The sequence below is a fragment of the Thalassotalea litorea genome, from assembly GCF_005843925.1.
Taxonomy (GTDB): domain Bacteria; phylum Pseudomonadota; class Gammaproteobacteria; order Enterobacterales; family Alteromonadaceae; genus Thalassotalea_A; species Thalassotalea_A litorea_A.
Window position 1 is genome coordinate 1 of the sequence record NZ_VCBC01000022.1, and the last position, 40,535, is coordinate 40,535.

Here is a 40,535-nt window from a genome sequence, read left to right on the forward strand (position 1 = left end):
CAGCGAATTAGGAAGGCTAAAGGTAGTGAGACAACGACGTGCCAGAGAGAACTCCTGAAAGCACCGGTTGGGAAATCAGCCTTGATAAGAGAGGCAATGAGTCAATGACCACCATTAGCAAGACTGCCAACAAATGGTCATTCGGTGCTAGGGATACGGATATTAGAAATGTACAGATTGTAACTAAATTGTAATTTTAGGTAACTAGACCGATAAATCACACCTAAGCCTATTTATAACAAGCTTAACTCCGAATATTAGTTACGATAAATAAAGATAAGCGTATCTACGCCAAAAAAACAAAGGCCGCTAGCAGCGATTAATGCTTCATGAGTTCCAATCTATAGTGGATACAGTTGCATTATTAATGCTGCGACGCTTATAAGAAGTGCTGGTTGTTTTCAGTCAAAATAACTCGGCCCCTTATGCTGGAGAGCCCGATAAAAATTACTCTTTATTTAACAACGAGGGCAACTGGATAACTGCGATAATAATCACAGCGATGAGCATTAACATGGTAAAAGGCACCGCGGTATTGGTTGCAAATAACGCAAGAATAGGGCCCGCAAGCGAGCCAATGCCGAATTTTGCCGTGCCAATCACCGCGGTAGCGGTTCCTGTTTGTTGACTAAAACGTATCAATATTAAGGAGTCCGCACTGACCGCAATTAACGACAAACAACTCATAAGAGGCAGCAACGTTAAAACCGTGAAGATCAAAGGTGCATGAAACCAATTCACCGTAACTAATAAAGACGCAAAAATCACACCTAAAATAAATGCTCTGGTTAAAATCCACACAGAACCTTTACGACCGACCAGTCGGGTATTGATAAATTGCGCCAACATCAATGCCAGAACATTTAACGCGAACAGAAAACTAAATAAAAACTCGGACGTTTGATAAACATCCAGGTAAACACTTGGAATCGCGGTTAGATAACAAAAAAATGCAAATGCCGCCAACATACTGCTGAGGATATTTTTACGGGCATGCCTGTCTCCCAACACCACATAATAGTTTTTCAAAAACTGACTGAAACTGTTCGCGTCTGTGGTTTTATGCATCTCCGGTAAATATCGAGCCGCAAAATAAATCAAAGCGACGCCGTATATTGCCAATAGATAAAACATCCACTGCCAATTGCCCACCACTAAGATCAAACTGCCGATGGTTGGCGCCAGCATAGGAGCAAACATCATAATCATGCTGACATAAGACATACCTTTTGCAGTATCTTTACCATAAAATTGACGAATTGTGCCTGGCACCACTACGGTTGCAGCGCTACCTAAAAAGGCCTGTACAGCGCGAAGTGCCATAAAACCTTCAATAGACGATTGGAATGGTAATAATAAGCAACAAACCACAAAGCCACTTAAGCCGATAAGCACCAAGCGGCGTCGGCCAAACATATCCGCCAGCGGCCCAAAGACCAGCATACCTAGCGCGTAACCGGCTAAATAAATGCTCAAGGTGTTTTGTACGCTCGCCATCGAGGTGCCGAGTTGCTTGGCAATAAGTAACATTGCAGGTAAGTAGAGATCGATGGCTAAAGGCGTGATCGCAACGATGGCCGCTAATAAACTAATCAATGGCAACAGGTTTACAGACTGTGTCGGTAGCGGTGCAGAAGGCTTGGATTCCGACATGAAAATCAGTCCTGATAGTACAAACAGAAGAAAAGGCAGAAGTATACGCCTTTTAGCGATATGCATAAATAAAATTACATTAATAATTATAAGGTTAGTTAATTCTCAATTTTTTGAATATAATTTTAGAAGTCTCAATATTTGGAATCGGCTATGCGTTGCTCGGTCAAAGATCTATTTATATACCCCGTAAAGTCTACCCAAGGCATCGCTGTGCCACACAGTAATGTCCAAGAATGTGGTCTGGCATTCGATCGCCACTTTTTGGTGACCGACACCAAGGGAAAATTTATAACTGGTCGCAGTAAAGCAAAAATGGTTCTTATCCAAACGCGACTCGATGCCAACGGACTTATTCTTGATGCACCTCAGATGCCCTCTTTACCGCTTCAGTATCTGGAATTTTCCGATGAGTATCACCCAGTTCAAGTGTGGGGGGATAATTTTAAGGGACAGCATTGTTCAACTGAAGCCGACAGCTGGCTGAGTCGATACCTGGGTGTTGAATGTCGGTTATATTATTTTGGTCCAAATTCAGTGCGTCACGTAAATAATACGACGCATCCGGTCAGCTTTGCCGATGGTTATCCGCTGCTGTTAGTATCTCAGGCGTCGCTTCGTGATCTCAATCAAAGAAGTTCGGAACCAGTTTCAATGGCTCAATTTCGCCCCAATATTGTCGTCAAAGGCTGCGGTCCATTTGCAGAAGACAGTTGGCATAAAATCAGAATCGGTGATGTCGAATTCTTGGTCAGTAAACCTTGTTCTCGGTGTGTTTTTACCAGCGTGGATCCGATTACAGGAAGACGCAGTGAGAACAAAGAACCTTTAACGACACTTCGCAAGTATCGCCAGGGTCGCGATGGCGAAATTTATTTTGGTCAAAATTTGATACCACTAAATTCCGGAAAAATACATGAAGGTGATCACATTGAAATTATCTCAAGTCAGGCTCCTGTTTTCTAAAAATTCCAACAGAAAATTGAGTTTGTGGCGCGCAAATGAAATAATCGCCGCCAATCTCTGTTTGCGCTAAATTCCACCATGCTTTTAATGATCGATAATTACGATTCGTTTACCTTTAATCTGGTGCATTACTTCCAGCAATTAGGGCAACAAGTCGTTACTATTCGCAATGATGAAATATCTGTGTCTCAGGTAGCAAACCTAGCGCCGGACTACATCGTGATTTCACCAGGTCCAGGCGACCCTGACGGCGCCGGCATATCTCTTGAAATAATCAAAGCATTCGCTGGCAAAATACCGTTACTTGGTGTTTGCCTTGGTCATCAATCAATAGCTCAGTGTTACGGCGGTCTCGTTAAGAGGGCGCGCAAAGTAATGCATGGCAAAACTTCCAGTGTCAGACATACACAAAAAGGATTATTCCAGCAATTGGATAACCCATTGACCGTTACTCGATATCACTCCCTTATCGTTGATATTGCGCAACTACCCAAGGAACTGGAAATCACCGCGTGGACAGAAACCACCACAGGGGAGATCGATGAAATCATGGCATTACAACATAAATCCCTGGCGATTTACTCTGTACAGTTCCATCCGGAATCAATCCTGACCCAGCAAGGACTGGAATTGTTAGAAAATTTTTTGATCTCAAAACGCGCGGATTAATTGACTTTGGCCTTGGCTCTAAGCTAGTGTGGATGCATAATAATGAACAAGTTTAATTAGTTTATTTCAACGATTAGCATTCGTTACAAGATCCCCCAGTCTTGATGGTAACCCCAAAAAACCCCGCTCATTGCTAACTCTTTGAATTAGTTTTATTTCTGGAGAAAATACTCCGGGAAAAGGTATTAAAATGGTTGTAGAAAGACGTTTTCATCCAAGACATATCCTGCAATTACCGGTAACGTTAAATTTGCCCGGTAGTGAAGAAACTTACGCAGGTAATAGTTTGAATATATCAGAATCCGGCATGCAACTGGCCGTTCCTCCCTATGTGACTGAAGCAATAAAGCGCCATTGCGCTATTCCTCAGGAGCTTAGTGTCACAATAAACGCTACAGGTAGTGGTAACGAACAAAGTACTCCAATTGACATTCCTGCCCGAATTATTGTGAATCGAAGAATATCCAGCAATGAATATCTTATTGGTGTTAAATTCCGGTCCTTAACGCCTGCCATTCAAGATTCTCTGCAAAAACTCCTCAACCGCGCATAATTACTGATACGCGATCCATCTGAAGTCAGACTCCAAAGAATAAATTATTTCACAAGTCGATATCCGGATGAATAAATATTTATTCACGTTAATTGAATAAAACCCTTCAACGCTTTGTTTTTACTGGGCTGCGCGGGAATTTACCAAAGACAAAGACGCTTAAATCTGGCATAATATTGGCCAATTTCGCAGTAAAGCTATGGCAATTGTAGCCCTGAGCGATCGCAAAAATACGAATTAGTAATTGAGGAAATAGAGAATGACTGAGCAAATTTCAGCAAATCGAGAGTTATTTGATCATGTGATGGTGCCTAATTATTCACCTTCAGCCGTGATCCCTGTTCGTGGACAAGGATCAAGAGTTTGGGACCAGAACAATAATGAGTTGATCGATTTTGCCGGTGGTATTGCAGTAAGCTGCCTAGGTCATTGTCACCCTAATCTGGTTAATGCCCTGAAAGAGCAAGGCGAAAAAATCTGGCACTTATCCAACGTGATGACTAATGAGCCCGCTTTGCGTTTAGCTAAAAAGTTAGTCGACCATACGTTTGCTGAAAAAGTGTACTTTGCCAATTCTGGCGCGGAATCTAATGAAGCCGCTTTAAAGCTTGCTCGTCGTTGGGCATTGGAAAACTTTGGTGAGCATAAAAGTCAAATCATTGCCTTTAAGCAAGGCTTTCACGGTCGCACTTTCTTTACCGTAACGGTTGGTGGACAAGCGGCCTATTCTGATGGTTTTGGGCCAAAACCAGGTGATGTCGTTCACGCGGAATATAATGACCTGGAGTCGGTAAAAGCATTGATCAGTGACAATACCTGTGCGGTGGTCATGGAGCCTCTGCAAGGTGAAGGCGGTATTGTTTCTCCTACTGATGAATTTGCAACGGGTGTACGGGAACTTTGTGACCAACACAATGCTCTACTTATTTATGATGAAGTGCAAACCGGTGTTGGACGTACGGGTGATCTCTATGCGTACATGGGATTAAATGTCACCCCTGACATTCTTACCACTGCCAAAGCATTGGGCGGCGGTTTTCCTATTGGCGCTATGTTAACGACCACCGAAATCGCCAAGCATTTAAAAATAGGAACTCATGGTAGTACCTATGGTGGCAACCCATTGGCCTGTGCGGTCGCGGAAGCTGCGTTTGACACCGTCAATGACCGAGCAGTTCTTGCGGGCGTTAAGCACCGTGAACAACTACTGAAATCTGGCTTGGATAAAATCAATGCTAAATATCAGGTTTTCACTCAGATTCGTGGTAAAGGCTTACTGATTGGTGCTGTCTTGAATGACAATTATCAAGGTCGTGCTAAAGAATTTTTAAATGCCGCTATGGATGAGGGATTAATGAGCCTTGTCGCCGGTGCGAGTATTATCCGCTTTACACCATCTTTGGTTATCCCTGAATCCGATATCGCTGAAGGCTTGGCTCGTTTTGAACGTGCTGTGGCGAAAATAGTTAACGGCTAGACTTTCCTTTTAGAAGAGAAACACAATGATTATCGTACGACCAATTCGTAGCAGTGATTATGAAGTTTTACATCAGATAGCCGTTGAATCAGGGCATGGATTTACTTCCTTGCCCGTCAATGAAGAATTGTTGACCAACCGGATTAATCAGGCAACACGCTCATTTCACTCGACACCACTAAGTGCTGGCGACGAGGGATATCTGTTTGTGATGGAAAATACCGAGACAGGTGAAGTAGTAGGTACCAGTGGTATTGAAGCGGCAGTGGGACTAAACGATGCGTTTTACCACTATCATTTGGGCAAAGTTGTTCATTCTTCCAGGGAATTAAATATCTACAACAATGTTGATACGTTATCCCTGAATAATGATTACACCGGCGCCACAGAGATATGCACTTTGTTCCTCAAGGCGCCTTATCGAATCAATAACAACGGTCGTTTCCTATCTAAATTTCGCTTCCTGTTTATGGCGGAACATCCGGAACGTTTTAACAATACGGTGATCGCTGAGATGCGCGGAGTATCCGATGCCAATGGCCGTTCTCCGTTCTGGGAATGGTTAGAAGAACATTTCTTTTCAATGGATTTCCCAACAGCAGATTATTTATCGGGGATCGGTAACAAAGCATTTATTGCAGAACTTATGCCTAAATATCCGATTTATGTAAGTCTGCTTTCTAAAGAAGCCCAAGAGGTAATAGGTAAGGTTCATGACAAAACCATACCAGCCCTGCGTTTACTTGAAAGTGAAGGTTTTGTAAATCGCGGTTATGTAGACATATTTGATGCGGGCCCAACGGTAGAGTCTGAGCTCAACGGTATAAAAACTGTTCGTAACTCACTACGTTTAAAAGTCAAAATCGGTGCGGTTACCGGCACCAAAAAATACATTATCTGTAATACCCTGGTTGCTGAATTCAGGGCCGTGCAAATGCCTATTGATATCGATGAAAAATTGGAATTTGCAACAATGGACAGCGCTACTGCTCAATCACTATTCGTTAGCGAAGGCGATTGGGTCAGGGTATCTCAGAATTAAGAGGTTTAATATGACTCATCCTGTACAATTTATAAACGGACAATGGTTAGTTGGCGAAGGCACTAGCATGTCTTCATTGAACCCTGCTAAAAATGAACCTATTTGGACAGGGACGGCAGCAACCGCTGAACAAGTGAATAATGCCGTTCAAAGTTCACGTCAGGCTTACGAAAACTGGGCACTTTGCGACTATCAACAACGTCTCGAAGTGGTTGAGAAATTTGCCCAGGCACTGTCGGATAATAAAGAATCACTGGCAGTGACCATTGCCCAGGAAACCGGCAAGCCGTTGTGGGAAACTCGTACAGAAGTTGGTGCCATGATTGGTAAGGTAGGGATCTCCGTTAAAGCCTATCAAGAAAGAACCGGCACTGTTGAAAATCCAATGCCTGGGGCGAAAGCGTTTATTCGTCATAAACCTCATGGTGTCGTCGCGGTATTTGGTCCTTATAACTTTCCAGGGCACTTGCCAAATGGACATATTGTTCCCGCTCTGCTTGCTGGTAATACGGTAGTATTCAAACCGAGTGAACTTACTCCAAAAGTCGCCGAAGAAACGATCAAGTTATGGGAAAAAGCGGGTCTTCCAGCCGGCGTCATCAATATGGTTCAGGGTGAAGTTGAAACGGGCAAAGCCCTAGCGTCTCATCCGTGCATCGATGGTTTGTTTTTCACCGGCAGTTCAACCACAGGTCATCTGTTACATGAACAGTTTGCCGGACAGCCGGGCAAGATATTGGCGTTAGAAATGGGGGGGAATAACCCTTTGATCATCAAAAATGTCAACGATATTGATGCGGCAGTCCATGATATGGTTCAATCTGCATTTGTCACCTCAGGACAGCGTTGCACATGCTCACGTCGCGTATTCATTGAAAACAGTGAACAAGGTGATGCGATTTTAAAACGCTTTATTGAAGTCAGCAGCCGCATTAAAGTCGGTTTTTATGACGATCAAGCGCAGCCATTTATGGGGTCTATGATTTCTGAAAAAGCTGCCCTTGGTATGGTTTCAGCTCAACAAGAGCTCATCGATAAAGGTGCAAAAGTATTATTAGAAATGCAGCATCTGACACCTGGTACAGGCTTCGTGACTCCAGGCATCGTTGATGTAACCGGTGTTAATGATATTGATGATGAAGAACACTTTGGCCCATTGGTTAAAATTTATCGCTATCAAGATTTCGATCAGGCAATCAATGAAGCCAATAATACGTCATTTGGTTTATCCGCTGGATTATTAGCGGATTCCGAACAAGACTATCAGCATTTTTATAAGCGAATTCGTGCCGGTATTGTCAACTGGAACCGTCCGATTACCGGCGCTAGCAGTGCCGCACCTTTTGGCGGTATTGGTGCATCTGGTAATCACCGAGCAAGTGCTTACTATGCCGCAGATTACTGCGCTTATCCGGTTGCTTCAGTAGAAAGTGAGTCGGTCACCTTGCCTGAGACCCTGAGTCCAGGCCTGAATTTCTAATCTTACGTTTTTTTGGGGAATATTATGACTTTGGCAGTTTCCGAGTTATTTGAGAATATCTGGAAGAATTATTTGGCGGTAACACCGTCTGCAATTCGCGTGCACGAACTATTAGGTGCAGGTCAAGCATTGATCAATGATCATGTCGCCTATCGCACGTTCAATTTAGAAAAAGTGGGTATCGACAAGCTTGCGGCCCATCTGACAGCTCTGGGTTATGAAGCTAAGGATGAGTATCATTTTGAAGCCAAAAAGCTTTACGCGCGCCATTATGAGCATGCCGACCCGACATTACCTAAAGTGTTTATCAGTGAGCTACTTGTTGAAAAAATGAGTCCAGAAGTACAAGGGATCATTAAAAATCTTGTCGAACAAATGGATGAGATTGCCGTATCAGGCGATGATTTCTTGTATTCAGGAACCCATTGGCAAATAAGCTTTGCTGATTACCAGACTTTGCTCAAAGAAAGCGAATACGCTGCTTGGTTAGCAGCCTGGGGCTACCGGGCAAATCACTTTACAGTGAGCATTAATCACCTTGAGGGTATTGATTGCATCAATCAGGTTAATAGTATTGTCAGAGAAGGTGGTTTTCGCTTAAACGCGTCTGGTGGTGAAATTAAAGGCACCCCAGAGGTTAAGCTGGAACAATCGTCGACCATGGCAGATACCCACCCAGTAAAATTTAGTGATCGGACGGCAGAAATCCCAAGCTGTTTTTATGAGTTTGCAAAGCGTTATCCGATGGATTGCGGCAACCTTTATACCGGCTTTGTTGCAGCTTCAGCTGACAAGATTTTTGAAAGTACCAATCAGGATTAATCCAATCCTAGTTGTTACAGACTTTGAGCCCGCGTAAATGCGGGCTTTGGTTTTCCAGAATCGATTAATCTGCTAGAATTTATCCGTCTTAAAAATAGAGAATAATTATGCAAGCACAGGTTAAATGGGTCGGCGATGAAATGTTTATGGGCATTTCAGAGAGCGGCCATACAGTAGTTATGGACGCAAATGGTGGGAAACTGGGCCCAAGTCCGTTGGAGAATGTTCTGCTATCGCTTGGCGGTTGCTCATCTGTTGATGTAGTCAGTATTCTTGAAAAAGCGCGTCAGGATGTTCAAGGGTGCGTTGTAGAAATCAAAGGAACTCGAGTCGACTCTGTCCCTCGACTTTTTTCCGATATCCATCTTCATTTTGTGATCAGTGGCAACAACGTTAGTGAAAAACATGTAGAACGTGCGGTAGCACTTTCCGCAGATAAATACTGTTCGGTAGCCTTAATGCTGAACAAAGCGGTAAATATTACCCATGACTTTGAAATTAAAGAGCCGGTTTAACACCGGCTTTTTTACTTGAGAGAGCCAGTAATTCAACTATCTCGCGTCCAATCAATTTGCTGGCCTGCAGCATTGCGTTTTTCCATGATATCTTCGATCAAAGGCTTTAAAATCAACTCCATCGCCAGCCCCATTTTACCGCCCGGGACTACCAGAGTGCTCACCCTTGACATAAATGAACCATCAATCATCCGTAGATAAAATGGAAAGTCTACATTCGTAGCATCTCGAAAACGAATAACAACGAAGCTTTCATCCTGTGATGGGATTGCTTTGGCACTAAAAGGATTTGAGGTATCGACGGTGGGGACCCGTTGGAAGTTGATATGAGTTCGGGAAAACTGTGGCGTTATATATTTAAAGTAATCATCCATACTCCTAACAATGCTGTCTCTTACCGCATCTTTAGAATGACCTCGTTGATTGGTATCCCGAAATATTTTTTGTATCCATTCCAGGTTTACAATAGGTACCATGCCGATTAGCAAATCTACATGACGTGCAACATCCGCATCCTCGGTGACCACACCGCCGTGGAGCCCCTCATAGAAGAGAATATCGGATTCTTTACCCATGTGTTGCCAAGGCGTGAAAGTGCCGGGCATTTGATTATAAGGGACGGCTTCATCGAATGTATGCAGGTAGCGACGCATTGTACCTTCACCTTTTTCGCTAAAATCGCGAAATAAGGTTTCCAAAGCCAAAAAGTCATTCGCTTGTTCACCAAAATAACTAAAGGTTTTGCCCTCTTCCGTAGCTCGTCGTTTTAACAGGTCCATTTCAGGACGGGTATAACGATGAAAACTGTCACCTTCGACCACCGTTGCTTTGATTCCCAATGCCCGAAATATATGATCAAAAGCTTCAGAGGTTGTAGAGGTACCGGCACCTGAAGAGCCCGTAACTGCGATGATAGGATTCCGTAAAGACATATTTGGGGGTTATCAATAACTTAAGTTATATCAAGTTATACTTCAGTTAAGCAGGTAAATTCAAGTTTTGAGTCCAATCGAGTGCAGGATTTAGGCCGATTCGTCTAGTGATAGAGTAATTTCATTGTAGGTACATCCCATTTATTGGTCACGATCCGACAAAGCTGTTCCATAGCAATGCAAACCCTCCCTTATTACCATCCATGGTCCGGGAGGAAGGATACATGGACGTATTGAATGTCGAGATATCATGGATGGTAATATTTTGACGATATAAAGGGATTTATTGAATGTCGAGATATCATGGATGGTAATATCTCGACTAAGCACATCCATGTGCAAAAAAAAACGGAGCCATAAGGCTCCGTTTTTCAATTCGAATAAATTCGATTAAGCTTCAGCTGAAACTTCTTGTGTCTCTTCAACAGCTTCTTCAACTGCTGGACGGTCTACAAGTTCAACATAAGCCATAGGCGCTTTATCACCAGTACGGTAACCGCATTTAAGAATGCGAGTATAACCACCTGGACGCTCTTGGTAACGAGGACCAAGTTCGCTGAATAAAATACCTACTACTTCCTGGTCGCGTGTGCGAGCAAATGCCAAGCGGCGGTTTGCTACACTGTCGTTCTTGGCCAACGTGATTAGTGGCTCAATAACGCGACGCAATTCTTTAGCCTTAGGCACAGTCGTTTTGATAACGCCGTGCTTTACTAAAGAGCTAGCCATATTGCGGAACATCGCCTGGCGATGACTGCTATTACGGTTTAACTGGCGACCGCTTTTACGATGGCGCATAAGTTAATCCTTATCTCTTAAACTATTAAAACGATGATCGATTTAGTCGTTATCAGCAATGCTTTCAGGTGGCCAATTCTCTAGGCGCATACCTAAAGATAGACCACGAGACGCTAACACGTCTTTGATTTCAGTCAGAGACTTCTTACCTAAATTAGGTGTTTTAAGAAGTTCGACTTCTGCACGCTGTACCAAATCACCAATGTACTGAATCGCTTCTGCTTTTAAACAGTTGGCTGAACGTACAGTTAGCTCTAGATCATCAACTGGACGAAGAAGAATAGGATCGAAAGCTGGTTTCTCTTCTTTAACTTCTTCTTCTTTAACGTCACGTAAATCAACAAACGCATCTAGCTGTTCAGCCAAGATGGTAGAAGCACGACGAATCGCCTCTTCTGGATCTAGTGTGCCGTTAGTTTCCATATCGATAACTAGCTTATCTAAGTCTGTACGTTGCTCAACACGAGCCGAGTCAACATCATAAGCAATTCTTTCAACAGGACTGAATGACGCATCAATTAGCAAACGGCCAATTGCGCGATCTTCTTCTTCGGCATTGCGACGAGTAGAGGCAGGTACGTAACCGCGACCCATTTCTACTTTAATTCGCATACTGACTTCACCGTCACCTGTCAAATGACAGATAACATGTTCAGGATTAGCGATGGTAACATCGCCATCATGCTGAATATCAGCGGCCAGTACAGGGCCCTGACCTGACTTAGATAAAGTTAAAACTGCCTCAGTTTTGCCTTCTAAACCAACGGCCAGGCCTTTAAGGTTCAACAAGATCTCGATGATGTCCTCTTGAACACCTTCTTTACTGCTGTATTCGTGCAATACGCCATCTATTTCAACTTCAGTCACTGCACATCCTGGCATTGACGAAAGTAAGATGCGGCGTAACGCATTACCTAAAGTGTGACCAAAACCACGTTCAAGTGGCTCTAATGTTACCTTAGCGCGAGTGGTACTAACGTTTTCGATGCCCACTAATTTCGGCTTAAGGAATTCGGTTACAGAACCCTGCATTATTGTCCTCTCTTAAAGTTCAGCTTTATTTCGAGTAAAGCTCGACAATCAACTGTTCATTAATCTCTGCTGATAGGTCAGAACGATCAGGTATACGTTTAAATACACCTTCCATTTTCTTATTATCAACTTCGACCCAGATTGGCTTCTCACGTTGATCAGCTAATTCTAGAGCAGCGACAATACGCGCTTGAGCTTTAGCTTTTTCACGAATAGAAACAACATCTTCTGGTTTAACAGCGAAAGATGGAATATTAACAACTTTACCGTTTACAACAATAGCCTTATGGCTAACTAGCTGACGAGCTTCTGCACGTGTAGATGCATAACCCATACGGTAGACAACGTTGTCCAAACGCTTCTCTAAAAGTTGTAACAAGTTCTCACCTGTATTGCCTTTTAGACGAGCAGCTTCTTTGTAGTAATTACGGAACTGCTTTTCCAACACACCGTAAATACGACGAACTTTCTGCTTCTCACGAAGCTGTACACCATAGTCAGAAAGACGACCGCGACGAGCGCCGTGCTGACCTGGAATAGTTTCGATTTTACATTTCGTATCAATTGCCCTAACACCACTTTTCAGGAACAAATCTGTTCCTTCGCGGCGGCTAAGTTTTAGCTTAGGACCTAAATATCTTGCCATGTTCTTTCTCCAACTATCCTAAAAGCGTTATACGCGACGCTTTTTAGGAGGACGACAACCATTATGAGGAATAGGTGTCACGTCAGTAATGTTGGTGATTTTAAAACCAGCAGCATTTAAAGCACGGATTGCAGACTCACGTCCAGGTCCCGGGCCTTTAACGAACACTTCAATATTCTTCAAACCAAACTCTTGTGCAGCTTTACCTGCACGGTCAGCAGCTACTTGAGCCGCAAATGGAGTAGATTTACGTGAACCACGAAAACCAGAACCACCTGCAGTCGCCCAAGACAATGCATTACCTTGACGATCTGTCAGAGTTACGATTGTGTTGTTGAAAGATGCATGGATATGAGCCATGCCATCAGCAACTTGCTTTTTAACGCGCTTACGAGCGCGAGTTGGTGTTTTAGCCATGTCTAATTACCTCGTTACTTTTTAATCGGCTTACGAGGACCTTTACGGGTGCGCGCATTAGTCTTAGTGCGTTGACCACGTAGAGGTAGACTGCGACGATGGCGTAAACCACGATAACAGCCAAGGTCCATCAGACGCTTGATGTTCATTGAAATTTCACGACGTAAGTCACCTTCTACGGTAAATTTCGCCACTTCGGTACGAAGCAAATCTATTTGAGCTTCGTCTAATTCGCTGATCTTGGTAGATTCACTGATACCAGCGTTCGTACAAATTTCTTTTGCACGAGTTGCACCGATACCATAAATCGCAGTAATAGCAATTACTGCATGCTTACGATCAGGGATGTTAATGCCAGCGATACGGGCCACTAACACATCTCCTATATTAAGGTTAAAAGAAACCGGTTGAAAAGCCCGTTAGGATACTCAACCAGCAATATTTTTGCAAATTAAAGTGTCATCAATTAACAATTAATGACACTTTCCAAGATTAGCCCTGCCTTTGCTTGTGCTTTGGCTCACTGCAAATTACACGTACTACACCAGCACGCTTAACAACTTTACAGTTACGACAAATCTTCTTCACGGATGCACGAACTTTCATTTTATACTCCGTTACCTAGCGGCCATAGCCTTTTAGGTTTGCTTTTTTCAGTACATTGTCATATTGATGTGACATCAAATGAGTTTGTACTTGTGCCATGAAATCCATGATAACGACAACGATAATCAATAATGAAGTACCGCCGAAATAGAACTGAACGTTCCAAAACATCATCATAAACTCAGGAACCAAACAAATAATAGTAATGTATAGAGCACCTGCCAGAGTCAGGCGAGTCATTACTTTATCAATATATCTGGAGGTTTGCTCACCAGGACGAATTCCCGGGATAAACGCACCAGACTTCTTTAAGTTATCTGCCGTTTCACGCGGATTGAAAACCAATGCCGTGTAGAAAAAGCAGAAAAAGATTATTGCTGCTGCATACAGCATTACATATAGCGGTTGACCAGGAGACATTGCAAGAGATATTTCTTGCAAGAAATCAGCCATACCACCTTCGCCTTGACCAAACCAACTGGCAATTGTACCAGGAAATAGAATGATACTTGAGGCGAAAATTGGAGGAATTACACCTGCCATGTTAACTTTCAAAGGTAAATGTGTACTTTGTGCTGCAAATACCTTACGACCTTGTTGGCGCTTGGCGTAGTTTACAACGATGCGGCGTTGACCGCGTTCTACAAATACCACGAAGAAAGTTACCAGGAAGACAACTGCTCCAATAATCAATAATGCTAACAGGTGCAAATCACCTTGACGCGCCATTTCCGCTGTTTGACCAACGGCAGATGGCAAGCCAGCAACGATACCAGCGAATATCAGGATAGAGATACCATTACCAATACCACGCTCAGTAATTTGCTCACCTAACCACATCAAAAACATGGTGCCGGTAACCAAAGAAACCATCGCAGTAAAAATAAATCCTGGACCTGGATTAATTACCAGACCATTCATCATACCCGGAAGTCCATTTGCAATAGCAAATGACTGAACCGTTGCTAGTAGCAAAGTGCCGTAGCGAGTGTACTGGCTGATTTTACGACGTCCAGCTTCACCTTCTTTCTTTAACTCTTGCATACTCGGCACTATATGTGTGCTGATCTGCATGATGATCGAAGCTGAAATGTACGGCATAATACCAAGTGCCAGCACAGAGGCCCGCTCAAGTGCACCACCAGAGAACATGTTAAACATTTCTGCGATGGTGCCCTTTTGTTGTTCAAACAACTGAGCAAGTACAGCGGCGTCAATACCAGGGATTGGTACAAATGATCCTAAACGGAACACGATAATCGCTCCGAGTACAAACAATAATCTTTGTTTCAGCTCAGACAAACCGCCTTGAGCTTTACTTTCCATTCCTGGTGTAGCCATGTGTACTATTCCTCTATTGTACCACCGGCAGCTTCAATTGCTGCACGTGCACCTTTTGTTACTGCTAGGCCACGAACCGTAATCTTACGGTTGATTTCACCTGATAACATGATCTTTGCAGATTCGATGTTACGAGTGATAATGCCTGCGTCTTTCAGCGCGTGTATATCAACAACATCACCGTTAATTTGATTCAATTCGTGTAAACGTACTTCAGCGCGAACTAAAGATTTACGCGACGTGAAACCAAACTTAGGTAAACGTTGCTTAAGTGGCATCTGACCGCCTTCAAAACCAGGACGAATACCACCGCCTGAACGTGATTTTTGGCCTTTATGACCACGACCACCTGTTTTGCCTAGACCAGAACCAATACCACGACCAACGCGCTTCTTAGCTGATTTGGCGCCAGGTGCAGGAGATAATGTGTTTAAATGCATTTTTTAGCCCTCCACCTTAACCATGTATGCAACCTTGTTAATCATACCGCGAACCGATGGAGTATCTTCTAACTCTACCGTATGACGGATACGACGTAAACCCAGGCCTTTTAAAGTTGCTCTATGAGTCGGTAAACGACCGATAGAACTTTTGATTTGAGTTACTTTAACAGTCTTAGCCATTGTCTATTACCCCAGAATATCAGTAACGTTTAAGCCGCGCTTAGCTGCAACGGTTTCTGGCGATTTCATATTAGCCAGAGCACCGATGGTTGCACGAACAACGTTAATTGGGTTAGTAGAACCGTATGCCTTTGACAATACGTTCTGTACGCCAGCAACTTCAAGTACCGCACGCATCGCACCACCGGCGATGATACCTGTACCTTCAGAAGCAGGTTGCATGTAAACTTGTGAACCAGAGTGCTTACCTTTTACAGCGTGCTGTAAAGTGGTGCCTTTAAGGTCGATGTTTACGATATTACGGCGAGCCTTTTCCATTGCTTTTTGGATTGCAGCAGGAACTTCACGTGCCTTACCATAACCAAAACCAACACGACCGTTGCCGTCACCAACTACTGTTAGTGCAGTGAAGCTGAAGATACGACCACCTTTAACCACTTTTGAAACGCGGTTAACAGCGATTAGCTTTTCAGCAAATTCACTTTGTTGTGTGTTTTCTACATTAGCCATTATCTACTCCTAGAATTTAAGGCCAGCTTCGCGAGCTGCTTCTGCTAACGCTTTCACGCGACCGTGGTACAAGAAACCTGAACGATCGAATGCAACGTCAGTGATGCCTTTGGCTGCCGCACGCTCAGCGATGGTTTTACCAACGGTTGCAGCTGCGTCTTTGTTACCAGTAGCGTTCACTTCTTCACGAACTGCTTTATCTAAAGTAGATGCCGCAGCAATTACTTCAGAACCGTTCGCAGCAATAAGTTGCGCGTAAATGTGGCGAGGAGTACGGTGTACGACTAAACGATTCGCACCCAGCTCGCTGATTTTTGCACGTGTACGTTTTGCACGGCGTAAACGAGATGTTTTCTTATCCATCGTATTACCCTACTTCTTCTTAGCTTCTTTACGACGTACCACTTCATCGCTATAACGAATACCTTTGCCTTTATAAGGCTCTGGTTTACGGTATGCGCGAATATTGGCAGCCACCTGACCTATCAACTGCTTATCAGAACCTTTCAGTACGATTTCAGTTTGACTAGGAGTTTCAACGGTAATTCCAGCTGGAATTGCGTGTTCAACTGGGTGAGAAAAACCTAAAGAAAGGTTTAAGTTCTTACCTGCAGCTTTTGCACGATAACCAACACCGTTTAGAATTAAACGCTTTTCAAAACCAGTACTTACACCAATAACCATGTTGTTGATTAGTGAACGAGCAGTACCAGCTTGTGCCCAGGCGCCTTTTACGTCGTTAGCTATGTTAGTAATGATGCTGTTTTCTTCTTGAGAAACAGCAACGTCACTATGGATAGTACGAGTAAGTTCGCCAACAGGGCCTTTAACTGTGATGTCTTGACCAGATAACGTAACAGTAACGCCAGCAGGTAGATTCACAGGTGCTTTTGCAACACGAGACATATTTCTGCTCCTTACGCTACGATACCGATGATTTCGCCACCAAGACCCGCATTGCGAGCGGCGCGGTCAGTCATCAAACCTTTTGAAGTAGAAACAATAGCAATACCTAGACCAGCTAGTACTTGCGGAAGCTCATCACGACCTTTGTAGACACGTAGACCAGGACGAGAAACACGCTTAATTGTTTCGATTACTTCTTTACCTTCGAAATATTTCAAAGTGACTTCTAACTGAGGCTTAGCTTCAGTAGACACTTCAAAACCATTAATATAGCCTTCTTCTTTAAGCAAGTGAGCAATTGCTACTTTTAGCTTGGAAGACGGCATAGTTACTGCAACTTTGGTTGCAGATTGACCGTTACGGATGCGTGTAAACATATCCGCGATAGGATCAGTCATCATAATCGCTTACTCCCTTACCAACTTGCTTTCTTAAGACCAGGTACTTCACCGCGCATAGTTGCTTCACGAAGCTTGATACGGCTTAAGCCGAACTTACGTAAATAACCATGTGGACGACCAGTAATTGCACAACGGTTACGTTGGCGACTGCTGCTCGAATCACGAGGTAAAGCTTGTAGTTTTAGTACTGCATCCCAACGCTCTTCTTCCGAAGAGTTTACGCTAGAGATGATCTCTTTTAGTTCGCGACGCTTTTCAGCGTGTTTCGCGACTAATTTCGCACGTTTTTCTTCACGTGCTTTCATAGATGATTTAGCCATAACTCTACACCTTATTTCTTAAACGGGAAGTTAAAGGCAGTCAGCAAAGCACGACCTTCCGCATCAGACTTCGCAGTGGTAGTGATAGTAATATCCATACCGCGAATCTTATCGACTTTATCGTAGTCGATTTCAGGAAATATGATTTGCTCACGCACGCCCATGCTGTAATTTCCACGGCCATCGAACGATTTAGGGTTCAAGCCACGGAAGTCACGGATACGAGGAACTGAGATTGAAATTAAACGCTCAAAGAAGTCCCACATGCGTTCACCGCGTAGAGTTACTTTTGCACCAATAGGGTAGCCTTCACGGATTTTAAAACCAGCAACAGATTTGCGAGCTTTAGTTACCATAGGCTTCTGACCTGAGATTGCAGCAAGATCATTGGTTGCGTTATCTAATACTTTCTTATCAGAAATCGCTTCACCAACACCCATATTAAGGGTGATCTTTTCAATCCGAGGGACTTGCATGACACTTTTGTATCCGAACTCTTTGGTCAGTTCAGCAACAACTGTATCTTTGTATAAATCATGCAGTTTCGCCATCGTTTACTCCAAATTAAACTAATTCGTTATTAGACTTGAAGAAGCGGACTTTCTTGCCATCTTCAACTCTAAAACCAACACGATCTGCCTTGCCAGAAGCAGGGTTTTTGATCGCGACGTTAGATACGTCGATAGCAGCTTCTTTTTCAATGATGCCACCAGCTTGCTGTAACTGAGGTACAGGCTTTTGGTGTTTCTTGACTAAGTTGATGCCTTCAACGAAAACTTTTCCTTCAGCTGCAAGAACTTTAGTGACTTTGCCACTTTTGCCCTTATCTTTACCAGCTAGGATTACTACTTCGTCATTCTGACGAATTTTAGAGGCCATTATAAGACTCCTTAAAGTACTTCTGGTGCTAATGATACGATCTTCATGAACTTTTCAGTTCGCAATTCACGTGTCACTGGCCCGAAAATACGAGTACCGATTGGCTGTAAATTTGCATTAAGCATTACAGCCGCGTTGCCATCGAAACGAATGGCTGAGCCATCCTGACGACGAACGCCCTTTCTAGTGCGCACCACTACAGCATTCAGGACATCACCTTTCTTCACTTTACCGCGAGGAATCGCTTCTTTTACAGAAACTTTAATGATGTCACCGATGCCAGCATAGCGACGGTGCGAGCCACCTAGAACCTTTATACATTGCACGCGTCGAGCGCCGCTGTTATCAGCAACGTCTAGCTGTGATTGCATTTGGATCATTTTATGTGCTCCGCTGTTGTTAAAATTCAAGGCTATTAAAAAATAACCCATCACTGCCTTATACCGCTGTCCAAGTCGAGACCGGGAATCAACGGGCGCGAGATTATAACACTAGATAACGAAAAGTGGTACTTTATTTAAGCAAAAAAACAAGTCTAACAACACTACCCTAGAAGCAGGTAACAATCATTATTGTTAACTATCAGAAAAATAACAAAATAAACCTGATAATTTGATTGCAATTTATTACCAAAAGATGACGATTAGGTCATTCGAGCGTGGCGATTCTGCAATCAATAAATGTCTAAAAATTAGTAAACCATCGAGTGTTAATAAAATCACATTTCATTAATCCATATATTGTACCGTTTAGACGTAAAACAAGCAGGTGATGTTACAAAACGGTTACTTGCAGGAAGGGTAAATAGGTGTAACGACAAAAGAATGAGAAAAGGAGTTAGTAAAAGGAATCTACTGAAGGGGTTCGTTGGGAGTGTATTATTGATTAACCTTGGTAGATAAGTACTCAGAAGACCCTCTCTGAAACCAGAGACCAGGGACCAGAGACCAGAGACCAGAGAGCTTAAACCTGAAACCGATTATCACATCCATATATATGCCCTAATCGCTCCTGCTAACCGGGCATACTTACATCCCTGTAATAAAAAAACCCTGCCGAGGCAGGGTTTTTAAAGGTAACAATTAAAGCTTAAATTAAGCTTTAGTCACAACGTCTACCAAAGTCCAAGATTTGCTCTTAGAAATTGGTGCACATTCGCGAATTGTTACTAAGTCACCTTCGTTACATACGTTCTCTTCATCATGCGCTTTCAACTTAGTTGAACGGATCATGAATTTACCGTAGATAGGGTGCTTAACACGACGCTCAATCAGGACAGTGATAGACTTATCCATTTTGTCACTGATGACGCGGCCTTGTAGAGTACGAATACTTTCGCTCATTATGATCCTGCCTTCTGTGAAATGATAGTCTTAACACGTGCGATATCGCGACGTACATTACGTAGCAAATGAGTTTGAGCCAGCTGACCTGTGCTTGCTTGCATGCGATAGTTAAACTGTTCGCGCAACAAGCTTAGTAATTCAACATTAAGCTCTTCAATGCTTTTGTCTTTAAGTTCGCTAGCTTTCATTACATTACCGTCCGAGTTACGAAAGTTGTTTTGAACGGAAGTTTAGCAGCTGCAAGAGCAAATGCTTCGCGCGCTAATTCTTCTGAAACACCTTCCATTTCATAAAGAACACGACCTGGTTGAATTTGGCAAACCCAATATTCAACACTACCTTTACCTTTACCCATACGAACCTCTAGAGGTTTTTTGGTAATAGGCTTGTCAGGGAAAACTCGAATCCAAATTTTACCTTGACGTTTGACGTGACGCGTCATAGCACGACGAGCCGCTTCGATTTGGCGAGCAGTCATACGACCACGAGCTACCGATTTCAAACCATAAGTACCGAAGCTAACTGTGTTACCAGTGTCTGCAAGACCACGGTTACGCAGCTTAAATTGCTTACGGAATTTAGTACGTTTTGGTTGTAACATTACTGATTCCCCTACTTACTGCCTTTGCCTTTGCCTTTTCTTTTAGGCTTGGCTGGTGCTTCTACCTGAGTAGGCATACCACCAATAACTTCACCTTTAAAGATCCAGACTTTAACACCGATAATACCGTAAGTGGTATTCGCTTCAGCCGTTGCATAATCGATATCAGCACGTAATGTGTGAAGTGGTACACGACCTTCACGATACCATTCAGAACGAGCAATTTCTGCACCGCCTAAACGACCGCTAACTTCAACTTTGATACCTTTAGCACCTAGACGCATAGCATTCTGAACCGCGCGCTTCATCGCACGACGGAACATAACACGACGCTCTAGTTGGCTTGTGATACTTTCAGCAACTAGTGCTGCATCAGTTTCAGGCTTACGAACTTCAGCAATGTTGATTTGAGCTGGAACGCCGGCAATTTGAGAAACTTTCTTACGTAATTTCTCAACGTCTTCGCCTTTCTTACCAATAACAACACCTGGACGGGCTGTATGGATAGTTACGCGAATCGACTTAGCTGGACGCTCAATGACGATTTTTGATAAAGAAGCACGCTTCAATTCTTTAGTAAGATAAGCACGAACTTCGTGATCACCTTTCAAATTGCTGGCGTATTCTTTGCTGCTTGCAAACCAAGTAGACGCAAAAGGTTTCGTGATACCTAATCGAATACCGGTAGGATGTACTTTTTGACCCATACTAATACTCTCCTAGTTATCAGATACAACCACAGTAATGTGGCTAGTACGCTTCAGGATACGATCCGCGCGACCTTTCGCACGAGGCTTAATACGTTTCATTGTCGGACCATCGTCAACCATAATGGTTTTAACGAATAGTTCATCAATGTCTGCACCTTCGTTGTGTTCAGCGTTAGCGATAGCCGAATCAAGTACTTTCTTAACTAAAACTGCAGCAGATTTGTTGCTGTAGTTTAAGATTTCAAGTGCTTTCTCAACTTGCAAACCGCGGATTTGGTCAACGACCAAACGAGCTTTCTGAGCTGAACCACGGGCAAATTTATGTTTAGCAATAGCTTCCATTTAATTTCCCCTTATCTTTTCTTCGCTTTCTTATCGGCAGCGTGACCGCGATAAGTACGAGTTGGTGCAAATTCACCCAGTTTGTGACCAATCATTTCATCGGTAACAAACACAGGAACGTGTTGACGGCCATTATGGACAGCGATGGTCAATCCGATCATGTTTGGAATGATCATTGAACGACGGGACCAAGTCTTAATTGGTTTTTTATTCCCGCTTTCCAAAGCTTTCTCTACCTTCGTCAACAAGTGCAGGTCAATAAAAGGACCTTTCTTGAGAGAACGTGGCATGGTAATTCCTCTTTAAATTTACTTAGTACGACGACGGACAATAAACTTGTCAGTGCGCTTGTTTTTACGGGTTTTGTAACCTTTAGTAGGTACACCCCATGGCGATACTGGGTGACGGCCACCTGAAGTTTTACCTTCACCACCACCGTGCGGGTGATCAACCGGGTTCATGGCAACACCACGAACAGTTGGGCGAACACCGCGCCAGCGTGAAGCACCTGCTTTACCTAAAGAGCGAAGCATGTGTTCAGCGTTACCAATTTCACCAAGAGTCGCACGACAGTCCGCTTCAACTTTACGCATTTCGCCAGAGCGAAGACGTAGAGTTACATAAGCGCCGTCTTTAGCAACTAATTGTGCATAGGTACCAGCAGCACGTGCGATTTGAGCACCTTTACCAGGCTTAAGCTCGATCGCATGAATTACACTACCTAGTGGTACATTGCGAAGTGGCAATGTGTTACCAGCAGCAATCGGTGCATCAACACCAGACTGAATAGAATCACCAGCCTTTAGGCCTTTTGGAGCCAAGATGTATTTACGCTCACCATCTGCATAAAGTACAAGTGCAATGTTTGCACTACGGTTTGGATCATATTCCAAACGCTCTACTTTCGCAGGGATACCGTCTTTATTACGTTTAAAGTCGATTAGACGATAGTGATGCTTGTGACCACCACCAACGTGACGAACTGTAATACGACCAGTATTATTACGACCACCAGACTTAGAGTTTTTCTCTAACAATGGAGCGTAAGGCTTGCCTTTGTACAGATCCGGGTTTACCACTTTAACGACGTGGCGACGACCCGGAGAAGTAGGCTTACATTTAACAATAGCCATTTTAGTAACCTCTCCTATTACTCTGCGCCGCCGACGAAGTCGATGTCGCTACCTTCTTTAAGAGTTACGTAAGCTTTTTTCCAATCGCTACGACGACCCATACGTACACCAGTACGTTTAGCCTTACCCTTAACATTTAGAGTGCGAACACCTGTCACTTCAACTTCGAAAAGTTTTTCAACAGCCGCTTTGATTTCAGCTTTATTGGCATCCGTCGCTACTTTGAAAACAACAGTGTTGTTCGCTTCAGCAGACATGGTTGCTTTTTCAGAAATGTTTGGTGCCATTAACACCTTCAACAAACGTTCTTCGTTGATCATGCTAACATCTCCTCAATTTGCTTAACTGCTTCCGCAGTTACCAATACTTTTTCGAAACCAACCAGGCTAACAGGATCGATACCAGCTACGTCACGAACATCAACTTTGTACAAGTTGCGAGCAGATAAGAACAAGTTCTCATCAACTTCTGAAGTTACGATTAATACGTCTTTTAACTCCAGATCTTTTAGCTTAGCTACCAATTCTTTAGTTTTTGGTGTTTCTACCGCAAAGTTGTTTACTACAACTAGACGCTCTTGACGTACTAGTTCAGAAAGGATGCTTTTGATCGCACCACGATACATTTTACGGTTTACTTTTTGGCTGTGGTCTTGTGGCTTAGCAGCGAATGTTACGCCACCAGTACGCCAGATTGGACCACGAGTAGTACCAGCACGTGCACGGCCAGTACCTTTTTGACGCCATGGCTTCTTGCCACCGCCGCTAACTTCTGAACGAGTCTTTTGAGCACGAGTACCTTGACGAGCACCTGCTGCATATGCAACAACTACCTGATGTACTAGAGCTTCATTAAACTCACGTCCAAAGGTTGCTTCGGAAACTTCAAGAGCGCCAGATGCGTCTTTTAATGCTAATTCCATCACAAATCTCCTCAGACGTTAGGCTTTAACAGCTGGTTTAACGATCACGTTGCTGTTAGTAGCGCCAGGCACTGCACCTTTAATAAGAAGCAGATTGCGCTCAGCGTCAACGCGAACTAATTCAAGGTTCTGAGTAGTAACTTTCTCAGCACCCATGTGACCAGACATTTTTTTGCCTTTAAATACACGGCCTGGTGTTTGACACTGACCGATTGAACCGTTTGAACGGTGAGAGATAGAGTTACCGTGAGTAGCATCTTGCATGGAGAAATTCCAACGCTTAATACCACCTTGGAAACCTTTACCTTTCGAGGTACCAGTAACATCTACTAGTTTGGTTTCATTCAAAACATCAACAGTTAATTCACTGCCTGTTTCAACACCTTCACCTTCACCGTCTGCTAAACGGAATTCCCACAGACCACGGCCTGCTTCGACACCGGCTTTAGCAAAGTGACCTGCTAACGGCTTGGTAACACGGTTAGCTTTCTTGCTACCAGTAGTTACCTGTAATGCGCGATAACCATCGTTTTCAAGAGTTTTTACTTGAGCAACGCGGTTCGCTTCAACTTCTACGACTGTAACTGGAATTGATACGCCATCTTCAGTGAAGATACGAGTCATTCCCACTTTACGTCCGACTAAACCAATAGTCATAGTCAAAACTCCTCTATTAACCCAAGCTGATCTGTACGTCGACACCAGCAGCCAAGTCTAAACGCATAAGAGCGTCTACAGTTTTCTCGGTTGGTTCAACGATATCAATCATACGCTTGTGAGTACGAATTTCGTACTGGTCACGAGCGTCTTTGTTTACGTGTGGAGAAATCAAGATAGTGAAACGCTCTTTGCGAGTAGGAAGTGGAATAGGACCACGAACCTGAGCACCAGTGCGCTTAGCAGTATCAACGATTTCTGCGGTAGATTGATCAATCAGACGATGATCGAACGCTTTCAAACGAATGCGAATTCTTTGATTTGACATGTAATCAAATCCCCAATTAAAAAGAACGAACAAAGTACAACTCATCACCTTCTTATTGAGAAGGGGAGTGTACCGCTTATATAATCATTCAACCCCAAATCGGGGTTGCTGTAGCTAGCAATCGCTTAGCTTATCCAAAGAACAAGTCGGTGGAAAAACCAACCGAGCTAACACAAAACTTGCCCAATCACTCAGACAAGTGGGCGTATTATACAGAAGCAAAGCCTAAACGCAATACCAGTGGTTAAAAAAACGTCATGATTAAAGACGCTCTGATTTCTCGCAATAAACCAGCGTATAGGGGCGAGAAAACGAAACTGGATACTGTTGAAAGCAAGTACTTAATTTCGCAGAAAAACTTCGTAACTGTTCCGGTCAAAGATGCTAAATGTTGATTTATTGTGTCATAATGAAGGATTGTTCATTCACCCTCGGCGTCCGTCGGGGGATATCTTAGTGGAAGTGGTTATGCTGGAAATCGAAGTACGGGGCGCCCGCACTCATAACTTGAAGAATATAGATATTACTATTCCTCGCGATAAGCTTATTGTGATAACCGGTTTGTCGGGTTCGGGGAAATCCTCTTTGGCGTTCGACACACTATACGCTGAAGGCCAGCGCCGCTATGTTGAGTCTTTATCGGCGTATGCCAGACAATTCTTATCACTGATGGAAAAGCCGGATGTCGATCATATCGAAGGCCTTTCTCCAGCGATTTCTATTGAACAAAAATCCACGTCTCATAATCCACGTTCCACCGTTGGCACAATTACAGAAATATACGATTATCTGCGCTTACTTTATGCTCGGGTGGGCGAGCCAAGATGCCCTGATCATCATCAACCATTGACGGCTCAAACCGTCAGTCAGATGGTCGATAAAGTATTGGCGTTACCCGAAGGCTCGAAAGTTATGTTACTTGCGCCTGTGGTACAAGACCGCAAAGGCGAACACATTAAACTGTTAGAGAATCTTGCAGGACAGGGCTATATCCGTGCCCGTATTGATGGTGAGGTCTGCGATTTAAGCGATCCACCGGAATTAGATCTGCATAAGAAGCACACGATAGAAGTCGTCGTCGATCGATTGAAAGTACGAGACGATATCCAATTACGTTTGTCAGAATCCTTTGAAACCGCGCTTGCACTTTCCGATGGTATTGCAACCGTCGGTTTTATGGATGAGCCAGATAAAGAGCCATTGCTGTTTTCAGCGAATTTTGCCTGTCCACAATGTGGCTACAGCATGGCAAAACCCGAACCTCGTTTATTTTCATTCAATAATCCTGCGGGTGCCTGTCAAAGTTGTGATGGCCTTGGCATTAAGCAGTTTTTTGACCCACATCGGGTAATTACCAATGAAGATCTCAGTCTTGCCGGTGGAGCGATACGTGGTTGGGATAAGCGCAACTTCTATTACTTCCAAATGCTCAGTTCTTTATCTGATCATTATAAATTTGCTTTAGATAAACCGTTTAAAGAACTCAGTGAAGATATTCAGCAGATCATCCTTAATGGTTCCGGCAAACAAGAAATTGAATTTCGCTATATGAATGACCGTGGTGATATTGTGGTTCGCAAACATCCATTCGAAGGCATTCTGGTCAATATGGACCGTCGTTACCGAGAAACGGAATCCAATGCAGTACGAGAAGAATTAAGTAAATACCTTAATTCTCAGGCGTGCCCATCTTGTAGCGGCTCAAGGCTAAGATTAGAAGCTCGTAATGTCTTTGTTGCGGATACGCCTCTGCACAATGTTACCGATTATTCTATTGCTCAGGCTGAAAAATTCTTCAATGAACTAAATATGGAAGGCCAAAAAGGCCAGATCGCAGAGAAGATTCTCAAAGAGATAAATGATCGACTCGGATTTTTAGTCAATGTTGGCCTTAATTATCTGACTCTGTCACGCAGCGCAGAGACACTATCCGGCGGTGAAGCACAGCGAATTCGTCTGGCATCGCAAATTGGTGCCGGCTTAGTCGGCGTCATGTATGTCTTAGATGAACCTTCGATAGGTTTACATCAAAGAGATAACGAACGCTTGTTAAAAACACTGATACATCTTCGCGACCTTGGTAATACCGTAATCGTGGTGGAGCATGATGAAGATGCGATACGAGAAGCGGACCACATTATTGATATCGGACCTGGCGCTGGTGTACATGGTGGACAAGTGATTGCCCAAGGTAATTATCAGGACATTATCGATAGTGAAGACTCACTCACCGGAAAATACCTCAGTGGCAAAGAAAAAATTGAAGTTCCGGAAAAGCGTCACACGCTGAATAAAAATGAAATGGTTCATTTAACCGGCGCGACCGGTAATAATCTTAAGAATGTCAGTTTGGAAATCCCCATCGGTTTAATGACTTGTGTCACTGGTGTTTCCGGTTCAGGAAAATCAACACTCATTAATGATACTTTATATAAAATTGCCCATATTGAGCTAAATCGAGCCACACTCGATGAACCCTCGCCTTACAAAAGCATTACGGGTTTGGAGCATTTAGACAAGGTTATCGATATTGACCAAAGCCCAATCGGTCGAACGCCTCGTTCGAACCCAGCAACTTATACTGGTATTTTCACTGCCATTCGCGATATTTTTGCGGCGACTCAAGAATCTCGTTCCCGCGGATATAAACCTGGTCGATTTAGTTTTAACGTTAAAGGTGGACGTTGTGAAGCGTGTCAGGGTGATGGTGTAATCAAAGTAGAGATGCATTTCCTCCCGGATGTTTATGTGCCTTGCGATGTCTGTAAAGGTAAGCGCTATAATCGCGAAACTCTGGAAATTCGCTATAAGGGCAATAATATTCATGAAGTTCTCGATATGACTATCGAAGATGCGTTTGAGTTTTTTGCACCAATTCCAGCCGTAAAGCGCAAACTTCAAACATTGATGGATGTTGGCCTTTCTTATATTAAGCTAGGTCAGTCGGCGACTACTCTATCTGGTGGTGAAGCTCAGCGGGTTAAATTATCTAAAGAGTTATCCAAGCGCGATACCGGAAAAACGCTGTACATACTCGACGAACCAACCACGGGTTTACATTTTCATGATATTCGCCAACTATTGCAGGTATTGCACAGACTCCGGGATCACGGCAATACCGTTGTGATCATCGAACATAACTTGGATGTGATTAAAACCGCTGACTGGTTGATAGACTTGGGGCCAGAGGGGGGTTCTGGCGGTGGCGAAATACTCGTAAGCGGTACACCCGAAACGGTAGCCAAACATAAAGGTTCACATACTGGACACTTTCTTGCGCCCTTACTGAGTTGTTAAGCGCATCCAATAGGTATTAATAGAGCGGCCACTACAGCTTTGCTGCAGTGGCCACTGGCCATTTTGAATTCGACATTTTCCGCGCGCTGTCGAATAATTTTAATCATTGTCTTGTTCTGCGAGTCTCGCTTTATCCGCGACGTCCGCCACTTCGCTTTTCGATCCGAATTTTTCTCGAATAAATTGAAACATCACAAAAAATACGGGAACGAAAATACACCCAAGGAAGGTCGCCGAAACCATTCCACCCCAAACTGAATGTCCCATAGTGTTTCGACTCGCGGCACCGGCACCCGAGGCAAGCACCAATGGTGTGACTCCAAGAATAAATGATAAGGCGGTCATTAATACCGCCCGCATTCTCAATTTCGCAGCTTCTACCGCAGCACCGATAATGGTCATTCCTTTATCTTCTCGCAACACTTTCGCAAATTCGACAATTAAAATTGCGTTACGACACGCCATACCGATCATCAATACCAAGCCTATTTGCACATAAAGGTTTAAGGTGCCCCCCATTAAGGTGACAAATAGTAACGAGCCCAGTAACCCAATAGGAACACATAGCATGATCGCAAACGGCGTTAACCAACTTTCGTATTGAGCAACCAAGAATAAAAAGGTAAACAATACCGCCAATAAAAATAGAGCAACCATTCCGCCGGACGTTGTGACCTCCTGATACGTTTGCCCAGTCCACTCGTGAGCATAACCATCCGGTAATGACTCTGCGACTTCATTAATTGCAGCAATCGCTTCACCAGAACTAAAACCAGGTGCGGGCATCACAATAATTTGGGTTGAATTGTAAAGATTGAATCGCGCCGATACATCCGCACCTATCGTTGGATCAAATTTTGCAAAACTGGAAAACCTCACCATTTCGCCATCAGCCGCTCGGACATAAAGGCTATTTAAGTCTTCTTCGTCGTTACGATAGCGCGCTTCGGACATGATATTCACTTGGTAGTTTTTGCCAAATCGGGTGAAATCGTTGACATATCGTTTACCGAACAAGCTACCAATCGCAGTATTTATCGATGCAGGATCCAGCCCTAGCAACATCGCCTTTTCATAGTCAATATCCAAGCTCAATTGCGGGACATTGGCCGTATAGGTTGAAAATGCAACTGCAATTTCAGGTCGCTGCATCAACTGCCCGGCCACCTGCATATAAACCGGCCCTAAGGATTCAGTCGATCGACCAAGGCGATCTTCTAAGATCATAGTAACCCCAGAAGTCGCTCCCAACCCTGGTATCGCGGGCGTCGACATAACCAGACTTTTAATCTCTCGATTGCTTTGCATAATTTGTGTTGTCTGAGCCATGATACTGGCTTGGGAAAGTTCCTCCGTTTGACGTTCTTCCCAATCTTCCAGAGTGATTATCAGCATACCAGCGTTCGTCGCCAAAGCGCCTTTGATCATGCTAAAACCATTAGCGGTGACGATACTTTTCACTCCGGGTATCTCGTTAATTTGATTGGTTAACTTATCAATTTCGGTAACGGTTCTATCCAATGTCGATGCTTCCGGCAAGGAGATATCAACAAGGAAGTTTCCTTTATCCTCCTCCGGGATAAATCCTCCGGGTAAATTGCTCGCGAGATAAGCGATGTAAGCAATTAGGGATACAAATAGAATTAAGGTAATAATCAGATGCCGAGACAGGAGTCCCACCGTTGCACCATAACCATTCATCATTTTGTTAATGAATGCATTAAACCAACCTAATGGCCCTTTGGTTGGTAATGCCGAAGGCTTTAGCATGATGGAACACAACGCGGGGGTTAAGGAAAGAGCAACGATTGTGGAGATAATGGTTGAGGCGACGATTGTGACGCCAAACTGTTGGTACAAAATACCAACCATTCCGGGAGCAAGAGATACCGGCACGAAAACCGCCATTAACACAAGTGCTGAGGCAATGAGCGGAGCCGTCACTTCCTTCATTGCTTTCGATGTCGCCTCTTTGGGCGGTAAATGCTCTTCGTGCATAATTCGTTCGACGTTTTCAATGACAACGATCGCGGCATCGACTACCACACCAATCGCAAGAATCAGGCCAAACATGGTAATGGTGTTCACATCCATGCCAAACATTTGCATCACCACAAAGGTTGCCACCAGAGATACCGGTATCGCGATTGCAGGAATTAAAGTTGCACGAATATTTTGCAAAAATAGGTAGGAAATGATTACAACCAAGCCAACCGCTTCAAAGAGGGTGTCGTAAACTTCGGCCATTGAAGTTTTAATAAAGAGTGTCGAATCATATGCTATCTCATACTCTATATCGTCGGGAAAACCCTCGCTGATAATCTCCATTTGCGCGTGTAAGTCATTGGCCACTTGCAGTGAATTCGCCCCAGGTGCAAGGTATGCAATCATTAACGGGCTTTCCATATCCCCAAGTTTTGACATTGAGTTATACTTTTCGGCTCCGAGCTCGACTCGAGCAAAATCTTTAATACGCACCATGCTACCATCGGACTCTGCCCGCACGACAATATTTTTAAAGTCCTCGATGGATTTCAATCGTCCTCGAGTTTTAATAGTGTACTGAAAAACTTGGCCTTGAGGAGCCGGATTTTCACCAATTTTACCCGCCGATATCGTGGTGTTTTGACTGGCAATAGCGGCTGTTATGTCCTGCTCGTTAATCCCCATGCCCGCCATAACTTCATTATCGACCCAAACCCTCACTGAATAATTTTTTTCCCCGATGATTTTCAGTTCACCAATACCGTTTACCCGGGCCAGCGAATCACGTAAATTTAACGACATATAATTGGACAGAAATAACCCGTCATAGGTGCCTTTCGGAGAGAATAGGTTGATTGACAACAGCATTGACGGAGAAACTTTCGCGACAGTTACGCCGAGCTGTTTTACCTCCATCGGCAACTTACTCATCGCCTTATTGACTCGGTTCTGCACTAACGTCTGAGCTAAATCTGGATCCGTGCCGATTTCGAATGAAATCCTGCACAGATACGAGCCATCATTGGACGACTTCGAATCGATGTACAGCATATGCTCGACCCCGTTCACCTCTTGCTCGAGCACAGACGCCACCGTATCGCGGATAGTGTTGTGATCCGCGCCAGGATAAAACGCCGTAATCTGAACTTGTGGAGGAGCCACGCTAGGGTATAACGACACAGGCATATTCAAAAATGTCAGTATGCCTGCCAGCGTCATAATAATGGAGACAACGATCGCAAACTTAGGGCGATTTATAAAAAACTCAATCATGGTCGCTTCCTATTCAACTACGGGAGTTACAGGCTGACCTTCTTTGGCCCTTAGTATACCGGAAATAATGATCCGATCGCCGGGCTCGAGTCCTTCTTCCACAACCCAGTTTGTCCCCACTCGAGGTCCAAACGTTAAATGCCGTTTGCCGGCAATATCATCTTTGTCTAAAGCCATCACATAGCGGCCAATCTGATCTTCCTGAACCGCCTTTTGTGGCACCATAATGCTTTTTGTAGACTTCCTATCGGTCGCGATCAAAGTCACATTTTGGCCACCGAGTAAAGCCCCATCGGGATTCGGGAACACAACTCGGTAAGTCACTGTATTACTGCGCTCAGAGACCTTATGGCCGATGTAATCAAGCTTGCCATGATGTTCGTATATATCACCATTGGGTAATTCCAATTCAATCGTGGATATTTGTGCCGCTTTCGTGCCTTTAAGTTTGGAAACAATATCAAAATGCTTTTGGGCACCAACCTGGCTATATACTTCAATAGAATCATTGGCGATGATTTCTATCATCCAGCCAAGATCAGGGTCGACCATATCACCCCGTTTCACTTTTGTGATCCCGGCAATACCATCGATTGGTGAAACAACTTCGGTTTTTAGCAATTGCACTTGTGCCGCCTGCAGCGCAGCATTGGCAGTAGCCAGTGCCGCTTTGGCTTCATCATATTCAACCTTGACTCGTTTCGTATCGAGTTTGCTGAGTACTTCTTCTTCCGCAAGCGCAACCGACATGTCGTAGCGAGTTTTTGCCAACTCCACAGCCGCAAGTGCTCTGGCAACCGCACCATTTTGTTTACCTACCTCGGCTTTGAATGGCTGATCATCAATCTTAAATAAAGGGTCGCCCCGCTTTACTTCTTGTCCTTCAACGACAAGACGTTCGACGATACGACCGGATACTTCAGGATATATTTCTACGGCAGATAAGGAAGCAGTTTTCGCAGCATAACGGTGGGAAACATTGAGCTTTTCGGCTTGAATTTCCATAATTCCGACCTCTGGGGGAGGCGCTTCTTTGGTTTCCTGTTGTTTTTTATCACAACCAACCAGACACAAAGACGCAAGTAGCAGAATATGGGGTGCAACTGAACAAAACCGCATGGATTTACTCCTGAATTCTTAATCGAACACGGTGAGCGCAATATAAGAAAACAAGTTAGAGGTCTGGTCTGGTGCTCCCTGCGGTTAAAAGCCAGAAAACCGGATAACTTCTTTATATTCATTCATCAACTAGTACTCCGTTTATACTAGACCAATATGCTGAAAATTAAATGAAGTATCCGGCAAAAATGAGAAAAATTATATTGTTGCGGCTAATTCCGCGCCTTGTCGAATTGCTCTTTTTGCATCGAGCTCGGCAGCAACATCTGCGCCACCAATCAAATGGCAGCTTTCACCTAAGTCATTTAACTGCTGATAAAGGCTGTTGTTAGGATCCTGACCCGCACACAAAATGATATTATCAACTTCCAGAATATGCTGCTCACCGTGGATTGAATAGACAAGCCCCTGATCATTAATTTGTTCATATTGCACACCGGGCACCATATTCACATGATGGTTCTTCAGAGTTTGACGGTGGATCCAGCCCGTCGTTTTACCCAGGTTTGCCCCTACTTTAGTTTCTTTGCGCTGCATTAGGTAAATATCACGGTCATGTGTTAGATCGTGATCGATCGGCAATAATGCTCCTGGGTTTTCATATTCGGTATCAATCCCCCAAGCTTTCAGCCAACGTGCTTGATTGGTGGTTAGCGATTCTTGTTCAACCAAATACGTCGCGACGTCAAAACCAATCCCCCCAGCGCCAACAATCGCGACTTTCTTTCCTACCGGTTTATGGTCTTTTAATACATCGAGGTAACTCAATACTTTCGGGTTTTCGACTCCAGGTATATTGGGTGTTCTTGGTTTAATTCCCGTTGCAAAAACAATGTCATCAAAACCACGTGTTTGTAATGATTCGACATCCTGATGGCTATTTAAGTGAACATCAACGTTATGCTTTTCCAACTGTCCTTTAAAATAACGTAACGTTTCATAGAACTCTTCTTTACCAGGAATCTGCTTGGCGTAATTAAACTGACCGCCAATTTCACTCGCCGAATCAAACAAAGTTACCCTGTGGCCACGTTGGGCGGCATAGCAACTAAATGCCAGACCTGCAGGCCCAGCGCCAATCACTGCAATGTTCTTTTGCATTAACGCTTTTTCAAAGGTGAGTTCGGTCTCGTAGCAAGCTTGCGGATTTACCAGGCAGGTAGCCCGTTTCTGCTTAAACACGTGATCTAAACAGGCTTGATTACAACCGATACAAGTATTGATTTCTTCAGGGGTGCCTGCCGCAGCCTTATTGACAAAATCCGCGTCAGCCAGGAATGGTCGTGCCATAGACACCATATCCGAGTGCCCTTGTGCCAATACTGTCTCCGCTACATCTGGCATATTAATGCGATTTGTCGCGACTAAAGGTACATTAACCTCACCCATTAATCGTTTCGTCACCCAAGTAAATGCCGCTCTAGGCACACTGGTAGCAATGGTTGGAACTCTTGCTTCATGCCACCCAATGCCAGTATTAATAATCGTGGCTCCTGCCGCTTCAATGGCTTTCGCCATCATCACAACTTCTTCCCAGGTATTTCCACCTTCCACTAAATCGAGTAATGATAAGCGGAAAATAATAATGAAATTTTTGCCTACTTTTTCTCGCACAGCTTTGACAATTTCAACACCAAGGCGCATGCGATTTTCCATGCTTCCACCCCATTTATCGGTACGATGATTGGTGCGTTTACAGCTAAATTGATTGATTAAATAACCTTCAGAGCCCATGATTTCAACACCATCATAACCGGCACTTTGCGCAAGCTTTGAAGACTTTGCGAAATCTTTGATCGTTGCAAGAATTTTTCGTTCTGAAAGTTCTTTGGGTTTAAACGGGTTAATTGGCGCTTTAATTGCGCTGGCAGAAACAGAAAATGGGTGATAGGCGTATCGCCCGGTGTGGAGCAGTTGCAAACAAATTTTAGTCGGGTACTTGTGTACCGCTTCAGTGATGGCCTTGTGTTTATTCACATGCCAAAACTTACTTAGCTCTGAGCCCATCGGTGCTACCCGACCTCGGAAATTCGGGCTAATGCCACCGGTTACGATCAGACCGACGCCGCCCTTTGCTCGGGCTTCATAGAAAGCGGCCAATTTTTCAAAGCCATTCGTTTCTTCCTCCAGACCCGTGTGCATTGACCCCATCAATACTCGGTTTTGCAGCGTTGTAAAACCAAGGTCGAGTGGAGCAAGTAAGTGTGGATAAGGAGAAGAATTTGTCATAGTGCACCTAAAGTCAGACCAGTTGAACGAATCTCATTAAAGCAGATTAAGAACCATATTAAAACACTCGTTTGAAATAATCTAAATATGATTCACGCCCGTAGAAAGTTTATCTCACCCCTGACATAATTCCTTATCGGCCACACAGAACTACACTTTAATCATTTCACAGTTCCAATTTTGGTTAAGTTTGGCTAAAATTCGCCCCCAATTTGCAGCAGGTACGGTTATGTTAAGCCACATACATCCAGACAACTACGACACCCAACTTCAACGTAAACGAACAGCAATGCAAGAGCTCTTCGCGTCGTTTTCCGTACCTGAGCCTCAAATATTTACCTCTGAGCCGTTACATTACCGGTTACGAGCAGAATTTCGCGTGTGGCACGAAGGTGATGATCTGTTCTATATCATGTTTGATCAGGCAACCAAGCAAAAATTTCGGGTCGATCAGTTTCCCGCCGCAAGTGAAATGATTAACCAAGCCATGCCAGCATTGCTTGCAGATATTCGTGACAAGGAAATTTTGCGACGCAAACTATTCCAGGTGGATTTTCTTTCCACATTAAGCGGTGAGTTGTTGATAAGCTTGCTGTATCACAAGCCATTAGATGATGAATGGCAAGCCGAAGCAAAAGCCCTACAGCAACGTTTAGGTCAATTGCATACGATTTCCATCATTGGTCGGGCTCGCAAACAAAAAGAAGTCATTGGCGAAGAATTTGTTACCGAAGTACTTAATGTTGATGGCCTCGAGTTTCGCTATCACCAAGTCGAAAACAGCTTTACTCAACCAAATGGTGGGGTGAATGAAAAAATGCTAAGTTGGGCACGTAGTGCAACAGAAGGTATTGGCGGTGATCTCGTTGAACTTTATTGTGGCAATGGCAATTTCAGCATCGCACTGGCAGAAAATTTTGAAAAAGTTCTGGCTACTGAAATATCAAAAAGCTCTGTCGCTTCCGCTCAAATTAATATTGCCGATAATCGTATTGAGAACCTGAAAATCATTCGTATGTCCAGCGAAGAGTTCAGCCAGGCAATGAATGGCGAACGCACCTTTCGTCGTCTGGAAGGTTTGGATTTAACCCAATATAGCTATCAAACTGTGTTAGTCGATCCACCTAGAGCGGGTCTTGACCCTGACTCTGTTGAGCTCGTCAGCCGCTTTGATCAGATACTCTACATTTCCTGTAATCCAAACACGTTAAAAAATAACTTGGAAGTATTAAGCAAAACCCATGAAGTAACATCCTTTGCTTTATTCGATCAGTTTCCATATACGGATCATATAGAATGTGGCATGGTGCTTAAACGCCGAGATTAATGTCAGCTGGGTGTCAGGATTTTAGATTTGGCTATTTTGTCCAATATTGCGCAAATGCAAATCCATGGCACCCCGGGCAATAAACCTTAATTGTTTAATCGTTCGATCAGTTAATTCTTCGATTTCACTTGAGTCTGCATCCAATGCCTCTGCCCCTGCACTAAATACAATGATGACCGCCGCGTTGGCCTGAATAAAGCCAGTATCCGCATCCAGGTTATTGGCTTGCTGTAGATAATCACATAATTCCATGGTGAAAAAACGTATCTCGCGATTTACAGCTGCTCGAAATGCTTTTGATGTACCCGACCGCTCACGAAGTAACAATCGAAAAACATTCGGATTTGCCGCAATAAACTCCATAAAGGTTTTCACCGAAATTTGAATGACGGAACCGCCTTTTTCGATGCGTTGCCTTGCCTGTCGCATCAATTGTCTCAAGGTCAGACCGGCTTCATCCACTAACGTTAGTCCAAGCTCGTCCATATCGCTAAAATGCCGATAAAACGATGTCGCCGCAAGACCTGCTTCTTTAGTCACTTCACGCAAACTCAGGTTGGAAAAGCTTCGTTCCGCACTTAATTGACTTAACGCTGCGTCTATTAGCAATCGCCGGGTTTTTTCTTTTTGTTGTGCTCGAATCCCAGACATAAACAATATTCCATGGGGTTAATGTACAAATAGTAACACAAGTTTTTGCAGCTTTGCTTGACTAGATAAATGTTAAAGCTAAAATAGCGTACACTTGTACACTGAAATATCGACCAAAGAACTTTCCTATGACAAAACCTCCATTAATTTGGCTAAATATCGTGGTATTCGCCACAACATTTCTAATCGCACTGATTGTCGTTCCGTATCGTGCCGTAACCCACGGTTTTGACGCATTTGAAATTTGGGCGGCGATAATCTGTTTCTGTTTCTGTGGTATGTCGATTACCGCTGGTTATCATCGTTTATGGTCTCACAGAACATATAAAGCGCATTCTTCGTTGCGATTTATTTATGCCATTGGCGGCGCATTCGCCCTGCAAAATAGCATTTTGCATTGGTGCTCAGATCACCGTGTTCACCATAAGCATGTTGATAACAATGACGTTGATCCATACAGCGCGAAACGTGGCTTTTGGTATTCACATATCGGTTGGATGATTCGCGATTATCAAGGAGACACCTACTCCAACTACGACAATGCTCGCGATTTACAAAAAGAGAAAATTGTCGTTTGGCAGCATAAATATTATATTCCACTAACGATCGCCACGAACTTTGGTATTCCCATAGCCCTAGGGTGGATTCATGGTGATATATTATCTGCTGTGCTTCTTATCGGAGTAATGCGCCTGGTATTGAGTCACCATACAACGTTTTTTATCAACTCCCTGGCTCATATCTGGGGTAAACAAACCTACACCGACAAAAATACTGCGCGTGACAACGGATTACTCGCTTTTTTCACCTTCGGTGAGGGCTACCACAATTTCCACCATATCTTTGAAAACGATTACCGTAACGGTATCCGTTGGTATCAATTCGATCCTACAAAGTGGTTGATCAAAGGCTGCAGCTATTTAAATTTAACGACAAAGTTGCGTAAGACACCAGAAGACAAAATTGCGTTGGCGAAAGCAAAAATGCAATTGAGTGTATCCAAAATAAAGTTAGAAAACCGAGTTAATGCCGATGAGCTTATCGCCAAGCTGCAACAGGAATACGATATTTTGCTGGAAAAAATGTCGCTCTTCTATGATGCTAAGAAAAAGCTCATAGCCGAGAAAAGCCATTTAATCGAAGTGGAAAGAAAGGCACTAATGAAACAATACCAAGAATTTAAAACTGCATTTGCGGAGCAACGCAAACACTGGAATAATTTTACTGCCCAATATGCCTAAACTTATGACTTTAAAGCCGATAGCCGTGACGCTTATCGGCTTAATACTTTCTTTTGTTTCTCTTCACTCTGCTTTCGCGACCGATAACGCGGTCAATACAGCTACGCAAAGTGATGATACTTACAGTCTCTATTTGATTCGTCACGCGGAAAAACAAATCGATAAGACCGACCCAGCATTAACCAATTGTGGTATGCAGCGATCTGAGCAATATGCCAAAGACTTTAAAGCCATATCGCTCGATGCAATTTATAGCAGCGATTATCGACGCACCCAACAGACCGCGGCGCCAACTGCGAAACAAAAGCAGTTACCGATCTCTAGCTATGATCCGAAGCAATTAGAGGCAATCGCAAAGCAGTTATTGAGTAACAAGCAATCGGCATTGGTTGTCGGGCACAGTAATACCACAGGAGTGTTGGCCGGCATTTTAACCGGTCAGAAATTAACGGAATTTTCGGAACAGGAATACGACAGAGTTTACGTCGTTGAGATCAATAACGGTCAGGGTACTCTCACCCTGACCAGACAAAAATTTAATTGCGCCAATATCCAACCTCTTGAAAAATAATCGTTAGCTACAACGTTCAAAAAATTAACTCCAGGGGCTAGAACTAAAGGTATTAATTAAATTAGCCAGAGGCATTAAGTGCGTTTGGAGTAGACGCTCATTACATTTGCGAAGGGTGTGTAGAAGCACCTTTTTTAATCACTTCAACTTTCATTACTTTGAACGGTTTTCCCCACATCTGAATCGTTGCTACATTGTTGTCAATATAACCATAAAGTTTAAGCTTAGCCCCTGGCTGATGGTATTTTTTCTCCAACCCCATAGGTAAAAGATGTTCGCCTTCCTTACTGGTAAAGCCAAAAAAACCACCTTCTATGTCATAGTAATTTAACGTACCTTCGTACCAACGCTGCATGCTCTTCTCCGGGTTCTTAATCTCTTGGGCGGGTGGCGTTTTTTCTATAGATAAAACTTCCGCTTTTTGATGTTGTTTCCCATCATGAGCTTTTATCAATCCGCTGTTCAACGCTACAACGGTTAAAATTCCGGTCACCGCTAGTGACGCAATCGCAGATTTATTCATAGTCCACTCCTATTATTACATTTTGGATAGCACCCAATACTCTAGACACTAACAAACACCTTGAGTTCAAACAATCAAATAAATATAGCTACGCAGACTGATGCATTGGATAGTTAATTTTCAATTCAACAGTTTCATTTAACCCTTTAATTTCCTTTCTCGACTGATATTTAAAACTGTCAAAAAACTTTACTCTACAGAACAAGCATTACAATCAACACCTTACGCAACAAGACCTGCACGAAGTGGCATAGTTTGTGCACCCCATTGCACGCAGTAACAAAGTTAAGTAGTCAATCAAACAAATGGTTATTATCTAATAATACTAAGGACAACTAATGTTGAATAAAGTAAAAATAACAACGGCTTTTCTACTCTCTTTTTGTTTTCTAGGTTTTAATGCCCATGCAGGGCTAGTGAAAATTGACGATAAATCTGATGAGAAAAAGATTTCCGAGATCGCCACGGGTAGTTACGATGGTGGCAATGTGGGTACAGGTGCTGATCCTTCAGGATTTTGGGGTAGCAATTTACAGCTTGTAGCAGATGGTACGGTATCCATGCTGTTCGAATTCATTTCTGATCACGCTGCATATAATAATGCAGTTTTCGCTGGTGAAGGTGGCGATATCGGTGGACTTGATAACACGATTCAGGGTTCATTCTCTGTCCTATTCACAGGTGTAGCAGACGACTTTTTACCATTTAGTTTTATTGCAGACTGCGGCGGATTTTCAGTTTCAGGTTGCACGTCCAGTAAAGGCTCTGTCCAAAATGGCTCTAACAGCCAGGGCGACCAAGGTAATGATGTCAGTTTCTTTATCTCCAAAAAGGTAAGTAATAATACTAATTCTATTTATTATTTGTTTTTTAATGATGGTACAAACGACTTAGACTTTGACGACATGATTGTCCGTTTAACCGTGACTCCAGCAGAACCTCCTCAAGAAGTTCCTGAGCCAGGTGCTTTAGCGCTGCTAGCTTTGGGTATGATTGGCTTTGTAGCAAGAAAACGCTTAATCAAGCGTTAATCTGAGATCTTACTTTTTATTAAAAAGAGTGCGAGAGCGCTCTTTTTTTTCTGTTTTATTTCATGGCGTCAAGATTCGACATGGCGTAGTCAAGACTACTGTAGACTACGGCAACATTTGGCTTGAACTGATGGGCTACGAACAGTAGCGCATAAACTGTGCGCCCTAACTTCACTCCTGAGCAGCTCGTGAAAATTACTAAAAACTGTCCATTAGGACACTTTTCTTAACGCATTTTCTCATCACCCTAATATCAAATTTGGCCGCTCGGTGGTTAGTCTGTTGGTGCAAAAAAAAGAGCAGCTACTGTACGACTCTAGAAAATCATAAGATGATTTTATGATAATTCGGAGCATTATCGAAAATTCTAAAAAATGTACATCAGTACATTTTTCTTAACGAATTTTTCATCACCCTAATACCATATTTGGCCGCGAAGGGCTACGTACAGTCGCGCATTCACCCTAACCGCATCCTGCTCACCGGGTATACTTGCGTCCATGCAATAAAAAAAGGCCGCTTAATGCGACCTTTTTTCGGTGACTAACAAAAATTATTCAATAATTTTTGATACAACACCTGCGCCTACTGTACGGCCACCTTCGCGGATTGCGAAGCGTAAACCTTCGTCCATCGCGATTGGGTTGATAAGCTCTACAAC

49 protein-coding genes are annotated in these 40,535 nt (G+C 43.5%); 13 read left to right on the forward strand and 36 right to left on the reverse strand.

What is annotated here, in order from left to right; all coding sequences use genetic code 11:
* Positions 1 to 447 precede the first annotated feature (447 nt).
* Complete coding sequence (locus tag FE810_RS16155; protein ID WP_138321570.1) at positions 448 to 1,653, reverse strand: multidrug effflux MFS transporter; 1,206 nt, start codon at positions 1,651 to 1,653, stop codon at positions 448 to 450.
* A 153-nt stretch (positions 1,654 to 1,806) separates the two neighbouring features.
* On the opposite strand from FE810_RS16155, the gene FE810_RS16160 reads away from it, so the two are divergent.
* The 8 genes from FE810_RS16160 (at position 1,807) to FE810_RS16195 (ending at position 9,177) form a co-directional block, all read left to right on the forward strand.
* Positions 1,807 to 2,619, forward strand: coding sequence for an MOSC domain-containing protein (locus FE810_RS16160; RefSeq protein ID WP_138321572.1), 813 nt, complete (start codon positions 1,807 to 1,809; stop codon positions 2,617 to 2,619).
* Between the two features lie 78 nt (positions 2,620 to 2,697).
* The gene (locus tag FE810_RS16165; RefSeq protein WP_138321573.1) at positions 2,698 to 3,288 is read left to right on the forward strand and encodes an anthranilate synthase component II; all 591 of its coding nucleotides are present in this window, start codon (positions 2,698 to 2,700) and stop codon (positions 3,286 to 3,288) included.
* A 190-nt stretch (positions 3,289 to 3,478) separates the two neighbouring features.
* Positions 3,479 to 3,841 (forward strand): PilZ domain-containing protein, encoded by a 363-nt coding sequence (locus FE810_RS16170; RefSeq protein ID WP_138321575.1) that lies wholly within the window; start codon positions 3,479 to 3,481, stop codon positions 3,839 to 3,841.
* Between the two features lie 271 nt (positions 3,842 to 4,112).
* Positions 4,113 to 5,318 carry an aspartate aminotransferase family protein gene (locus FE810_RS16175; RefSeq protein ID WP_138321652.1) on the forward strand — a complete coding sequence of 402 codons (1,206 nt, stop codon included), beginning with the start codon at positions 4,113 to 4,115 and terminating at the stop codon, positions 5,316 to 5,318.
* A 25-nt stretch (positions 5,319 to 5,343) separates the two neighbouring features.
* Positions 5,344 to 6,360: an arginine N-succinyltransferase gene (gene astA, locus FE810_RS16180; RefSeq protein ID WP_138321577.1), complete on the forward strand. Its 1,017-nt coding sequence runs from the start codon at positions 5,344 to 5,346 to the stop codon at positions 6,358 to 6,360.
* Positions 6,361 to 6,370: 10 nt separating this feature from the next.
* Positions 6,371 to 7,840: a succinylglutamate-semialdehyde dehydrogenase gene (astD, locus tag FE810_RS16185; RefSeq protein ID WP_138321579.1), complete on the forward strand. Its 1,470-nt coding sequence runs from the start codon at positions 6,371 to 6,373 to the stop codon at positions 7,838 to 7,840.
* A 24-nt stretch (positions 7,841 to 7,864) separates the two neighbouring features.
* Positions 7,865 to 8,662 (forward strand): DUF1338 domain-containing protein, encoded by a 798-nt coding sequence (locus FE810_RS16190; protein WP_138321581.1) that lies wholly within the window; start codon positions 7,865 to 7,867, stop codon positions 8,660 to 8,662.
* Between the two features lie 107 nt (positions 8,663 to 8,769).
* Positions 8,770 to 9,177, forward strand: a complete 408-nt coding sequence (locus FE810_RS16195) for an OsmC family protein (RefSeq protein ID WP_138321582.1) — start codon at positions 8,770 to 8,772, stop codon at positions 9,175 to 9,177.
* 32 nt (positions 9,178 to 9,209) lie between these two features.
* On the opposite strand, the gene FE810_RS16200 is transcribed toward FE810_RS16195, so the two are convergent.
* The 29 genes from FE810_RS16200 to rpsJ all read right to left on the reverse strand — a co-directional run bounded on the left by FE810_RS16200 (position 9,210) and on the right by rpsJ (position 24,627).
* Positions 9,210 to 10,109, reverse strand: coding sequence for a phosphoribulokinase (locus FE810_RS16200; RefSeq protein ID WP_138321583.1), 900 nt, complete (start codon positions 10,107 to 10,109; stop codon positions 9,210 to 9,212).
* Between the two features lie 390 nt (positions 10,110 to 10,499).
* Positions 10,500 to 10,907, reverse strand: coding sequence for a 50S ribosomal protein L17 (rplQ, locus tag FE810_RS16205; RefSeq protein ID WP_138321584.1), 408 nt, complete (start codon positions 10,905 to 10,907; stop codon positions 10,500 to 10,502).
* 42 nt (positions 10,908 to 10,949) lie between these two features.
* Positions 10,950 to 11,939 (reverse strand): DNA-directed RNA polymerase subunit alpha, encoded by a 990-nt coding sequence (locus FE810_RS16210; protein ID WP_138321585.1) that lies wholly within the window; start codon positions 11,937 to 11,939, stop codon positions 10,950 to 10,952.
* Between the two features lie 25 nt (positions 11,940 to 11,964).
* On the reverse strand, positions 11,965 to 12,585 hold the full coding sequence (gene rpsD, locus FE810_RS16215; protein WP_138321586.1) for a 30S ribosomal protein S4: 621 nt from the start codon (positions 12,583 to 12,585) through the stop codon (positions 11,965 to 11,967).
* Between the two features lie 27 nt (positions 12,586 to 12,612).
* Complete coding sequence (gene rpsK, locus FE810_RS16220; protein WP_136736752.1) at positions 12,613 to 13,002, reverse strand: 30S ribosomal protein S11; 390 nt, start codon at positions 13,000 to 13,002, stop codon at positions 12,613 to 12,615.
* Between the two features lie 14 nt (positions 13,003 to 13,016).
* Positions 13,017 to 13,373 carry a 30S ribosomal protein S13 gene (gene rpsM / locus FE810_RS16225; RefSeq protein WP_138321588.1) on the reverse strand — a complete coding sequence of 119 codons (357 nt, stop codon included), beginning with the start codon at positions 13,371 to 13,373 and terminating at the stop codon, positions 13,017 to 13,019.
* Between the two features lie 121 nt (positions 13,374 to 13,494).
* Entirely contained in the window at positions 13,495 to 13,608 is a 114-nt protein-coding gene (rpmJ, locus tag FE810_RS16230; protein ID WP_009839384.1) for a 50S ribosomal protein L36, read from the reverse strand.
* Between the two features lie 15 nt (positions 13,609 to 13,623).
* Entirely contained in the window at positions 13,624 to 14,949 is a 1,326-nt protein-coding gene (secY, locus tag FE810_RS16235) for a preprotein translocase subunit SecY (RefSeq protein WP_138321589.1), read from the reverse strand.
* A 5-nt stretch (positions 14,950 to 14,954) separates the two neighbouring features.
* The gene (rplO, locus tag FE810_RS16240) at positions 14,955 to 15,389 is read right to left on the reverse strand and encodes a 50S ribosomal protein L15 (protein ID WP_138321591.1); all 435 of its coding nucleotides are present in this window, start codon (positions 15,387 to 15,389) and stop codon (positions 14,955 to 14,957) included.
* A gap of 3 nt (positions 15,390 to 15,392) precedes the next feature.
* Positions 15,393 to 15,572: a 50S ribosomal protein L30 gene (gene rpmD / locus FE810_RS16245; protein ID WP_138321593.1), complete on the reverse strand. Its 180-nt coding sequence runs from the start codon at positions 15,570 to 15,572 to the stop codon at positions 15,393 to 15,395.
* A 6-nt stretch (positions 15,573 to 15,578) separates the two neighbouring features.
* Complete coding sequence (gene rpsE, locus FE810_RS16250; protein ID WP_138321595.1) at positions 15,579 to 16,082, reverse strand: 30S ribosomal protein S5; 504 nt, start codon at positions 16,080 to 16,082, stop codon at positions 15,579 to 15,581.
* Between the two features lie 9 nt (positions 16,083 to 16,091).
* Entirely contained in the window at positions 16,092 to 16,445 is a 354-nt protein-coding gene (gene rplR, locus FE810_RS16255; protein WP_138321597.1) for a 50S ribosomal protein L18, read from the reverse strand.
* Between the two features lie 9 nt (positions 16,446 to 16,454).
* The gene (gene rplF / locus FE810_RS16260; RefSeq protein WP_138321599.1) at positions 16,455 to 16,988 is read right to left on the reverse strand and encodes a 50S ribosomal protein L6; all 534 of its coding nucleotides are present in this window, start codon (positions 16,986 to 16,988) and stop codon (positions 16,455 to 16,457) included.
* A gap of 11 nt (positions 16,989 to 16,999) precedes the next feature.
* A complete protein-coding gene (gene rpsH, locus FE810_RS16265) occupies positions 17,000 to 17,392 on the reverse strand; it encodes a 30S ribosomal protein S8 (protein ID WP_138321601.1) in 393 nt (130 codons plus the stop codon).
* Positions 17,393 to 17,403: 11 nt separating this feature from the next.
* Complete coding sequence (gene rpsN, locus FE810_RS16270; protein WP_138321603.1) at positions 17,404 to 17,709, reverse strand: 30S ribosomal protein S14; 306 nt, start codon at positions 17,707 to 17,709, stop codon at positions 17,404 to 17,406.
* A gap of 11 nt (positions 17,710 to 17,720) precedes the next feature.
* Complete coding sequence (gene rplE / locus FE810_RS16275) at positions 17,721 to 18,260, reverse strand: 50S ribosomal protein L5 (RefSeq protein ID WP_138321605.1); 540 nt, start codon at positions 18,258 to 18,260, stop codon at positions 17,721 to 17,723.
* A gap of 13 nt (positions 18,261 to 18,273) precedes the next feature.
* Positions 18,274 to 18,588, reverse strand: coding sequence for a 50S ribosomal protein L24 (gene rplX, locus FE810_RS16280; protein ID WP_138321607.1), 315 nt, complete (start codon positions 18,586 to 18,588; stop codon positions 18,274 to 18,276).
* Positions 18,589 to 18,599: 11 nt separating this feature from the next.
* Positions 18,600 to 18,968 (reverse strand): 50S ribosomal protein L14, encoded by a 369-nt coding sequence (gene rplN, locus FE810_RS16285; protein ID WP_136736739.1) that lies wholly within the window; start codon positions 18,966 to 18,968, stop codon positions 18,600 to 18,602.
* 714 nt (positions 18,969 to 19,682) lie between these two features.
* Entirely contained in the window at positions 19,683 to 19,931 is a 249-nt protein-coding gene (rpsQ, locus tag FE810_RS16290; protein WP_138321609.1) for a 30S ribosomal protein S17, read from the reverse strand.
* Positions 19,931 to 20,122, reverse strand: coding sequence for a 50S ribosomal protein L29 (gene rpmC / locus FE810_RS16295; protein WP_138321612.1), 192 nt, complete (start codon positions 20,120 to 20,122; stop codon positions 19,931 to 19,933). Before rpmC ends, rpsQ begins: the two co-directional genes overlap by 1 nt.
* Positions 20,122 to 20,535 (reverse strand): 50S ribosomal protein L16, encoded by a 414-nt coding sequence (gene rplP / locus FE810_RS16300; protein ID WP_138321613.1) that lies wholly within the window; start codon positions 20,533 to 20,535, stop codon positions 20,122 to 20,124. Before rplP ends, rpmC begins: the two co-directional genes overlap by 1 nt.
* An 11-nt stretch (positions 20,536 to 20,546) precedes the next feature.
* On the reverse strand, positions 20,547 to 21,242 hold the full coding sequence (rpsC, locus tag FE810_RS16305; protein ID WP_138321615.1) for a 30S ribosomal protein S3: 696 nt from the start codon (positions 21,240 to 21,242) through the stop codon (positions 20,547 to 20,549).
* Positions 21,243 to 21,254: 12 nt separating this feature from the next.
* Positions 21,255 to 21,587 carry a 50S ribosomal protein L22 gene (gene rplV / locus FE810_RS16310; protein ID WP_138321617.1) on the reverse strand — a complete coding sequence of 111 codons (333 nt, stop codon included), beginning with the start codon at positions 21,585 to 21,587 and terminating at the stop codon, positions 21,255 to 21,257.
* An 11-nt stretch (positions 21,588 to 21,598) separates the two neighbouring features.
* Complete coding sequence (gene rpsS, locus FE810_RS16315; protein WP_135438210.1) at positions 21,599 to 21,877, reverse strand: 30S ribosomal protein S19; 279 nt, start codon at positions 21,875 to 21,877, stop codon at positions 21,599 to 21,601.
* An 18-nt stretch (positions 21,878 to 21,895) separates the two neighbouring features.
* Positions 21,896 to 22,720, reverse strand: a complete 825-nt coding sequence (gene rplB / locus FE810_RS16320; protein WP_138321619.1) for a 50S ribosomal protein L2 — start codon at positions 22,718 to 22,720, stop codon at positions 21,896 to 21,898.
* A 17-nt stretch (positions 22,721 to 22,737) separates the two neighbouring features.
* Positions 22,738 to 23,040, reverse strand: a complete 303-nt coding sequence (gene rplW, locus FE810_RS16325) for a 50S ribosomal protein L23 (protein ID WP_138321621.1) — start codon at positions 23,038 to 23,040, stop codon at positions 22,738 to 22,740.
* On the reverse strand, positions 23,037 to 23,642 hold the full coding sequence (gene rplD, locus FE810_RS16330; protein WP_138321623.1) for a 50S ribosomal protein L4: 606 nt from the start codon (positions 23,640 to 23,642) through the stop codon (positions 23,037 to 23,039). The genes rplW and rplD overlap by 4 nt, the downstream gene beginning before the upstream one ends.
* 18 nt (positions 23,643 to 23,660) lie before the next feature.
* The gene (gene rplC / locus FE810_RS16335; RefSeq protein WP_138321625.1) at positions 23,661 to 24,299 is read right to left on the reverse strand and encodes a 50S ribosomal protein L3; all 639 of its coding nucleotides are present in this window, start codon (positions 24,297 to 24,299) and stop codon (positions 23,661 to 23,663) included.
* Positions 24,300 to 24,315: 16 nt separating this feature from the next.
* Positions 24,316 to 24,627: a 30S ribosomal protein S10 gene (gene rpsJ / locus FE810_RS16340; RefSeq protein WP_118958508.1), complete on the reverse strand. Its 312-nt coding sequence runs from the start codon at positions 24,625 to 24,627 to the stop codon at positions 24,316 to 24,318.
* Between the two features lie 468 nt (positions 24,628 to 25,095).
* Between rpsJ and uvrA the strand changes: the two genes are divergently transcribed.
* Positions 25,096 to 27,924 (forward strand): excinuclease ABC subunit UvrA, encoded by a 2,829-nt coding sequence (gene uvrA / locus FE810_RS16345; protein ID WP_138321655.1) that lies wholly within the window; start codon positions 25,096 to 25,098, stop codon positions 27,922 to 27,924.
* 99 nt (positions 27,925 to 28,023) lie between these two features.
* Here uvrA and FE810_RS16350 read toward each other — a convergent pair whose 3' ends face one another.
* From FE810_RS16350 to FE810_RS16360, 3 genes are all read right to left on the reverse strand, one after another.
* Positions 28,024 to 31,182, reverse strand: coding sequence for an efflux RND transporter permease subunit (locus FE810_RS16350; RefSeq protein ID WP_138321627.1), 3,159 nt, complete (start codon positions 31,180 to 31,182; stop codon positions 28,024 to 28,026).
* Between the two features lie 9 nt (positions 31,183 to 31,191).
* A complete protein-coding gene (locus FE810_RS16355; RefSeq protein ID WP_138321629.1) occupies positions 31,192 to 32,301 on the reverse strand; it encodes an efflux RND transporter periplasmic adaptor subunit in 1,110 nt (369 codons plus the stop codon).
* Between the two features lie 198 nt (positions 32,302 to 32,499).
* On the reverse strand, positions 32,500 to 34,530 hold the full coding sequence (locus FE810_RS16360) for an oxidoreductase (RefSeq protein WP_138321631.1): 2,031 nt from the start codon (positions 34,528 to 34,530) through the stop codon (positions 32,500 to 32,502).
* A gap of 229 nt (positions 34,531 to 34,759) precedes the next feature.
* On the opposite strand from FE810_RS16360, the gene trmA reads away from it, so the two are divergent.
* Positions 34,760 to 35,857 (forward strand): tRNA (uridine(54)-C5)-methyltransferase TrmA, encoded by a 1,098-nt coding sequence (gene trmA, locus FE810_RS16365; protein ID WP_138321633.1) that lies wholly within the window; start codon positions 34,760 to 34,762, stop codon positions 35,855 to 35,857.
* A 21-nt stretch (positions 35,858 to 35,878) separates the two neighbouring features.
* Here the strand turns inward: trmA and fabR are convergent, their stop codons facing one another.
* Positions 35,879 to 36,508, reverse strand: a complete 630-nt coding sequence (gene fabR / locus FE810_RS16370) for an HTH-type transcriptional repressor FabR (RefSeq protein WP_138321644.1) — start codon at positions 36,506 to 36,508, stop codon at positions 35,879 to 35,881.
* A gap of 128 nt (positions 36,509 to 36,636) precedes the next feature.
* On the opposite strand from fabR, the gene FE810_RS16375 reads away from it, so the two are divergent.
* Both FE810_RS16375 and FE810_RS16380 read left to right on the forward strand, forming a co-directional pair.
* Positions 36,637 to 37,749, forward strand: a complete 1,113-nt coding sequence (locus FE810_RS16375) for an acyl-CoA desaturase (protein WP_138321645.1) — start codon at positions 36,637 to 36,639, stop codon at positions 37,747 to 37,749.
* 4 nt (positions 37,750 to 37,753) lie between these two features.
* A complete protein-coding gene (locus FE810_RS16380) occupies positions 37,754 to 38,320 on the forward strand; it encodes a SixA phosphatase family protein (protein WP_171022403.1) in 567 nt (188 codons plus the stop codon).
* Positions 38,321 to 38,420: 100 nt separating this feature from the next.
* On the opposite strand, the gene FE810_RS16385 is transcribed toward FE810_RS16380, so the two are convergent.
* On the reverse strand, positions 38,421 to 38,843 hold the full coding sequence (locus FE810_RS16385; protein ID WP_138321649.1) for a hypothetical protein: 423 nt from the start codon (positions 38,841 to 38,843) through the stop codon (positions 38,421 to 38,423).
* Positions 38,844 to 39,181: 338 nt separating this feature from the next.
* Between FE810_RS16385 and FE810_RS16390 the strand changes: the two genes are divergently transcribed.
* On the forward strand, positions 39,182 to 39,874 hold the full coding sequence (locus FE810_RS16390) for a PEP-CTERM sorting domain-containing protein (protein WP_138321651.1): 693 nt from the start codon (positions 39,182 to 39,184) through the stop codon (positions 39,872 to 39,874).
* 553 nt (positions 39,875 to 40,427) lie between these two features.
* On the opposite strand, the gene FE810_RS16395 is transcribed toward FE810_RS16390, so the two are convergent.
* The coding region (locus FE810_RS16395) for an EF-Tu C-terminal domain-related protein (protein WP_212744527.1) at positions 40,428 to 40,535 on the reverse strand (108 nt) is incomplete at its 5' end.

Coding starts and splice junctions, on each gene's coding strand:
- FE810_RS16155 (WP_138321570.1), bottom strand. CDS start 1,653: ATGTCGGAATCCAAGCCTTCTGCACCGCTACCGACACAGTCTGTAAAC.
- FE810_RS16160 (WP_138321572.1), top strand. CDS start 1,807: ATGCGTTGCTCGGTCAAAGATCTATTTATATACCCCGTAAAGTCTACC.
- FE810_RS16165 (WP_138321573.1), top strand. CDS start 2,698: ATGCTTTTAATGATCGATAATTACGATTCGTTTACCTTTAATCTGGTG.
- FE810_RS16170 (WP_138321575.1), top strand. CDS start 3,479: ATGGTTGTAGAAAGACGTTTTCATCCAAGACATATCCTGCAATTACCG.
- astA (WP_138321577.1), top strand. CDS start 5,344: ATGATTATCGTACGACCAATTCGTAGCAGTGATTATGAAGTTTTACAT.
- astD (WP_138321579.1), top strand. CDS start 6,371: ATGACTCATCCTGTACAATTTATAAACGGACAATGGTTAGTTGGCGAA.
- FE810_RS16190 (WP_138321581.1), top strand. CDS start 7,865: ATGACTTTGGCAGTTTCCGAGTTATTTGAGAATATCTGGAAGAATTAT.
- FE810_RS16195 (WP_138321582.1), top strand. CDS start 8,770: ATGCAAGCACAGGTTAAATGGGTCGGCGATGAAATGTTTATGGGCATT.
- FE810_RS16200 (WP_138321583.1), bottom strand. CDS start 10,109: ATGTCTTTACGGAATCCTATCATCGCAGTTACGGGCTCTTCAGGTGCC.
- rplQ (WP_138321584.1), bottom strand. CDS start 10,907: ATGCGCCATCGTAAAAGCGGTCGCCAGTTAAACCGTAATAGCAGTCAT.
- FE810_RS16210 (WP_138321585.1), bottom strand. CDS start 11,939: ATGCAGGGTTCTGTAACCGAATTCCTTAAGCCGAAATTAGTGGGCATC.
- rpsD (WP_138321586.1), bottom strand. CDS start 12,585: ATGGCAAGATATTTAGGTCCTAAGCTAAAACTTAGCCGCCGCGAAGGA.
- rpsK (WP_136736752.1), bottom strand. CDS start 13,002: ATGGCTAAAACACCAACTCGCGCTCGTAAGCGCGTTAAAAAGCAAGTT.
- rpmJ (WP_009839384.1), bottom strand. CDS start 13,608: ATGAAAGTTCGTGCATCCGTGAAGAAGATTTGTCGTAACTGTAAAGTT.
- secY (WP_138321589.1), bottom strand. CDS start 14,949: ATGGCTACACCAGGAATGGAAAGTAAAGCTCAAGGCGGTTTGTCTGAG.
- rplO (WP_138321591.1), bottom strand. CDS start 15,389: ATGCATTTAAACACATTATCTCCTGCACCTGGCGCCAAATCAGCTAAG.
- rpmD (WP_138321593.1), bottom strand. CDS start 15,572: ATGGCTAAGACTGTTAAAGTAACTCAAATCAAAAGTTCTATCGGTCGT.
- rpsE (WP_138321595.1), bottom strand. CDS start 16,082: ATGGCTAATGTAGAAAACACACAACAAAGTGAATTTGCTGAAAAGCTA.
- rplR (WP_138321597.1), bottom strand. CDS start 16,445: ATGGATAAGAAAACATCTCGTTTACGCCGTGCAAAACGTACACGTGCA.
- rplF (WP_138321599.1), bottom strand. CDS start 16,988: ATGTCTCGTGTTGCAAAAGCACCTGTGAATCTACCTGCTGGCGTTACT.
- rpsN (WP_138321603.1), bottom strand. CDS start 17,709: ATGGCTAAATCATCTATGAAAGCACGTGAAGAAAAACGTGCGAAATTA.
- rplE (WP_138321605.1), bottom strand. CDS start 18,260: ATGGCGAAACTGCATGATTTATACAAAGATACAGTTGTTGCTGAACTG.
- rplX (WP_138321607.1), bottom strand. CDS start 18,588: ATGGCCTCTAAAATTCGTCAGAATGACGAAGTAGTAATCCTAGCTGGT.
- rplN (WP_136736739.1), bottom strand. CDS start 18,968: ATGATCCAAATGCAATCACAGCTAGACGTTGCTGATAACAGCGGCGCT.
- rpsQ (WP_138321609.1), bottom strand. CDS start 19,931: ATGAGCGAAAGTATTCGTACTCTACAAGGCCGCGTCATCAGTGACAAA.
- rpmC (WP_138321612.1), bottom strand. CDS start 20,122: ATGAAAGCTAGCGAACTTAAAGACAAAAGCATTGAAGAGCTTAATGTT.
- rplP (WP_138321613.1), bottom strand. CDS start 20,535: ATGTTACAACCAAAACGTACTAAATTCCGTAAGCAATTTAAGCTGCGT.
- rpsC (WP_138321615.1), bottom strand. CDS start 21,242: ATGGGTCAAAAAGTACATCCTACCGGTATTCGATTAGGTATCACGAAA.
- rplV (WP_138321617.1), bottom strand. CDS start 21,587: ATGGAAGCTATTGCTAAACATAAATTTGCCCGTGGTTCAGCTCAGAAA.
- rpsS (WP_135438210.1), bottom strand. CDS start 21,877: ATGCCACGTTCTCTCAAGAAAGGTCCTTTTATTGACCTGCACTTGTTG.
- rplB (WP_138321619.1), bottom strand. CDS start 22,720: ATGGCTATTGTTAAATGTAAGCCTACTTCTCCGGGTCGTCGCCACGTC.
- rplW (WP_138321621.1), bottom strand. CDS start 23,040: ATGATCAACGAAGAACGTTTGTTGAAGGTGTTAATGGCACCAAACATT.
- rplD (WP_138321623.1), bottom strand. CDS start 23,642: ATGGAATTAGCATTAAAAGACGCATCTGGCGCTCTTGAAGTTTCCGAA.
- rplC (WP_138321625.1), bottom strand. CDS start 24,299: ATGACTATTGGTTTAGTCGGACGTAAAGTGGGAATGACTCGTATCTTC.
- rpsJ (WP_118958508.1), bottom strand. CDS start 24,627: ATGTCAAATCAAAGAATTCGCATTCGTTTGAAAGCGTTCGATCATCGT.
- uvrA (WP_138321655.1), top strand. CDS start 25,096: ATGCTGGAAATCGAAGTACGGGGCGCCCGCACTCATAACTTGAAGAAT.
- FE810_RS16350 (WP_138321627.1), bottom strand. CDS start 31,182: ATGATTGAGTTTTTTATAAATCGCCCTAAGTTTGCGATCGTTGTCTCC.
- FE810_RS16355 (WP_138321629.1), bottom strand. CDS start 32,301: ATGCGGTTTTGTTCAGTTGCACCCCATATTCTGCTACTTGCGTCTTTG.
- FE810_RS16360 (WP_138321631.1), bottom strand. CDS start 34,530: ATGACAAATTCTTCTCCTTATCCACACTTACTTGCTCCACTCGACCTT.
- trmA (WP_138321633.1), top strand. CDS start 34,760: ATGTTAAGCCACATACATCCAGACAACTACGACACCCAACTTCAACGT.
- fabR (WP_138321644.1), bottom strand. CDS start 36,508: ATGTCTGGGATTCGAGCACAACAAAAAGAAAAAACCCGGCGATTGCTA.
- FE810_RS16375 (WP_138321645.1), top strand. CDS start 36,637: ATGACAAAACCTCCATTAATTTGGCTAAATATCGTGGTATTCGCCACA.
- FE810_RS16380 (WP_171022403.1), top strand. CDS start 37,754: ATGACTTTAAAGCCGATAGCCGTGACGCTTATCGGCTTAATACTTTCT.
- FE810_RS16385 (WP_138321649.1), bottom strand. CDS start 38,843: ATGAATAAATCTGCGATTGCGTCACTAGCGGTGACCGGAATTTTAACC.
- FE810_RS16390 (WP_138321651.1), top strand. CDS start 39,182: ATGTTGAATAAAGTAAAAATAACAACGGCTTTTCTACTCTCTTTTTGT.